Genomic DNA, 57,524 nt, shown 5'->3' on the forward strand with positions numbered 1-57,524 from the left:
TGCCGGTCGATGCCATACCAAGCCGTCGAAAACTGCTTTCCCGGCCTTCAAAAAAGCCCCATTAACTCACCAACCAGGATTTCGCTTCCCGTGCAAAGCCCTCCCTGTGGGAGAAGGTGGATCGGCGCGCAGCGCCAAGACGGTTGAGGGGTGCTGGACGGAGTGCCGTCCTTGCCAAGCTGGAGCACCCCTCATCCGACCGAGCTTCGCTCGGCCACCTTCTCCCACAGGGGGAGAAGGGAGAGGCGCTGCTGCTGCCCCCGCTCCTCAAGCCCCCGCGCTATACGCCGCGATCGCCGCCATATTCACGATGTCGCTGTCCTTGGCATTCAGCGAGACGATCTGAACCGGCTTGTTCAGGCCGACCAGCAGCGGGCCGATGACGGTCGAGCCGCCGAGCTCCTGCAGCATCTTGGTCGAGATGGAGGCCGAGTGGAAGGCCGGCATGATCAGCACATTGGCCGGGCCGGTCAGCCTGATGAACGGGTACTGCGCCATGGCGCGGGCGTTGAGCGCCACGTCGGCGGCCATCTCGCCGTCATACTCGAAATCGACGCGGCGCTTGTCGAGGATGCGCACCGCTTCCTGGACGCGCTCGGAGCGTTCGCCCTGCGGATGGCCGAAGGTCGAATAGGCGAGCATGGCGAGCCTCGGCTCGTAGCCCATGCGGCGGGCGAAGCCGGCGGCCTCCTCGGCGATGTCGGCGATCTCGACGGCATCAGGCATGTCGTGCACCGCGGTGTCGGCAACGAGGACGGTGCGACCGCGCGCGAGCACGATCGACACGCCGATGACGCAGTGGCCGGGCCTTGCGTCGATGACGCGGCGGATGTCGTCGAGCGCCGTCGAATAGTTACGGGTAACGCCGGTGACGATGCCGTCGGCATCGCCCAGCGCCACCATGCAGGCGGCGAAATGGTTGCGGTCGTTGTTGATCAGCCGCTGGCAGTCGCGGAACAGAAAGCCTTTGCGCTGCATGCGCTCGTAGAGATAGTCGGTGTAGACCGAGTTGCGCCGCGACAGCCGCGCATTGATGATCTCGATGCCTTGCTTGCCGAGATCGATGCCGGCATTCCTGGCGTTTTCCTTGATGATGTCGTCGCGGCCGAGCAGGATGGCGGTGCCGAGCCGCTGGTTCACATAGGAGACGGCGGCGCGCATCACCTGCTCCTCCTCGCCCTCGGCAAAGACGATGCGCTTGGGCTGGCGGCGGACGCGGTCGTAGATGCGCTGCAGCGTCGAGGCGATCGGGTCGCGGCGGGCGGAAAGCTCCTGCGCGTAGCGGTCGAGATCGAGGATCGGCTTGCGCGCGACGCCGGAGTCCATCGCCGCTTTGGCCACCGCGATCGGAATGGCCGAGATCAGGCGCGGGTCGAACGGCACCGGGATGATGTAGTTGGGGCCGAATTTCGGCCGCATGCCCTGATAGGCGGCGGCGACGTCGTCGGGCACGTCCTGGCGCGCCAGTTCGGCGAGCGCTTTGGCCGCGGCGATCTTCATGTCGTCATTGATGGTGGTCGCCCGCACATCGAGCGCGCCGCGGAAGATGTAGGGGAAGCCAAGCACGTTGTTGACCTGGTTGGGATAGTCGGACCGTCCCGTAGCCATGATGGCGTCGGTGCGGATCTCGGCGACCTCCTCAGGCGTGATCTCGGGGTCGGGATTGGCCATGGCGAAGATGATCGGGTTCTTGGCCATCGACTGCACCATTTTGGTGGTCAGCGTGCCTTTGGCCGAGAGGCCGAGGAACACGTCGGCGCCGTCCAGCGCCTCGGCCAGCGAGCGCGCGCCGGTTTTCACGGCATGCGCCGATTTCCACTGGTTCATGCCTTCGGTGCGGCCCTGGAAGACGACGCCCTTGGTGTCGCAAAGGATGATATTCTCAGGCGCAAAGCCCATCGCCTTCATCAATTCGATGCAGGCGATGCCGGCAGCACCGGCGCCGTTGCAGACCATTTTCGTGGTCTTCATGTCGCGGCCGGTGATTTCCAGCGCGTTGATCAGGCCGGCAGCCGAGATGATGGCGGTGCCGTGCTGGTCGTCATGGAAGACCGGTATGTCCATCAGCTCGCGCAGCCGCTGCTCGATGATGAAGCATTCCGGTGCCTTGATGTCCTCGAGGTTGATGCCGCCGAAGGAGGGTCCAAGGAAACGCACGCAGTTGATGAATTCGTCGGCATCCTCGGTGTCGACCTCGAGGTCGATGGAATCGACATCGGCGAAGCGCTTGAACAGCACCGCCTTGCCTTCCATCACCGGCTTCGATGCCAGCGCGCCGAGATTGCCGAGGCCGAGGATGGCGGTGCCGTTGGAGATGACGGCGACCATGTTGCCGCGAACCGTGTAGTCGAAGGCGCGGCTCGGGTCCTCGGCGATGGCGAGAACCGGAACCGCGACGCCCGGCGAATAGGCGAGGCTGAGATCGCGCTGCGTCGCCATCGGTTTTGTGGCGACGATCTCCAGCTTGCCCGGACGCCCCATGGCGTGGAATTCCAGCGCCTCCTGGGCGCTGACGGAGGGCCCGTTGCTCTCGGTTTTCTTGGCCATGGTACTTTTGGTTTCCTCGCCCGTACGGCACCGCTTGAGATGGGTGCGCATGCTTTCTTTTGTGGAAGGTTCGGGATTAAGGCTACACTTCGCCGCTGTAAACCGCCAAGCATGGCTTGGAAAATTTTGGAAGCAGCTTCTTGAACGACGAGACGCCCATTCGAAGCGACAACGCCACGCCGGCCTTCGCGCCGGCGACGCCGATGATGGAGCAGTATATCGAGATCAAGGCGGCGAACCCGGATTCGCTGCTGTTCTACCGCATGGGCGATTTCTACGAGCTGTTCTTCGACGATGCCGAAAAGGCAAGCCGGGCGCTCGGCATCGTGCTGACCAAGCGCGGCAAGCATCAGGGGCTCGACATCCCGATGTGCGGCGTGCCGGTGCATGCCGCCGACGATTATCTGCAGAAGCTGATCGGCCAGGGGTTCCGCGTCGCTGTCTGCGAGCAGATCGAGGATCCGGCGGAGGCCAGGAAGCGCGGCGGCAAATCGGTGGTGCGCCGCGACGTGGTTCGGCTGGTAACGCCCGGCACCATCACCGAGGACAAGTTGCTGGCGCCGTCGGAATCGAGTTTTCTGATGGCGCTGGGACGGGTCAAGGGCGGCAGCAGCGATCACGCTTTCGCCCTAGCCTGGATCGAGATCTCGACCGGTGTCTTCCGCGTCGCCGAGACAACCGCCGACCGGCTGCTCGCCGATGTCTTCCGCGTCGATCCGCGCGAGCTGATCGTCGCCGAGCCGGTGTTTTACGACCCGGAGCTGAAACCGGTGTTCGACGTGCTCGGCCGTGTCGCCAGCCCGCAGCCGCCGTCGCTGTTCGATTCGGCTTCGGCCGCCGGCCGCATCGCCCGCTTCTTCGAGGTGGCAACGCCGGATAGTTTCGGCACGTTTTCGCGCGCCGAGCTGTCGGCCATCTCAGGCGTCATCGCCTATGTCGAGAAGACGCAGAAGGCCGAACGGCCGCCGCTGTCGCGGCCGCAGCGCGAGGAGCAGGGTTCGACGCTGTTCATCGACCCGGCGACGCGCGCCAATCTGGAGCTGCTGCGCACGCTGTCCGGCAGCCGCGAGGGGTCGCTGTTCAAGGCGATCGACCGCACGGTGACGGGTGGCGGCGCAAGACTGCTCGCCGACCGGCTGATGGCGCCGCTGACCGACCCGGCGGCAATCGCTGCAAGGCTGGACTCGGTGTCGTTCTTCCGCTCCGAGACGCGTTTTTGCCAGGCGGTGCGGGCAAGCCTGAAGAGCGTTGCCGACATGCCGCGCGCGCTATCCAGGCTGGCGCTCAACCGCGGCGGCCCGCGCGACCTCGGCGCGTTGCGCGCCGGTTTCGAAGCGGCCGGCGCCATCGCCGAACTGTTCGGCCAAACCGCCTTGCCGGCCGAACTGACCGCGGCGTTGGGAGCTATCAAGGCACTGCCCAGTGATCTGGCGACGCATCTGGCACAGGCGCTCAGCGACGAGCTGCCGTTGCTCAGGCGCGACGGCGGCTTCGTCCGCGGCGGCTACCACGCCGAACTCGACGAGATGCGGGCACTGCGCGACGAGTCGCGAAAGGTGATCGCCGGGCTGGAGCGTTCGCTGATCGACGAGACCGGCATCCGCTCGCTGAAGATCAGGCACAACAATGTGCTGGGCTATTATATCGAAGTCACCGCTAACCACCATGCGCTGATGACCGGCAGCGACGGCGCCAAGGCGCGCTTCATCCATCGCCAGACCATGGCCAACGCCATGCGCTTCACCACCACGGAACTCGCCGAGCTGGAAACCAAGATCGCCAACGCCGCCGACCGGGCGCTGGCGATCGAGCTTGCCGCTTTCGAGGCGCTGACGGCGGAAGTGGTCGACCAGGCCGACACGATCCGTGCCGGCGCCGAAGCGCTCGCCGTGCTCGACGTTTCGGCCGCACTTGCCTTGCTTTCCGAGAGCGAGGCCTGGTGCCGGCCGCTGGTCGATGCGAGCCTTGCCTTCGAGATTTCGGGTGGACGTCATCCGGTGGTCGAACAGGCGCTGCGGCGTTCCGGCGAAGGCCCGTTCGTCGCCAATGATTGCGATCTGTCGCCGCAAGGCGATGCCAAGGCCGGCGCGATCTGGCTGCTGACCGGCCCCAATATGGGCGGCAAATCGACCTTCCTCAGGCAAAACGCGCTGATCGCCATCCTCGCCCAGACCGGCTCCTTCGTGCCGGCGGCATCAGCCCATATCGGCGTCGTCGACCGGCTGTTTTCGCGGGTCGGCGCCTCCGACGATCTGGCGCGCGGCCGCTCCACCTTCATGGTCGAGATGGTCGAGACGGCGGCGATCCTCAACCAGGCAGGCGAACGCGCACTGGTCATCCTCGACGAGATCGGCCGCGGCACCGCCACTTTCGACGGCCTGTCGATCGCATGGGCGGCGGTCGAATATTTGCACGAGAAGAACCGCTGCCGGGCGATCTTCGCCACGCATTTCCACGAAATGACGGCGCTGGCCGGAAAACTGCCGCGGCTCTCAAACGTCACCATGCGGGTCAAGGAATGGGAGGGCGACGTGGTCTTCCTGCACGAGGTCGGCAAGGGTGCGGCCGACCGTTCCTACGGCGTCCAGGTAGCGCGGCTGGCCGGCCTGCCAGAGGCCGTCGTCGGCCGGGCCAAGGAAGTGCTGCACCAGCTTGAAGCCGGCGAGGTCTCGGGCAAGGCCAACCGTCTGGTCGACGACCTGCCGCTGTTTTCGGTGGCGGCGCAGCGGGAAGCGTCGAAGCCGGCGAAGAGTGATGGGCTGGGTTTGGCGCTAGCGGAGATCAATCCCGACGAGATGACGCCAAGGGAGGCGCTGGAGGCGTTGTACCGGCTGAAGGGGCTGGCGGGGAAATAGTGCTCGTCCGATAGCGCTCTACGGCACCCCCCTCTGTCCTGCCGGACTGTCCGGCAGGACAGAGGGGGGTGTGACGGAACGCTGCTTTGGCTTGCCTTCCGCCCCACCCCTCAAATCATCGCCAGGCACGACTTCCGCCTCGGCGGTGGGAAGGCGCGGTCAATTTCGGCGAAATCTTCGCTCGTGAGCTCGATCTCCAACGCCGCGACATTCTGCCGGATATGCTCCGGGCGGCTGGCCTTCGGAATGGCAATCACGCCCTCCTGCGCCATCACCCGGGCAAGTGCGATCTGCGCCGGCGTCGCACCGTGGCGGGCGGCGATGGCATCTAACCTGGCGTTGCGCGCCAATACCCCCTGATCGACCGGCGAATAGGCCATCAGCGGCATGCCGCGTTGCCGGCTCCACGGGGCGAGGTCGAACTCGACGCCGCGCTGCGACAGATTGTAGAGCACCTGGTTGGTCTGGACGTTGCCGCCGGCCGGCAACCGAACCAGCTCTTCCATCTCATCGGTATCGAAATTGCTGACGCCCCAATGGCGGATCTTGCCGGCCGCCTTCAACGCTTCGAACGCCTCTACCGTTTCCATCAAAGGAACGCTGCCCGGCCAATGCAGCAGATAAAGATCGATGCGGTCGGTGGCGAGATGCCTCAGGCTGTTCTCGCATGCCCGTTTCACGCCGGCACGTGAGGCATTGGACGGCAGCACCTTGGAGACCAGGAAGACCTCGTCGCGGCGCCCGGCGATGGCCTCCGCCACCACCTCCTCGGCGCCGCCGCTGGCATACATTTCGGCGGTGTCGATCAGCGTCATGCCGAGATCCAGCCCGAGCTTCAGGGCATTGGCCTCGTCGCCACGGCGGCGGCCGTCTTCGCCCATCTTCCAGGTGCCCTGGCCGAGCACCGGCACGGCTTCGCCGCAGGGCAGGGAGGTCGTTCTTATCGTCGATGGCATGGCATGCTCCAGTCCGAGGCCCGGATAGCACCATAGCCGCCAAGGGAAATCCAGGCGAAGCAGAAATCCAGGTGAAGCCTCTCGCCTGGATTCCTCGATAGCGTGACGCCTACTTCGCCGGATGGGAGGCAAGCCAGTCCTGCATCTGCTTGATCTCGGCCTGCTGCGCGGCGATCACCGCTTCGGCCAGCTTGCGGATTTCCGGGTCCTTGCCATTGGCGAGCTCGATCTTGGCCATGTCGATGGCCGCCTGGTGATGCGGGATCATGCCGCGGGCGAAATCGACATCGGCATTGCCGGAATATTCGATTGCCATCATGTCGGTATGCATCTTGTCCATCGCCGCCTTGTAGCCCTCGGTCGAGGGGCTCTGCGCGCCCATTGCGCCCATGTCGTGCTTCATCTCCTCGGCTTGTGCCGGAACGCTTTCGAGGAAAACGGCAAGCAGCATTCCCGCCGCCATCATCAGCAGCACGATCTTCTTGGCCAAGGTCATTCATCGTCTCCTTTTTTGAACAGGGTCTATCTGGAAGTTTTACTCAGAGTTTCAACGTCCTGAGCCGCAATGCGTTGGCGATGACCGAAACCGAAGACAGGCTCATCGCCGCCGCCGCGATCATCGGCGACAGCAGCGTGCCGGTGAGCGGATAAAGCACGCCGGCAGCAACCGGCACGCCGAGCACATTGTAGAGGAAAGCGAAAAACAGGTTCTGGCGGATGTTGCGGATCGTCGCGCGGGCCAGCGTCCTCGCCCTGACGATGCCGTTGAGATCGCCCTTGACCAGCGTAATTCCCGCACTTTCGACCGCAACATCGGCGCCTGTGCCCATGGCGATGCCGACATCGGCGGCGGCAAGTGCGGGCGCATCGTTGACGCCGTCGCCGGCCATGGCGACGCCGGCACCGCCGGCACGCAATTCCTCGACCAGCGCGTTCTTCTGTTCGGGCAAGAGCCCGGCACGCACCGCGTCGATGCCGAGCTTGGCTGCGATGGCTTTCGCCGTGCGTTCGTTGTCGCCGGTCGCCATGACGATCTTCAGCCCGCTGTCATGCAGTGCCTTGATCGCCTCGGCGGTCGTCGCCTTGATCGGGTCGGCGACGGCGACGAGGCCGGCGAGCCGGGTGCCGACAGCAACGAACATCGCGGTCTTGCCGTCGGCCTGCAGCGCCCCGGCGCTGGCCAGGACCGACGCCGTGTCGATGCCGAGATCGGCCATCTTCGCGGCATTGCCGAGCGCCACCTTCTGTCCTGAGACCGTGCCGGAAACACCCTTGCCGGTGACGGCCTCGAAACCGCTCGCGTCGGGGACCTTCACGCCGCGTTCGCGGGCGCCGTCGACGATCGCCTCGGCCAGCGGATGCTCCGAGCCTTTTTCCAGCCCGGCGGCGAGCGCCAGCAGCTCGTCCTGTGCCATGCCCTCGACGGCGACGACGTCGGTCAGCCGCGGCCGGCCTTCGGTCAGCGTTCCCGTCTTGTCGACGATCAGCGTGTCGACCGAGGCAAAGCGCTCGAGCGCCGCCGCTTCCTTGATCAGCACGCCGGCATGCGCGCCGCGCCCGGTGGCGGTCATGATCGACATTGGCGTGGCAAGGCCGAGCGCACAGGGGCAGGCGATGATCAGCACCGAGACCGCCGAGACGATGGCAAACACCAGGCTGGGTTCCGGTCCGACGATCGCCCAGGCGACGAACGCTATGATGGCGACCAAAACCACGGCCGGGACGAAGTAGAACGAGACGCGGTCGGCCAGCCCCTGGATCGGCGCGCGTGAACGCTGCGCCTTGGCGACCAGCTCGACGATGCGCGCCAGCGTCGTCTCGGCGCCGATCTTTTCGGCGCGCATGATCAGCGAACCGTTCTTGTTCAGCGTGCCGCCGGTGAGGTTGTCGCCTTCGGTCTTCTCGACCGGCAGCGGCTCGCCTGTGATCATCGATTCATCGATGGAAGAGCGTCCTTCGAGCACAATGCCGTCGACCGGCACGGCGTCACCGGGGCGGATGCGCAGGCGGTCGCCGGCCTTGACCGTATCGAGCGGCACGTCGTTTTCGGAACCGTCCGCGCCGATCAGCCGCGCCGTCTTCGGCGCCAGGTCGAGCAGCGCACGGATCGCCGACCCGGTTTTCTCGCGGGCGCGCAATTCCAGCACCTGGCCGAGGAACACCAGCGCAACGATCACCGCCGCCGCCTCGAAATAGACCGGCACGGTGCCGTCATGGCCGCGGAACTGGTGCGGAAAGAGGCCTGGAAACAGCGTGGCGACGACGCTGTAGAGATAGGCCGCACCGACGCCGAGCGAAATCAGCGTCCACATATTGGGGCTGCGGTTGAGGACCGAGTTCCAGCCGCGATGGAAGAACGGGAATGCCGCCCACAGCACCACCGGGCTGGCCAGCGCCAGCTCCAGCCAGACCTTCGCGCGGTCGTCGATGAAGGCCTGAAACGTCAGGCCGAGCATCGGCGCCATGGCGATGAGCAGCAACGGCACGGACAGCACCGCGCTCACCCAAAAGCGCCTGGTGAAGTCGACCAGTTCGGGGTTAGGTCCCTCGTCGCCGGTCGGCACGCCCATCGGTTCGAGCGCCATGCCGCAGATCGGGCAGGAGCCGGGCTTGTCGCGGATGATTTCCGGATGCATCGGGCAGGTGTATTGCGTGCCCTTGGGCATCGGCTGCGGCGCCGGCCTGTCGCCGAGATATTTTGCCGGCCCGGCTTCGAACTTCGCCTTGCAGCCGGCCGAGCAGAAATAGAAGCCCCGGCCCTCGTGCCGCAAAAAGTGCTTGGCCGTGGCGCGATCGACGCTCATGCCGCAGACGGGATCGGTTGCGGTCAGGTATTTTTCCGGCTCGGCGACGAATTTCGCGCGGCAGCTCTCGCTGCAGAAATGATAGCGATGGCCGTCATGCTCGGCCGTTGGCTTGCCGGCAGCCGGATCGACGGTCATGCCGCAGACCGGATCGCGGACGACGGCGTCCGCAGCAGAGGAGACGCCTTTTGCCGAGCAGCAGCTGCCATGGGCGTGATGATGGTGATCGGAATGCGTCATGCCGAAAGCCCCTGTAGTTCGGTGTTGCGGCGGAGGTAGTGCTTCCAGTAACTGGAAGGTCAAGGGCTGATTTCGATTTTTCGTGGCCAGGCCCAAACTGCACCGGCCGCGGGCATGAGACGATCGTCCCGTTCCACGGCTGCGGAGAACGCGTCCGTCCGCCCCATACCCAGCGCCGCGAAAACGCGCTATAGACGCCGCCGAAACGGCGAGGCCGAACGGCATTTATGGCAAGAATATCCCTGAAGCTCGAGGAACTGATCGACGGCGAAGCCTTGCGCCGCGAGATGACCGAACTGACCGAGGCGACGGCAGGCGACGGCTCCGGCAAGGCCGCGCGCAGCGGCGTTCTCAAGCTTCTCAAAAGCCGGCTCGCCGACGGCCGCACGGTCGCCGAACGCATGCTGATGGACGATGGCAGCGGTACCGCCTGCGCCGCCCGGCTGTCGCATCTGATGGATGAGATCATCCGCGCGCTCTACGACTTCGCCGCCACCCATGTCTATCGCGTCAAAAACCCGTCATCGGCCGAGCGCATGGCGGTCGTGGCCGTCGGCGGCTATGGCCGTGGCACGCTGGCGCCCGGGTCTGACATCGACCTGCTGTTCCTGCTGCCCTACAAGCAGACGCCATGGGGCGAGCAGATCGTCGAATACATGCTCTACATGCTGTGGGACCTGGGGCTGAAGGTCGGCCACGCCACCCGCAACATCGACGAGTGCCTCAGGCTGTCGCGCACCGACATCACCATCCGCACCTCGATCCTGGAGGCGCGCTTCCTGTGGGGCGAGCAAAAACTCTACGACGAGCTTTTGCAGCGCTTCGACCACGAGGTGGTGCGCACCACCGGCCCCGAATATGTCCAGGCCAAGCTCGCCGAACGCGACGAGCGCCACGCCAAGGCCGGCGAGAGCCGTTACCTGGTCGAACCCAACGTCAAGGACGGCAAGGGCGGCCTGCGCGACCTGCAGACGCTGTTCTGGATCGCCAAATATTTCTACCGCGTGCGCACCGGCGAGGAACTGGTCGACAAGGGCGTCTTCACCGACGCCGAATACAGGGAATTCCAGAAGGCCGAGGATTTCCTATGGGCGGTGCGCTGCCACATGCATTTCCTCACCGGCAAGGCCGAGGAGCGGCTGCATTTCGACATCCAGCGCGACATTGCCGAGCGGCTGGGCTACACCACCCATCCCGGCCTGTCGGCGGTCGAACGCTTCATGAAGCACTACTTCCTCGTCGCCAAGGATGTCGGCGACCTAACCCGCATTTTCTGCGCCGCGCTCGAGGAGGAGCAAGCCAAGCATGTGCCGGGCTTCAACCGCATCTTCCTCACCTTCTCGCGGCGCAAGCGCAAGCTCGCCGGCACGGCCGATTTCATCGTCGACAACCACCGCATCAACATTGCCGACGACGAGGTGTTCGAGCGCGATCCGGTTAACCTGCTCAGGCTGTTCTGGTTTGCCGACAAGCATGGCCTGGAATTCCACCCCGATGCGCTGAAGCTTTTGACCCGTTCGCTCGGCCTCGTCGGCAAGGCGCTCAGGCGCGACGAGGAGGCCAACCGGCTGTTCCTCGATATCTTGACCTCGGACCGCAATGCCGAGCTCAATCTGCGGCGCATGAACGAGGCCGGACTGCTGGCAAAGCTGATCCCGGATTTCGGCAAGATCGTCGCCATGATGCAGTTCTCGATGTACCACCACTACACGGTGGACGAGCACCTCATCCGCTGCATCGGGGTGCTGGCCGAGATCGAGCGCGGCGACGGGGAAAAGATCCATCCACTCGCCCACTCGCTGATGCCGGGGCTGAAGAAGAGCCGCGAGGCGCTCTATGTCGCCGTGCTGCTGCACGACATCGCCAAGGGCAGGCCGGAGGACCATTCGCAAGCCGGCGCCAGGATCGCCCGGCGCATCTGCCCGCATATGGGGCTCTCGCCGGCCGACACCGAAACGGTCGCCTGGCTGGTCGAGAACCACCTCGTCATGTCGATGACGGCGCAGACCCGCGATCTCAACGACCGCAAGACGATCGAGGATTTTGCCGCCATCGTGCAGTCGGTCGAACGGCTGAAGATGCTGCTTGTGCTTACCGTCTGCGATATCCGCGGCGTCGGGCCTGGGGTCTGGAACGGCTGGAAGGGCCAGCTGCTGCGTACGCTCTATTACGAGACCGAGCTTTTGTTGACCGGCGGGTTTTCGGAGGTGTCGCGCGCCAAACGGACGGCGGCGGCGCGCGAACAACTGGCCGAGGCGCTTGCCGACTGGCCGGAAAAGGCCCGCAAGCGTTATGTCGGCCAGCACTACGAGAACTATCTGCTGGCGGTCGATCTTCCCGACCAGCTCCGCCATGCCGAATTCATCCGCGAGGCCGATCACGCCGGCAAGAAGCTCGCCACCATGGTGAAAACCCACCAGTTCGAGGCGGTGACCGAGATCACGGTGCTGGCGCAGGACCATCCGCGCCTGCTCTCGGTGATTGCCGGCGCCTGTGCCGCGGCCGGCGGCAACATCGTAGACGCGCAGATCTTCACCACCTCGGATGGTCGGGCGCTCGACACCATCCTGATCTCGAGGGAGTTCGACCTCGACGAGGACGAGCGCCGCCGTGCCGAGCGCGTCGGCCGGCTGATCGAGGACGTGCTGTCGGGCAAGAGCTGGCTGCCCGAAATGATCGAGAAGCGGACCAAGCCGCGGCGCGGCGCCAAGGTTTTCCGTATTCCGCCACGCGCCGAGATCCGCAACACGCTGTCGAACCGTTTCTCGGTGATCGAGGTCGAGGGGCTGGACAGGCCGGGCCTTCTGTCGGAGATCACCGGCATGTTGTCGGACCTGTCGCTCGACATCGCCTCGGCCCACATCACCACCTTCGGCGAAAAAGTCATCGACACGTTCTACGTCACCGATCTCACCGGCCAGAAGATCGACAGCCCGTCGCGTACGGCGACCATCCGCAACAGGCTGATCGCGGTGCTCGAGGGCACGGCGTCCGAGCGCGGCAAGACCAAAACGGCCGCCGAGTGACTGTTACCTTCCATTTGCCCCAATCGCACAGGCAGTCTTCAAGCGCATGAGCCTTGTCAAGAAATTCGCCACGGTCGCTTCCGGCACGCTGATGAGCCGCGCCCTCGGTTTCGGCCGCGAGATGCTGATGGCTGCCGCACTCGGCACCGGGCCGATCGCCGACGCCTTCAACGCCGCCTTCCAGTTTCCCAACACCTTTCGCCGGCTGTTCGCCGAAGGCGCCTTCAATGCCGCCTTCGTGCCGCTGTTCGCCAAGGAGATCGAGACACACGGCACCGACGGCGCCAAGCGCTTTTCCGAAGAGGTGTTCGGCGTCTTGTTCACGGCGCTTCTGGCGCTGACCATCGCCATGGAACTGGCGATGCCGCTGATCGTGCGCTACCTGGTGGCGCCGGGCTTTGCCGACACGCCGGGAAAATTCGAGACGACGGTGGCGCTGGCGACCGTCATGTTCCCCTACCTGATCTGCATGTCGCTCGGCGCCATGATGGCCGGGATGCTGAATTCGCTGCGCCGCTATTTCGCCGCTGCGGTGGCGCCGGTGTTCCTCAACGTCATCCTTATCGCCGTGCTTGCCTATGCCTGGTACAAGGGTTCGGACGCCGGCACCGTTGGTTTCGGCCTGGCCTGGGGCGTGCTGGCGGCCGGCCTGGTGCAGCTGGCGATCGTCTGGGCGGCGGTGCGCCATGCCGGCATTTCGATCGGCTTCCGGCGGCCGAAGATGACGCCGAACGTCAAGCGGCTGCTGATCCTGGCGCTGCCGGCGGCGATCACCGGCGGCATCACCCAGATCAACCAGCTGATCGGCACGGCGATCGCATCGGCGCAGGACAGCGCGGTGTCGTCGCTGGCCTATGCCGACCGCGTCTACCAGCTGCCGCTGGGCGTCGTCGGCGTCGCCGTCGCCATCGTGCTTTTGCCGGAACTGTCGCGGGCACTGAAATCAGGCAATCTGGTCGAGGCCGCCAATCTGCAGAACCGCTCGGTCGAGTTTACCCTTTTCATGACCTTGCCGGCGGCGGCCGCGCTGCTGGTTATGTCCGAGCCGATCGTGCGGCTGGTCTATGAGCGCGGCGCCTTTGCCGCCAACAATTCGACGCCGACGGTCGCGGCAATCCTGGCGATCTTCGGCCTCGGCCTGCCGGCCTTCGTGCTGATCAAGGCGTTCACCCCAGGCTATTTCGCCCGCGAGGACACGCGCACGCCAATGATTTTTGCCGCCATCTCGGTGGCGGTTAACATTACGACGGCGCTGACGCTGTTTCCGACGATGGGCGCGCCCGGCATTGCGGTTGCCTCGGCCGTCGCCGGCTGGGTCAATGCGGCGATGCTGCTCGCCGTGCTGATCCGGCGCGGCCATTGGGGCCGCGACGTGCCGCTCATGAAACGCATCCCGCGGCTGGTGCTGTCGGCGGCGGTGATGGCCGCGGCGCTCTATTTTGCCGAGCATTGGTTCGCCGCAAGGCTCGCCTCCGGCTCGCCGCTGGTGATCAAGGCGGTAACGCTGCTAGCGCTCGTCGCCGGCGGGGCGCTGCTCTACTTCATCACCGCCTTCGCCATCGGCGGCGCCGATTTCGGCATGATCCGCCGCAATATCGGGCGCAAGGGCTCCCAACCAGTCAAGCAACAGTCTCCAGATCCGTGAAACGGAATTCGTCCGCCGTCGAAAGCATCGGAACGGCGTAGTAGCGCGCGCAGGCGTAGTGGAAACAGTCGGCCATGTTGAGGCGGCCAGCGTTGTTGCGAAACCGCGACGCAGCCTCGACTGACAGAGATGCTGCGTCAGAGGGAGGCGGAAGTTCCCGCAAGGTGATTCCACGCTCTTCGAGAAAACGGCTGACTATCTTGAAGCTTGTGGCGACCGGTACGGCTAGCTTTTCCGATCGCGAAAGCGCCATCGCGGCTTCCCAAACCGCGATAGCCGACGTGAACGGAGCCGACGCCTTCATGACCGCCTGCGCGCAGCGCGGGGCTTCGGTCTCGTTGCTCAGTATTGCAACGATAGCGGCTGCATCGATGAACATCAGTCTTCGCCGGACAATTCGTCGTAGACCGCGCGCGGCAGCGGCTTGCGCGCCTGCTCGCTCAGCTCAATACCGAACTCGGCCCGGAGCCGTGCCGCCGTCTCCAGCGGCGTCTCGCGATTGCGCCGGCGCTCCAAGGCTTCGCGCATGGCGATCACGATTGCCTCGGTGATCCCGACACCCTCAAGCCTGGCAAAAGCCCGCGTCAGGCTGTCCGCTTCCTTGTTGTTGATGTTGATCGTCATTGTTTTGCTTCCGCTGTGTAGCAAATACTATGTAGCTATCTACATCAGTCCGTCAATGTGGCCCTAAGCCAAATCGAAGCGATTGCCGAGGCGAGCTATTTTGTTCTTGCTTTGTGCCGGCAGCTATGCTAGTAACTTCGGTATGGGTGCTCATTGGCGCCGAAGACCCGCCGCAAGGCGGGTTTTTGTTTCTGGTCGGCGTCATCCCCTTCAAACAGCCTCCTGCGGCGTCTTGCTCGGCCGACGCCAAAGCCTGCGCGCCCAGTCAATACCCCTCTTGATCGCCTCCTCGCTCTCGTCCATAAGCGCGCCGTCGCAAGACTTTCGCCGCGCGCGAAACGGCCCTCCACAAGCCAGGGAAACACTATGACCGACCTCAACCAGCCCGCCTTCAAGCCGCTCGTGTTTTCCGGCGTCCAGCCAACCGGCAATCTGCATCTCGGCAATTATCTCGGCGCCATCAAGAAATTCGTCGCCCTGCAGGACACTTCCGACTGCATCTATTGCGTCGTCGACCTGCATTCGCTGACCGCGCAGCTCGTCTATGAGGACCTTCAGGACCAGACGCGTTCGATCACCGCGGCGTTTCTCGCCTCCGGCATCGACCCGACCAAGCACATCGTCTTCAACCAGTCGCGGGTGATGCAGCACGCCGAGCTTGCCTGGATCTTCAACTGCGTGGCGCGCATCGGTTGGATGAACCGCATGACGCAGTTCAAGGACAAGGCCGGCAAGGACCGCGAGAACGCCTCGCTCGGCCTGCTTGCCTATCCCTCCCTGATGGCCGCCGACATCCTTGTCTACCGCGCCACCCACGTGCCGGTCGGCGACGACCAGAAGCAGCATCTGGAGCTGACCCGCGACATTGCGCAGAAATTCAACAACGACTTTTCAGACCGCATCGCGGCGCTTGGTGTCGGCGTCGAGATGCAGGTCGGCGAAGAGACGGTGAACGGCTATTTCCCACTGACCGAGCCGGTCATCGGCGGCCCGGCGGCGCGCATCATGTCGCTGCGCGATGGTTCGAAGAAGATGTCGAAGTCCGACCCGTCGGACCTGTCGCGCATCAATCTGACCGATGATGCCGATGCCATCTCGAAGAAGATCCGCAAGGCCAAGACCGACCCGGAGGCTTTGCCCGGCGAACTGGACGGGCTTGCCGGTCGGCCGGAAGCGGAAAACCTCGTCGGCATCTATGCCGGCCTCGCCGAAATCTCGAAAGAGGCCGTGCTGAAAGAGTTCGGCGGCCACCAGTTTTCGGTGTTCAAGCCGGCGCTGGCCGATCTTGCCGTGGAAAAGCTGGCGCCGATCGCCGGCGAGATGCGCCGCATCTCCGCTGACCGCGCCTATGTCGACGCGGTGCTGCGGGATGGCGGCGAGCGTGCCGGCACATTGGCCGAAGCGACGATGAAGACCGTGCGCGACATTATCGGCCTGCTGCAAGGCTGACCTTAGAGCGGCGCCCTGTCGCCACAGCCGCCGGTCGCTTGCGGGCGGGCTGTGGCGGTGGCAGATTGCGAACCGAAACCATCGAACAGGGTGAATATGGTCTCCAAACGCCTCAGCCGCGAAGCCGGTCATCGTCGCAAGTTCCTGGCGATCATCGACGATACGCCAGAATGCGAGCGCGCCGTCGCCTACGCCTCGAAGCGGGCGCAAAGCACGGGCGGCGTACTGGTGCTGCTCTATGTCATCGAGCCGGATGATTTCCAGCACTGGCTGGGCGTCGAGAAGATCATGCGCGAGGAGGCGACCGCCACGGCGCGTGCGGCACTCGACAGCTACGCCAACAAGGTGCGCCAGAAGCTCGGCATCGAGCCGGAACTGGTGGTGCGCGAAGGCAAGCCGACCGAAGAGATCCACAAGCTGATCGAGGAAGACCAGGACATCGCCATCCTGGTGCTGGCGGCAGGCGCCGGCAAGGAAGGGCCTGGGCCGCTGGTCGGCGCGGTCGCCGGCAAGGGCGCCGCCTTTCCGATTCCGGTCACGGTGGTGCCGCAGAACCTGTCGGACGAAGAGATCGACAGCCTCGCCTGAGCGCGCCTCGCTCAAGGCAGGGGTAAAACATTCCGCCTGCCGCTTCCGCCGACGATGCCTTTCGCTTGAATGTCGGGCGGATAAAGCCTAATTAGAATTATTCCAAACTAGCTGCCCGAAACGGGCACGGAGACGGCCATGTTCATCCAGACCGAGTCGACGCCAAACCCGGCGACGCTGAAATTCCTGCCCGGCAAGGAAGTGCTGCAAGAAGGCACCGCCGATTTCCGCGATGCCGATAGCGCCGCGACGGCTTCGCCGCTCGCCGGCCGGCTGTTCGAAATCCCCGGCGTCACCGGCGTCTTCTTCGGCTATGATTTCATCACCGTGACCAAGGACGGCCCCGACTGGCAGCATCTGAAGCCGGCTATCCTCGGCGCCATCATGGAGCATTTCATGTCCGGCGCCCCGGTGATGGCCAAGGCCGGCCCCGCCGCCGAGACCAGCCAGACCGGCGAATTCTACGACAAGGCCGACGAGGAGTTGGTCGTCACCATCAAGGAGCTGCTCGACACGCGGGTGCGCCCGGCGGTGGCCCAGGACGGCGGCGACATCACCTTCCGCGGCTTCGAGAACGGCACCGTGTTCCTGCACATGAAGGGCGCCTGCGCCGGCTGCCCGTCGTCGACCGCGACGCTGAAGCACGGCATCCAGAACCTGCTCCGGCACTTTGTGCCGGAAGTGCAGCACGTCGAACAGGTCTCCTGACGCACCGTTCCATCGTCAACATCGATAGACAACAAAAAACCGGGCCAAAGTGCCCGGTTTTCTGTTTGCGACGTCTGTGTTGTTGCCTAGACGGTCCGCGTATAAGGGTCTTATATCACGATGACCTTGGCGCCGACCGAGGTGCGGTCGTAGAGGTCGATAATGTCCTGGTTCATCAGCCGGATGCAGCCCGACGACATCGCCTTGCCGATCGAATTCCATTCCGGGCTGCCATGCAGGCGATAACCCATGTCGCCGCCCTTGTTGAACAGGTACATGGCGCGCGCGCCGAGCGGGTTCTTCAACCCCGGGTCCATGCCACCGGCAAACTTGGCCAACTCCGGCTGGCGCTTGATCATCTGCGAAGGCGGTGTCCAGGTCGGCCATTCGCGCTTCAGCGCGATATGGGCGGTGCCGTGCCATTCGAAACCCTCACGGCCGACGCCGATGCCGTAGCGCATCGCTTCGCCGTCGCCCATGACGAAATAGAGGAACTTGTTCTGCGTATCGACGATAATGGTGCCCGGCTTTTCCTTGGTGTCGTAGTCGACGATCTGCCGGCGGTATTTGAACGGCACCTTTTCGATCGGAACGCGCGGCAGGTGATAGCCGGCGTCGGTCACCGCGCCGTAGTTGTTGGTGAAGATCTGCGAGCCGATGGTGCTGCAACCGGCGACAGCCGTCGACAGCGCCAGGGCCGCGACGATTGCAAGTGACTTCATGCGCATGAAAAGGTCCGATGCCTGCCCAAACAACAGCGGCTCGAGTCGGCCGCTTTTTTCATCTTCATTCATGCTGGCATTTGCTTTGCTTGCCAAGCGGGCGATGCCTATATCCTTGGACTTGTGTGCTGGTAAACCTGCGACTATGGCATTTCGGCAACAGCCCCCGCAGGATTATGTTGCAAAATCAATGGGCCAAGAACAAGAACCAGGAGACGAAGAAATCACCCATGAATGTCGGTGACGCTGCCCGGCGCTCTGGCCTGCGGCCAAGACCATCCGTTGCTGCGAGGAGATCGGACTGAGACGCGGCCGCTGCAGGAGAAAGTCCAGACGGGCCGGGTTTAATAAAGGACGCCGCGAAGCACGGTCCAAGCCAGAAGCCCGAACGTGCCGATCACCACCAATGCACCCAGGACCGTGCCGATCGTTTCAGGCAGTCCATCGGGGCGACCAGGACCGTCGGCCATTCAACTATCGATCATGACGTAGGCCGCACCAAACACGGCAACGATAATTGCCCCAAGCACCGCCCATCCTCTGATGGCCGGGCGGATTTCCTCCGGCGTCGCTGATTTCCGGTCGTCATCTTCCGTCATCTAATGCTCCTCGTAAAACACCGTAGCCGACATTGAAAGCGCAAGCTGCCGGCGCTGCCAAGAGCCGCAGTGGACTCTTTTGCGCAAAAGTTTAGGAACGTGCGCAGTTCGCGAGCAAGCGTTACCAGCCTTCGACACTCCGCAAAGCGCGGGCGGCGGTCACGATCCCGGTGGGCGATACCGGATCGACTTGGCTTTCCCAAGGGCTTCCATCGTCTCTTCGACACTTAGCAGCACGGTGGTCTCGTAAGAGCTGAGCGCGCCTCCCGCACCGATGGCGAGCATGACGGATGCCATCGACACGTTGTCCGGCGCCTCCCATAGGTTCCAGCCATCGTACTCTCCGAAGGCATACCAGAACCCGTGCAGCTTTCCGCCGACCGACTCGATGTAGGAACGGGCAGCCTCGCGTCTATCCTCGGGATTATCCATCAAGCGCGCCCAGGTTTCGGGCCTGTAGCTGAATCGCGTGAGATACATCGGCATGGTTCGTCTCTCCCAGAGCTGCCCCCACCAAGACAGTTAAGCGCCCCAATCCGGGAGAACGCGAGTCGTTTCCGAGGCGTAGTACCGCTGGCTTAGTTGCGGGGCCGCTAATAGACCTGTTTCAATGTTTTTTTCAGGGAGTAAGGTCAATGGCCGCATATCTCATTGCTGATGTAGACATAACCGACGCCGCCGTTTTCGAGGAATACCGCCGGGATGTGCCGGCAACCGAAGCCCGCTATGGGGGGAGGTACATCGCTCGCGGCGGAGCCACCAAAGTTCTGGAGGGCGATTGGGAACCTCATCGCCTCGTCATTGTCGAATTCCCGGACATGGCGTCCCTCCTGGCATGGTACGACTCTCCAGAATACAGCCGCCTCAAAGCCATCCGCGAACGCTGCGCAAAGACGAGAATTATTGCCCTGGAAGGGATGATGCCGATTAGCTGAGGGCCGGGTCGATGACAATGGCAAATCTGAGTTGCCATATCTGGTGCGGCCCGGCGACGGGACAGGAGCATTCTGATATGAATCAGCAAGCTTTAAACTTGCGGGCGGGAAATGACGGCCAATGATGGGAGGATGACGCCGGAAGCACTCATTGACGGGACCTACAAATCAATATGACCCAACACCAGATCGGCAGGCGGTGTTGCAGCGTGACCTAGGGTTGTGTCATGGCATTGAAAATGCCGGCGCCAACTATCGCACATAAGGCTGCGGCCCCAAGCCCTCCCACAATGATGCACCACCAGGCGCGGCCATTTCCCCGAAGCACGGGATTCATTTTTATCATCCGTCGCGCCAGAAGCCCCTGGTAGAGTGCATAAGAAGACCCGAAACCGGCGAGCCAAATGACGGAAAATACGACGCCCCGCGTGAGCATCCTATTGAGCCTAGTCTGCTCGACCGTCAAACTTGCATTCTCAGTAACCATGCTTCGCCACCTTTTTGATTATGCTGCGACCACTATCGGGCCTGCAGCGGTGAATATTAGATCAACCGCGACGCCTCGCGAAAACATAGCTCCCCTCACCAGTAGGAAACGCATTCATAACGCGAGCGGCCCGCCTTGTGGAAGGGCGGGCCTTGTAGCGCCCGCTCCACAGTATTTTGCAGATTAGGTTTGTCAGCCAGATAATCGCCGCGACCGGGTTCAAACCGTGAACAAAATCTGGCATGGTGCGGTAATGCCGATCATCTCACCTCTACCCCTCAATCCGCTCATCGACGGCCGCCAGTCGGAGCGCGCCATGCTGGTCAGGCGCGGCGTGCAGCGGCTGCTCAGGCAGATGGGCGCGCATGTCTTGCCCGAACTGTCGCTGGCCACCGGCCGGCGGGCCGACCTGGTTGCGCTGACCCGCCAGGGCGACATCTGGATCATCGAGATCAAATCCTCGATCGAGGATTTCAGGGTCGACCGCAAATGGCCGGACTACCGGCTGCATTCCGACCGGTTCTTCTTCGCCACCCATCCCGGCGTACCCCAGGAAATTTTTCCGCAGGAGTGCGGCTTCATTCTCTCCGACGGTTACGGCGCCGAGATTTTGCGCGATGCGCCCGAGCACCGCATGGCGGCGGCAACGCGCAAGGCGCTGATGCTGAGGATCGCACGCGCCGGTGCGTCGCGGCTGCTGGCGGCGGAGCTTGCCGGCGTGTCGGTGCCCGCGCTGGACGGCGAGAGCGAATAGAGGTTTGCGCTCTCCGTAATTATAGACGTCGCGCTGCCCCTCATCCGGCTGCCGCCACCTTCTCCCCGTAAGTGACGGGGAGAAGGGAGTAAGCCGGACTGCTATTCCACGATGCGGTAGATGTTCCACAGGCTGGTGCCCGACACGACATAGGGCTCCATCTCCTTGCCCCATTTGGCGTGCGCGTCGATCTTGGCGATCCTGGCGAAGAACGCCTCCAATTGGGCGAGGCTTTCGACCTGGTGATGTGACCCGACCGTCGCTTCCCGCGCGCCGTTCGATTCGGTCATGATCTGGAACTTGAGGTCGTCGAGGCCGACCTGCGAGCCGATCTCGCGTTCTCATTCTTTAATAGTTCGAGCACGGTCTGCTTGTGGCCGAACTTGGCGTCGATCTGCCACCTGGCACTGAACATCGCCGCCGCCTCACTCGTCCCATGCCTGCACGACGGTCTGCCGCACGATCAGGCCGTTCTTCAGCTCCAGCATCGCCGCGCAGAACACCTTGGTCCCGTCCGGATAGGCGCAGGCCTGGGTGAAGGCGAGATTGTTGCCGTCGGCGATGGTGGTGTCGACCTTGTGGGTCATCGCCCGGCTGCAGATGTCGTCCCAGAACGTGGTGATCGCAGCGCGCCCGCGGATTTCGCGCGGCTTGCTCGGCGGGTTGTTGCGGTCGATCACCCGCACCAATGCGTCGTCGGCATAGAAGCTCGCCAGCAATTTTCCATCACGGCCCTCAATCGCCTTCTTGATCGCAGCGCCGTCTATCGTCTGTGTCTTGGTCGGCAATTTTTCCTCCATAGGCCCGTCTTCTCGGATCGGGTGGTTGCTTGATCAGGCACTGCCCGGCGCTCGCCGCCGGGCAGTGGCTTCTTCACTGCGACTTCGCCTTGACGGCCGCGAACACCTCGTCGGACTGCTTCTTGAAAGTGGCGAGATCGACCTGGCTGCCGTTGAGCATCGTCGACCAGTGGCGCACGATCGCCGCCATCGCCACCGCCTCCTTGATCTCCTCGTCGCTGGCGCCATTGAGCTTGGCCGCCTGCGTGTGGAAATAGATGCAGTACTGGCAGGGGATCTGCGAGGCGACGGCGAGGCCCATCAATTCCTTGGTCTTGCCGTCGAGCGCGGTGTTTGGGTTGAGCTGCACGCCCTTGATCTCGGCCCAGGCGCCGGCAACGGCGACGTCCGGCAGCGTCTTGAACATGTCCGGTACCGAGCCGAGCGTTGCCTGGATGTCCTTGTAGGCAGCCGTCGCCGAGGCGTCTTCGGCCTTGGCAGGAACGATCGCCAACAGCGCGCCAACGCCTGCCGCCAGCACCAGTGATTTGAGTGTCGACTTCAGCATTTTATTCCTCCCTTCGCAGCGCCTTTCCCGGCGACATCCGCCTGGCCTGCATGGGACGAAGTGATAGCGCTTACGCATGCCCGGCCGCTTCGCCCGAAAGCGCCATGGCTCCTATGGCCCGTGCGGGCCAGCGTGCCGGGCCGAGAACGCCGCCGCCGCCGCCCGCGACGGCAGGTCCAGCTTGAGCAGAATATTGGCTACGTGGCGCTTGACGGTGTGTTCGCTCAGCCCGAGTTCGGCGGCGATCGCGGCATTGCTCTTGCCATCGGCGATGAGGTTCACCACCTCGCTTTCGCGTGCCGTCAGTGCGGCCGGCTCGGTAGCCTTGGCCTTCGGCCGGCAGGCCGGCTCCAGATGCTGTTCCGAGGTCGCCTGCACCAGCGCCAGCGGCTCATCCAGCTCGTCAAGCGCGATGCGCCCGGCGTCATTGAAATGAAGGCCTGAACCGGCGGCGAGGTCGGCGACCAGCCGCGAAGCGAGGATGTCGCCGCGCCCGGCATGCGCGGCAAGCTGCATCGTCACGCGCGCCGTCAACCCCGTCGGCGGCCCACGCAACTCGACCTCGCCGACATGCACGCCCTGCGCGCTGGCGACGCCGATCTCCTGCGCCGCATCGCGCAGCGCCGCCGCACAGCGTACGGCCCGCGCCGGGCCGTCGAAGCGCGCCATCATCAGCTCGCCATTCGTGCCGGCCGGGCGGCCGCCATGGCGCCCGACCAGCAGCCGCCATGTTTCCTGAAAACGCTGGCTGCGCTCGCTCCACATGCGGTCGCCAAGCCGCGCCGTGTCGTAGATCCGGGTGACCAGCAGTGCAGCCAGCACGCGCTCGGCCTCGGCAACGGCGCGCGCTCCGGTCAGGAACTCCTCGATCAGATCGGCCACCCGGTCGACATCGCCGGTCCAGATCGGGTGATCGCGCCCGGGCACCTCGACCAGCCGCGAATTCGGGATCTTCCTTGCCAGGAAGCGGCTGGCCTCCGGGTCGACGCGCGCATCGTTGCGGCGATGGACCAGCAGCGTCGGTGCGCTGATCGCCGCCAGCACGCCGCGCACGTCGATAGCTGCATTCATGCGGGCCAGGGCGATTGCCGCGGTCGGGCTCGCCGACAGCCGCTCGAAGCGCGCCCACCATGTGGCGAAACGCGGATCGTCGACGCGGCCGGGTGCGAAATGCGGCAGGGTGGCGCCGGTGCCCCATGCGGTCTCCGCCGTCGCGATGAACGCCTCCAGGCGTTCCGGCGGCATCACCCATTTGTGGAAATGCGAATAGCCGCCATAAAGCGCCAGCGCCCGCGTCCGCTCCGGGTAGGTGGCGGCGAACAGCATTGCCATCGGCGCGCCTTCCGAAGCGCCGAGCAAGGCGGCGCGGCCGCTGCCGGTCGCATCCATCACCGCGCGCACATCGTCCATGCGGGTTTCGAGGCTGGGCAGATGGTGGGCATCGACGCGATCGGACAGACCGGTGCCGCGCTTGTCGAACAGGATCAGCCGTGAGAACGCGGAAAGCCGCTTCAACAGCCGGGTGTAGCCCTCGTCTCCCCAGTGCAGGTCGAGATTGGAAATGAAACCCGGCACGAAGACGAGATCGAGCGATCCCTGGCCGACCACCTGATAGGCGATCCGCACGTCGCCACTGAGCGCGTATCGAGTTTCGATCGGCCTCACGAGGTTTGTCCGCCCGACCCGACGAATTCTTGTCGCCGATCATAGCAGAGGCGCGCAGCTTGCGGCAGATGAAACTTTAGAGAGCGTGAATGTGGGCCCGCGGCGCCTACTTCTGTGACGCGGCGGTCGTCTCGGTGTTCGCTCCGCCAGCGCTGAAACCTGCGCCCTCCGGCGCGCCAGGCCGCTTGATGTGTGGCGCGGCCGCGACGACAAGCTCGTTGAACCCTTCGCCGCCGCTGTCCAGCATCTCGAACAATTGCCGGCGCATCCTCGGCTCCCAGAACTTGTTGATGTGCTCGGCGACGCCGGCAATGCCTTGCTCGCGCGGCTTTGAGTGGAAAAAGGCGGCGATCTGGTTGGCCATGCGAACCAGCTTTTCGCTGGTGCTCATGAGGTGGCCCTCGTCATGCGACATGCTTGGCAACTCCGGAAACCACTCGGTCAGGATGGGTAAAAATATCGAAATCGTCGCCGCGCACCAGCGCCACCAGCGTCATGCCGGCATCGTCCGCGGTGCGGATGGCAAGTGCGGTCGGCGCCGAGACGGCAATGATGACGGCCGAGCCGATCGCCGCGGTCTTCTGCACCATCTCGACCGAAACGCGCGACGTGACGACGACGGCCCCCGACCTGCCGTCGATACCGGCTTTGGCCAGCGCGCCAGCCAGCTTGTCCAGCGCGTTGTGGCGGCCGACATCCTCACGCGCCATGACGATGCCCTTGCCGGGGAGGTAAAAACCGGCGGCGTGGACGGCACCGGTCTCGGCGTGCAGCGGCTGCAGCTTCGACAAAAGCTTGACCGAGCGGACGATGTCATTGGCCTGAAGTGTAAGTTGCGACGCACCGACCGGGTTTACCGAGCGCATCGCCTCCTCGATCGATTCGATGCCGCACAGCCCGCAGCCGACCGGCCCAGCCAGCCTGCGCCGCCGCGCTTCGAAGCGGGTGTTGGCCTGGTCCTTCAGCCGGATCTGGATATCGATGCCGGCGCCGTGATCCTCGACCTCGATCGCTTCGATTTCGTCCGGCGAGGCAATGATGCCTTCGGTCAGCGAGAAGCCGAGCGCGAAATCCTCGAAATCAGCCGGGCTTGCCATCATCACCGCATGCGTGGTGCCGGCAAAGGAGAACGCCACCGGCGTCTCTTCCGGCACCATGCGGTTGGCGGCCGCAGTGCCGCCGGCGCGGCGCGCGAGGCGGCTGATCTGTGTGACAGCACGACGTTTGGGCATCACGCGGCACCCCCCTCTGGCCTGCCCTCTTTGTCATCATTTGGCATCTCCCCCTCAAGGGGGGAGATCGGCAGTTCAGGCGTCGCGGCGCACCTTTCGACTTTGGTGATTGGCGAAAGTCGAGATGACATCCAATCTCCCCCCCTGAGGGGGAGATGGCCGGCAGGCCAGAGGGGGGTACTCCGGCACGAAACCAAAACCGCTACTCCGCTGCTTGCAGCGGGGCGATGCGGCGGCTTTGCTTTGCCTGCTCGTCATAGTCGCGCTGCCATTCCGACGGGCCGTTGGATGCACCCACCTGCACCGCGGTCACCTTGTATTCCGGGCAGTTGGTCGCCCAGTCGGAGAAGTCGGTGGTGATGACGTTAGCCTGGGTGTCGGGATGGTGGAAGGTCGTATAGACGACGCCCGGCGACACCCGCTCGGTGATCAGCGCGCGCAGCGTCGTCTCGCCGGAGCGGCTGGTCAGCCGCACCCAGTCGCCGTCGCGCAGGCCGCGATTTTCGGCATCGTGCGGATGGATCTCCAGCCGGTCCTCGCTATGCCAGACCACATTGTCGGTGCGCCGGGTCTGCGCGCCGACATTGTATTGCGACAGGATGCGGCCGGTGGTCAGCAGCAGCGGGAAGCGCGGTCCGGTCCTTTCGTCGGTCGCGACGTATTCGGTGCGGATGAACTTGCCCTTGCCGCGCACGAAGCCGCCGATATGCATGATCGGCGTGCCTTCCGGCGACTTCTCGTTGCAGGGCCACTGCACCGAGCCCACCCGGTCGAGAAGGTCGAAGGAAACGCCGGCGAAACTTGGTGTTGTCTTGGCGATCTCGTCCATGATCTGGGACGGATGCGTGTAGTTCCAGCCGAGGCCGAGCGCCTTGGCGAGCTCCTGCGTCGTTTCCCAGTCGGCATAGCCGCATTTCGGCTCCATCACCTTGCGCACCATGTTGATGCGGCGCTCGGCATTGGTGAAGGTGCCGTCCTTCTCGAGGAACGTCGAGCCGGGCAGGAACACATGCGCGTAGTTGGCCGTCTCGTTGAGGAAGAGGTCGTGCACGACGACGCATTCCATCGCGGCGAGACCGGCGGCGACATGCTTGGTGTCGGGGTCCGACTGCAGGATGTCCTCGCCCTGCACATAGAGCCCCTTGAACGAGCCGTCGACGGCCGCATCCAGCATATTGGGGATGCGCAGGCCGGGCTCGTCGTCGAGCTTGACGCCCCACAGGCTCTCATAGATGGCGCGCACCGCGTCGCCTGAAATGTGGCGATAGCCGGGAAGCTCGTGCGGGAACGAGCCCATGTCGCAGGAGCCCTGCACATTGTTCTGGCCGCGCAGCGGGTTCACGCCGACGCCCGGCCGGCCGATATTGCCGGTCGCCATGGCGAGGTTGGCAATGGCGATGACGGTGGTCGAGCCCTGGCTGTGCTCGGTCACGCCGAGGCCGTAATAGATCGCGCCGTTACCGCCGCGGGCGTAGAGCCGCGCCGCGCCGCGTATGTCGTCGGGATCGACATTTGCAAGCTGGCCGACCACTTCCGGGCTATTTTCCGGCAGCGCCACGAACGATGCCCAGTCCTGGAACTCGTCCCAGTCGCAGCGCTCGCGGATGAAGGCCTCGTCGAACAGGCCCTCGGTGACGATGACATGGGCAAGTGCGGTCAGCATGGCGACGTTGGTGCCCGGCTTCAGCGGCAGATGGAACTGCGCCTCGACGTGGGCCGAGCGCACGATGTCGGTGCGGCGCGGATCGAGCACGATCAGCTTGGCGCCCTCGCGCATGCGCTTCTTCATGCGCGAGGCGAACACCGGATGCGCATCGGTCGGATTGGCGCCGATCAGCAGGATCACGTCCGTCTGCTCGATCGAATCGAAGTCCTGCGTGCCGGCGGAGGTGCCGAAGGTCTGGCCGAGACCATAGCCGGTCGGCGAATGGCAGACACGGGCGCAGGTATCGACATTGTTGTTGCGGAAGCCCTGCCGGACAAGCTTCTGGACGAGGTAGGTCTCCTCGTTGGTGCAGCGCGAGGAGGTGATGCCGCCGATCGAGGTGCGGCCGTACTGGTACTGGATGCGGCGGAATTCATTCGCCGTATGGGTGAGCGCCTCTTCCCACGACACTTCGCGCCACGGATCGCTGACCTTCTCGCGGATCATTGGTTTCAGGATACGGTCCTTGTGCGTCGCGTAGCCATAGGCGAAGCGGCCCTTGACGCAGGAGTGGCCGTGGTTGGCCTTGCCTGCCTTGTAGGGCATCATGCGGATGACCTCGTCGCCCTTGACCTCGGCCTTGAACGAACAGCCGACGCCGCAATAGGCGCAGGTGGTGACGGTCGAGCGCTCGGGCAGGCCCTTCGCCAGCACGGTCTTTTCCCTCAGCGCATCGGTCGGGCAGGCCTGCACGCAGGCCCCGCACGACACGCATTCGGAATCGACGAACGCCTCGTGCATGCCGGCCGAGACCCTGGATTCGAAGCCGCGGCCCTCGATGGTCAGCGCGAACGTGCCCTGCACCTCCTCACAGGCGCGCACGCAGCGCGAGCAGACGATGCACTGCGTCGGATCGTAGGTGAAATACGGGTTCGATTCATCGCGGGCGATGTAATCGATGGTCAGCGAGCCATGGCCGGGCGCCACGCCGTTTTCCTGCTTGACGTGGTTGCGGCCGTCCACGCCATAGCGGTTCTCGGTCAGGCCGACCGTCCTGACGACCTTGTCGAACTCGCTGGCGCCAGTGCCGGCCTTCTCGCCCCACGCCGCAGGATGGTCGGAGACGTAGAGTTCCATCACGCCGCGGCGAATGGCGTCTAGCCGGTCGCTCTGCGTATGCACGACCATGCCTTCGCCGACCGGCGTCGTACACGAGGCCGGCGTGCCGCCGCGCCCGTCGATCTCGACGAGGCAGACCCGGCAGGAGCCGAACGAGTCCAGCATGTCGGTGGCGCAGAGTTTCGGGATTTCGACGCCCGCTTCCATCGAAGCGCGCATGATCGAGGTCCCCGCCGGCACCGTCACCGACTTGCCGTCGACCGTCAGCGTTACCTTTTGTTCTGCTTCAGAGGCGGGTGTGCCGTAGTCGATTTCCTGGACCAGCGATTTGATGTCGAATGCCGCGTTCATACCTGTCCGCTCCTATTCCGCTGCTTCGGCGACCGGCGTCGGCCGAAAGTCGTCCGGGAAATGGTTGAGTGCACTCATCACTGGATATGGGGTGAAGCCGCCGAGAGCGCAAAGCGAGCCGAACTTCATCGTGTTGCAAAGGTCGGTGACCAGCGCGATCTGCTTTTCCGGTTCGACGTTCTGGGAGAGCCGGTCCAGCACCTCGACACCGCGCGTCGAGCCGATGCGGCACGGCGTGCACTTGCCGCAGCTCTCGATGGCGCAGAATTCCATGGCGAAGCGTGCCTGCTTCAGCATGTCGGCGCTGTCGTCGAAAACGACGATGCCGGCATGGCCGATCAGCCCGTCCTTGGCCGCAAACGCTTCGTAGTCGAACGGCGTGTCGAACAGGGCGCGCGGGAAATAGGCGCCGAGCGGACCGCCGACCTGTACCGCCTTGACCGGACGCCCGGTCGCCGTGCCGCCGCCGATATCGTCGACGATCTCACCCAGCGTCATGCCGAACGCGGCCTCGTAGAGACCGGGATACTTGACGTTGCCGGCAATCTGGATCGGGATGGTGCCGCGCGAACGGCCCATGCCGAAATCCTTGTAGAAGGCAGCGCCCTTGTCCATGATCACCGGCACCGAGGCCAGCGAGATGACGTTGTTGATCACTGTCGGCTTGCCGAACAGGCCCTTGTGCGCCGGCAGCGGCGGCTTGGCCCGCACCTGTCCGCGCTTGCCTTCGAGGCTGTCGAGCAGGGCGGTTTCCTCGCCGCAAACATAGGCGCCGGCGCCGACGCGCACTTCCATGTCGAATGAATTGGCCGAGCCGAGCACATTGACGCCGAGCACGCCGGCCTTGCGGGCGATCTCGACGGCCTTCTGCATCACCGCCACCGCGTGCGGATATTCGGAGCGGATATAGATAAAGCCCTTGGTCGCGCCGGTGGCGATGCCGGCGATCGCCATGCCTTCGATCAGCACGAAGGGGTCGCCTTCCATGATCATGCGGTCGGCGAACGTGCCGGAATCGCCTTCATCGGCATTGCAGACGATGTATTTGCGGTCGGCCGACGTATCGAGCACAGTTTTCCATTTGATGCCGGTCGGGAAGCCGGCGCCGCCGCGACCGCGCAGCCCGGACTCGGTCACCTGCTTGACGACCTCGGCCGGCGTCATCGCCACTGCATTCTGCAGGCCCTTCAGCCCGCCATGCGCCTTGTAGTGATCGAGCGACAGCGGATCGGTGACGCCGCAGCGCGCAAAGGTCAGCCGCGTCTGCCTGGCAAGGAACGGGATCTTGTCCGGTGCGCCCAGCCAGCGCTTGTGGTGGCCGCCGGTGAGGAAGCCGCAGTCGAACAGGCTTTTGACGTCGGAGGGCTTCACCGGCCCATAGGCGACGCGGCCATTAGCTGTTGCCACTTCGACCATCGGCTCGAGGAAATAGGCGCCGCGCGAGCCGTTGCGCACGATCTTGGCCTCGATGCCGCGCTCGGCCAATTCCGCACGAACCGCCTTGGCGACCTTTTCCGCACCGAGCGCCAGCGCGCCGGAATCGCCGGGAATATAGATACGCGGGATCATGAGCGCACCTCGGCAACGATCTCGTTGAGCTTTTCGTCGTCGAGCCGCCCGATCACCTCGTCATCCAGCATTGCCGACGGCGAGCAGGCGCAAAGGCCGAGGCAATAGACCGGCTCCAGTGTCACCGAACCGTCGCGGGTTGTCTCGTGGAAACCGATGCCCAGCAATGATTTGAGCTTGGCGGCAATCGCATCCGAGCCCATCGACTGGCAGGCTTCCGCCTGGCAGAGCTTCAGCACATGGCGGCCAGCCGGCTGGCTGCGATAATCGTGATAGAAGGTCACGACGCCGTGCACCTCGGCCCTGGAAATGTTCAGCGCCTCGGCGATGACCGGCAGCGCGTCCTGCGGCACATAACCGAACTCTTCCTGGATGCCGTGCAGGATCGGCAGCAGCGGGCCTTCGAGGCCTTTCAGCTCGTGGATGATCGCCGCGGTGCGCGATGCGATCTCGGTACTTGCAGGCTGCATCGTCATGCAGCGCCCTCCCTGGTCGTGGCGGTCTTCCGCTAAGTGCTTAGGAAATCAGAGGAAACCCGCTAAATCAATAAAGCCGATCCGTTGCTCGATAGAAATTTTCTATCGTTCGCGGTCACCAGCCTTGTCTAGCCTAGCGGCGGGCGCGGAAATCGTCCGCCAGCGCCATTGCCTCGTCCAACAGCGCCGAGACCAGTGGCGTGTGCGGTTCGCGCCGTGCCGCCACCAGCCCGACGGTGTGGCTGGCATCCGGCTCGACGATCGGGATAGCCCGGATCGGCTCGGAAAAGCCGAACGTTTCCGCAAGGTTAAGCGGCATGATGGACGACCATTTGCCGGTGCGGATATGCGAAAACAGCACGATCATCGAGTTGGATTCCAATGTCGGCCGCACCTGCACGCCGGCTTCGGCCAGATGCTGGTCGATGATGCGGCGGTTCTGCATGTCGGGCGTCAGCAGGCAGAGCGGCAGCTGACTGAGTTCCGCCCATGTCACTTTGTCGCGGTCGAAATAGGGGTTCCCGACAGCGGTGATCAGTTGGTAGCGCTCGTCGTAGAGCGGCACGCTGGTGACGCGTCCGAGCGGTTCGTTGTCGAGATAGGTGATACCGGCGTCGATGTCGAAATTGCCGAGCAGCGACAGCACCTCGATCGAGGTGCGCGACAGCACCGAGAAGGTGACGCCGGGATGCTTTGCCCGAAACGGCGTCGTCAGTCGCGCCACCATGGCCAGCGCCGTCGGGATCGCGGCGATGCGGATGCGCCCTGACAGGCCGTGGCGTGCCGCCCGCATCTCCTCGCGCATGGTCCTGCTGTCGCCGACGATGCGGCGCGCCCACACCAACACCTGCTTGCCTTCCGGCGTCAATCCCTGGAAGCGCGAGCCGCGCAGCACCAGCATCACGCCGAGCTGGCCTTCCAGCTGCTTGATGCCGGCCGAAAGCGTCGGTTGGGTGACGCCGCACACCTCCGCCGCCCGGCCGAAATGTTCTTCCCTGGCAAGTGCTATGAAGAATTCCAGCTTATCGATCATGCCGTCGGGAGCCTGTCACGGACGCTGTGTCCGATTGTAGCGCGCAACGTCGTGGAAATCGCCTTCGGCCGCAAGCCGCCTGTCTAAATCGTCCGCATCCACATCTTTCAGCCGGCTTACTGTTTCCCGCGATGGAATGCGGCGCTATGTGAATGAGACGGGGTCGTGGACTGGACACGACGGGAGACCGAACATGCTGGGCTGGTTCCGCAAGCTTTTGCCGCGCGAAGATCGCTTCTTCGACCTGTTCGAGCGGCATTCCCGCACCGTGGTCGGTGGCGCCGAGGCACTGCAGCAGCTTTTGCAGGGCAACGACATCGACCGCTGGTGTCAGACGATCATCGATCTCGAGGACGAAGCCGATCAGATCACCGCGGAAGTGCTGCTGGCCGTGCGCCGCTCCTTCATCACGCCCTTCGACCGCGGCGACATCAAGGACCTGATCCAGTCGATGGATGATGCCATCGACATGATGCACAAGACCGTCAAGACGGTAAAGCTGTTCGAAAAGAAGGAATTCGACCCGCTGATGCAGGAAATGGGGGGCGTCATCGTCGAGGCCGCCAAGTTGGTGGCCGAGGCGATCCCGCTTCTCGGCAAGGTCGGGGCGCATACGGTGCGCCTCAACGCCATCGCCGAGGAAGTCATGCGCGCCGAAGGCCGGGCCGACGACCTGCACGAACAGGGCCTGAAGGACCTGTTCAAGCGGCACGGCCGCAGCGATCCTATGGCCTATCTGATCGGCAGCGAGATCTACGGCCAGCTGGAAAAGGTGGTCGACCGCTTCGAGGACGTCGCCAACGAAATCAGCGGCATCGTCATCGAGAACGTATAGTGGAAGCCGCGATAGCCTTTCCGGTGCTGGTCGGCCTTGTCGTCGTCGCGCTGTTCTTCGATTTCCTCAACGGCCTGCACGATGCCGCCAACTCTATCGCCACCATCGTCTCCACCCGGGTGCTGCGGCCGCATTATGCGGTGTTCTGGGCGGCCTTCTTCAATTTCATCGCCTTCATGTTCTTCGGTCTCCACGTAGCGGAGACGCTCGGAACCGGCATCATCGACGCCAGCATCGTCACGCCGGCAGTGGTCTTCGCAGCACTTGTCGGCGCCATCGTCTGGAATATCGTCACCTGGCTCGTCGGAATTCCGTCCAGCAGCTCGCACGCTCTGATCGGCGGTTTGGTCGGCGCCGGCGTTGCCAAGGCAGGCACCGGTGCCATCGTCTGGACCGGGTTGGGCAAAACGACGGCGGCCATCGTGCTATCGCCGGCGGCAGGCTTTCTGCTGGCGCTTGTCTTGATCCTCGCGGTCTCCTGGCTGTTGGTGCGGCAGACGCCGTTCGCCGTCGACAGCACCTTCCGCGTCATGCAGTTCTTTTCCGCCTCGCTCTATTCGCTCGGCCATGGCGGCAACGACGCGCAGAAGACTATGGGCATCATCGCCGTGCTGCTCTATTCGCAAGGCATGCTCGGCGCGAATTTTTACGTGCCGCTTTGGGTCGTCATCACCTGTCAGTCGGCGCTGGCGCTGGGCACGTTGCTCGGCGGCTGGCGCATCGTCCACACGATGGGCTCGAAGATCACCCGGCTGAACCCGATGCAGGGTTTCTGCGCCGAGACCGGCGGAGCGATCACCCTGTTCGCCGCCACCTGGCTCGGTATTCCTGTATCGACCACGCACACGATCACCGGCGCCATCATCGGCGTCGGCGCCGCCCGCCGCGTCTCCGCCGTTCGCTGGGGCATTGCCGGTAACATCGTGGTGGCATGGATCGTCACCCTGCCGGCAACCGCGGCGATCGCGGCTCTCACCTACCTCGCGGTCGGCCTGGCATGGTGACAGCACCGTAGCACTGCGCGGCAGGCGATGCGCCGTATCTACCTATCCACAAGGTTCAGGATGTTGCCGTCCGGATCCTTGAACCATGCGACCTTCATGCCCTGACCGACATGAACATCGCCCTCCAGCGTCAGGCCTGGCATGTCGTAATGCTCGAAGGTCACGCCCTTCGATTTCAATGCCTCAACGATCTTGCCGAGTTCGTCGCCGACCGTCCATGTCACAGCCGTCGCCTTGTTGGTCCCAGCGAAGTTCGAACGGTAGACGTTGATGCTGGTGTCGCCGCTTTTATAGACGATCAGTTCGCCACCTTCATTGTGCACCTCTTTCAGGCCAAGGACCCCTTCGTAGAATGCCTTGGCCTTGGCCAGGTCCTTCACGGCGAGATTGGCCGTCGCGTTGCTGTTTGCGAGCATGATTCGTCTCCTTCCCTGGCTGTCATTCCATGCTCATGAAATAGGCTGCGTTGACGATTTGGCGACGGCTGCTCCCACTGGAAATGCCGTCATATGCTCGCTGCCTCCCCGATACGCCGCTGCAATTGGTGGTCCATCGCTTGGTTCTGTTCCGGAACTGCATTATCTGGAGCGGAAAAGTAGAGGAAAAACTCATGCCCGCCGCCAATGAAAACGTGACCAAGGAAATCGTTATCGAGCGCCTGAAGACGGTCAATGGGCCGGATTTCACCGGCAATATCGTCGACCTCGGCCTGGTTTCCGAGATTTTCATTGCCGATGCCAAGGTGTTCTTTTCGATCACCGTTCCCGCTGCCCGTGCCCAGGAGATGGAACCGCTGCGTGCGGCGGCCGAACGTGTCGTCAAGGCGATCCCCGGTGTTGCCGGCGCCGTGGTCGCGCTGACGGCGGAAAAGAAGGGTGGCGGCATGGAGGCGCCGGTTCCGCAAAGACCGGCTCAGAGGCCCGCTCCGCCGGCCGCACCTGCGCGTCCCGCGCCGCAGGCGCCCGCCTCGCACAGCCAGGGCAAGCGCGGCGTACCCGGCATCGAAGCGATCATCGCCGTCGCTTCCGGCAAGGGCGGCGTCGGCAAGTCGACCACCGCCGTCAATATCGCCCTTGGGCTTGCCGCCAACGGGCTGCGGGTCGGGGTGCTCGATGCCGACATTTATGGCCCTTCCATGCCGCGTCTGCTCAACATTCGTGGCAGGCCTCAGACCGTCGACGGCAAGATCCTGAAGCCGATGCAGAATTATGGCCTCAAGGTCATGTCGATGGGCTTCCTCGTCGATGAGGAGACGCCGATGATCTGGCGCGGGCCGATGGTGATGTCGGCATTGACGCAGATGCTGCGCGAGGTCGAATGGGGACCGCTTGATGTGCTCGTCGTCGACATGCCGCCCGGCACCGGCGATGCCCAGCTGACCATGGCCCAACAGGTGCCGCTGGCCGGCGCCGTCATCGTCTCGACGCCACAGGACCTGGCCCTGATCGATGCGCGCAAAGGCCTCAACATGTTCAGAAAGGTCGACGTGCCGCTATTGGGTATCGTCGAAAACATGAGCTATTTTCTCGCCCCCGATACGGGAAAACGCTACGACATCTTCGGCCATGGCGGCGCCCGCCGCGAGGCCGAGCGTCTCGGCGTCACCTTCCTTGGCGAAGTGCCGCTCGAGATGGGCATCCGCGAAAGCTCCGATGCCGGCACGCCAGTGGTGGTCTCCAAGCCGGATGGCGCTGAGGCGAAAATCTATCGCGACATCGCCGCCAAGGTCTGGGACCGCGTCAATGAAGAGCGCGGCGCGGCCGAGGCTGCAGTGCCGAGCATCGTGTTCGAGTGATGCGGATGTCCCTCCCCAAGTGGGCCCCTTGAGGGGGAGGGTGGCCGGAAGGGTCAGGTAGGGTCCGCGGCGACGCGCTCCAACTTTTCCGGGATAGCGGGCTGACAAACCACGATCCCGTCTAGCGCGGAGGCAGATGTATGTCTTTCGTACCAAAGAGCGGATTCGGATGGCGCGTGCCCCTTGCCTGCTCCCGCGCGTTGTCATATCGATTTGTCATACAAATACGGAGACCACGATGGCAGGCGCCCCCACCCACAAGAAAAAATTTCGCTCGCAGGAGTGGTTCGACAATCCCGACAATCCGGGCATGACGGCACTCTATCTGGAGCGCTACCTGAATTACGGGCTGACGCGGGCCGAACTGATGTCCGGCAAGCCGCTGATCGGCATCGCCCAGACCGGCTCCGACCTGTCGCCCTGCAACCGCCATCACATCGAACTGGCCAAGCGCGTGCGCGAAGGCATCGTCTCGATGGGTGGCATCCCTTTCGAGTTCCCTTGCCACCCGATCCAGGAGACCGGCAAGCGGCCGACTGCTGCACTTGACCGCAACCTTGCCTATCTCAGCCTGGTAGAGGTGCTCTACGGCTATCCGCTCGACGGCGTGGTGCTCACCATCGGCTGCGACAAGACGACGCCGGCCATGCTGATGGCCGCGGCCACCGTCAACATTCCGGCTATCGCGCTTTCGGTCGGCCCGATGCTCAACGGCTGGCACAAGGGCAAGCGCACCGGCTCCGGCACCATCGTCTGGGAATCGCGCCAGCGCCTGTCGGCCGGCGAGATTGGCTATGACGAGTTCATGGATATCGTTGCCTCCTCGGCGCCGTCGACCGGCTATTGCAACACGATGGGTACCGCCACCACGATGAATTCGCTGGCCGAGGCGCTCGGCATGCAATTGCCGGGCTCGGCCGCTATCCCCGCCCCCTATCGCGAGCGCGGCCAGATCGCCTACGAGACCGGAAAGCGCATCGTCGACATGGTGCATGAGGATCTGAAGCCCTCCGACATCATGACCCGTAAGGCCTTCGAGAACGCCATCGTCGTCAACTCGGCGATCGGCGGCTCGACCAATGCGCCGATCCACCTCAACGCCATCGCCCGCCATCTCGGCGTTTCGCTCGACAATGACGATTGGCAGAAGGTCGGCCTCAACATACCGCTCATCGTCAATCTGCAGCCGACGGGCGAATATCTCGGCGAGGACTATCACCATGCCGGCGGCGTGCCGGCCGTGGTCGCCGAACTGATGAAGGGCGGCCTGCTGCCCTATCCGGAAGCCATGACAGCTAACGGCAAGACCATCGGCGACAATTGCAGCGGCGCCGTCAACGAGAACCTCGACGTCATCCGCACGGTTGCCGAGCCGCTGAAAGCCAATGCCGGCTTCATCAATCTCAAGGGCAATCTGTTCGATTCGGCGATCATGAAGACCAGCGGCATCTCGCCCGAATTCCGCGAGCGCTATCTGTCGAACCCGAAGGACCCCGAAGCCTTCGAGGGCAACGCCATGGTCTTCGACGGCCCCGAGGACTATCACGCCCGCATCGACGACCCGGCACAGGGAATTGACGAGCACACCATCCTGTTCATGCGCGGCGCCGGCCCGATCGGCTATCCCGGCGGCGCCGAAGTCGTCAACATGCAGCCGCCTGCCTATCTGATCAAAAAGGGCATCCACGCGCTGGCCTGTATCGGCGACGGTCGCCAGTCGGGCACGTCGGGCTCGCCGTCGATCCTCAACGCCTCGCCGGAAGCCGCCATCGGCGGCGGCCTGGCGCTGCTGAAGACCGGCGACCGCGTCCGCATCGACCTGCGCAAGGGCACCGCCGACATCCTCGTTAGCGACGACGAGATCACGCGCCGCCGCGCCGAGCTGCAAAACAATGGCGGCTATCAGTATCCGAAGCACCAGACGCCCTGGCAGGAAATCCAGCGCGGCATGGTCGACCAGTTTTCCGAAGGCATGGTGCTGAAGCCGGCGGTGAAATACCAGGATGTGGCTCATACAAGCGGCGTGCCGAGGGACAATCATTGACCAGGGTCCGTCGCACGAGCCAGCCGCCGGTGCAGGCAATTTGCCGAGGTCAGCGCCAGGAGGGGTAGGGGTGGGGGTACATCGTAGAGCGAAAGCCTCGGCTTTCCACTTGCGATAGCCTGCCGTTAATGGGCAGAAATGCCCGGCACAGGGTTGGACGCGGTCATTTGTCAACAGCGATTGCTCCCGCGAGAACGGCAATGCTTGACAAGCGGGCGTGACAAATCCACGATCATCGCAAGGGGTGCATCGCGACGACCCCGTGAGGCGTCAGCCCAACGTTCGCGTCCAAGCTTCTCTTTCAAGGAGGTGGACGCCATGCCGTCAACAACCGCTATCACTGTATCGCAACTGTCCCGTCTGATTGGGCTGCCGGGTGCACCCGCAATCATCGACGTCCGCATCGATGATGACTACAACGCCGATCCGCGCCTGCTGCCGGGGTCGGATCGTCGTGATTTCAGGAGTGTCTCGAACTGGGCTGCCGACTTCGCCGGCAGGCAAGTGACAGTTGTCTGCCAACAGGGAAAAAAGCTCTCGCAAGGCGTGGCCGCATGGCTACGGCAGGAGGGCGTTGCCGCCGAATCGCTCGATGGCGGGTTTGAAGCGTGGCGCGATGCCAAGGGCCTTCTCGTTCACGCCGACAAGATACCGCCCGCCGATGCCAAGGGCCGCACCGTTTGGGTGACGCGTACGCGCCCGAAGGTCGACCGCATCGCCTGCCCCTGGCTGATCCGGCGCTTCATCGATCCTCACGCGGTCTTTCTCTTCGTCGAGCCGGCCGAAGTGGCGGCCGTCGCCGATCGTTTTCAGGCCATCCCTTTCGACATCGAGAACGTGTTCTGGAGCCACCGCGGCGAACGCTGCACCTTCGACACCATGATCGAGGAGTTCGGGCTCAAATCCGAAGCGCTCGATCGCCTGGCCACGATCATACGCGCTGCCGATACTGCGAGCCTCGATCTTGTTCCACAGGCGGCCGGGTTCCTGGCCGCCTCGCTTGGCCTGTCACGGATGTTTCGCGACGATCTGGAGCAGCTCGAGGCCGGCATGCTCCTTTACGATGCGTTTTTCCGCTGGTGCCGCGATGCCACCGAGGAGACGCATAACTGGCCGGTCGCCGGCGCAGTCAGTCTCGGCGCAGGCAAACCATCGTGAGCGCCGTCCTTTCGAAAAAGCCGGCGGAGATCCAGGAGCCCGCTGTGCCGAGCTTCCGGCAGGCCGTGAAGGTCTGGGCGAAAATCGGCGTGCTCAGCTTTGGCGGCCCGGCCGGGCAGATCGCGCTCATGCACAAGGAACTGGTCGAGGAACGGCGCTGGATCGGCGAACAGCGCTTTCTGCATGCGTTGAACTACTGCATGCTGCTCCCTGGCCCCGAGGCCCAGCAACTCGCCATCTATATCGGCTGGTTGCTGCACAAAACGGCCGGCGGCCTTGTTGCTGGCATTCTCTTCGTCGTGCCGGGCGCGCTTGTCATGCTCGTCCTGAGCAGCCTCTATGCGCTCTATGGCGATGTACCGCTCGTCGCGGCGCTGTTTTTCGGGGTCAAGGCGACCGTGCTCGCCATTGTCATCGAGGCGGTGATCCGGATCGGCAGACGCGCGCTGAAAAACCCGGTCATGGTGTCGATCGCACTCGCCGCCTTCATCGCCATCTACGCGTTGAACGTGCCGTTTCCGCTGATCGTGCTGCTTGCCGGGCTGGCAGGCTGGATCGGCAACCGTAGTGCGCCGGCAGTTTTTTCCGGCGCCTCGCATGGCAAGGGCGATGTTCCCGACATAAAGGGCGTGGTCGATCTGATGTTCGAGCGCGGTGAACTGACCCACGTCAGGCCGACACGATGGCACGCGCCGCGCACTTTGGCGATCTGGCTGCCGATCTGGCTGGGGCCTGTTCTGCTGGTCTGGGCTTTCGCCGGCCCTGCCAGCGTTTGGACTCAAATCGGTGGCTTCTTCAGTGTCATGGCGGTCGTCACCTTCGGCGGCGCCTACGCAGCCCTTGCCTATGTCGCGCAGGCAGCGGTCGAGTACTTCGGCTGGCTGGCACCCGGTGAAATGGTCGACGGCCTCGGACTTGCCGAAACCACGCCGGGTCCGCTCATCCTGGTCTTGCAGTTCGTCGGCTTCGTTGCCGCGTTCCGCCAGCCGGGCTTGCTGGCGCCGCTACTTGCCGGACTGTTTGGCGGGCTGTTCACGCTGTGGGCGACCTTTACCCCATGTTTCCTATGGATATTCCTTGGGGCGCCTTACATCGAAGCGCTGCGCGGCAACAAGGCGCTGTCGGCGGCGCTCGGTGCGATCACCGCCGCCGTCGTCGGCGTCATCATGAATCTCGCTCTATGGTTCGGCTTGCACGTCATCTTCGGCGAAGTGCGCAATGTCGGGCTTGGAATGGACGTGCCGGTGCTTTCATCGATAGACTGGCGCGCGGCGCTGCTTTCCTGTGCCTCGATGATCGCCATTCTGAAGCTGAAGATCGGTATGCTGCCGACGCTTGCCGGATCGGCGCTGGCCGGTGTCTTGTTGCTGGCGGCGAGCGGGTAACGCTCAGCCGCCCATTCTGCCGCGCGGCAGCTTGATCATATCGCCGAAGCGGGCGCGCAATTTGTCGTCGACCGGCTTTGGCACATGGCGCGGGAAGCGTTCGGCAAGCACGCGTTTCTTCTCGATGATCGCCCGCTGCAGGATATCGGGCCTGCCTTTCTCATTCCATTCCTTCGGCGAAAAGCGGTCGCCGACGGCCGGATAGAAATATTCGGTCTGCATCAGCCGCAGCGTCTGCTCGTTGCCGAGATAATGGCCCGGGCCCTTCAGGCAGACATCGGCAATCGTGTCGATCGACAGCGACTCGTCCGTCACTTCGATGCCGCGCACGCAGCGCAGGCAGTGGCCGAGCATGTCGTTGTCGATGATCAGGCTCTCAAGGCAAAAGCCGAGCAGCGAGGCGTGCATGCCGGCCGATTCGTAAACCAGGTTGAGGCCGGCAAGACCGGCCATCACGTCGGTTATGCCCTTTTCGTAGCCGGACTGAATATCAGGCAGTTTCGAATCTGTCATGCCGGCGGCCGAACCGCCCGGCAGGTCGTAAAATTGCGCCATCTGCGCGCAGGCCGCGGTCAGCACCGCCTGCTCGGCCGAACCGCCCGACATGGCGCCGGTCCGGAGATCCGAGACAAACGGCCAGGTACCGAAAATCGCCGGATGGCCTGGCTTGATGGCGTTGACGTAGATGAGGCCGACGAGGACTTCGGCGACCGCCTGCACCACGGCGCCGGCAATCGCCGCCGGTGCCGTCGCACCCGCCTGTCCTGCCGACAGCAGCAGGATCGGAATGCCGCCCTCGACGCAGGCTTCGAGAACGCCACAGGCGTCCTCGGCAAACTTCATCGGCGGCACGACGAAGCAGTTCGAATTGGAGACGAAAGGCCGCGCGCGAAAATTCTCTTCGCCGCCCGCGATCGCATAGAGCATGTCGAGCGCCGGCTTGACGTTCTCACGCACGGTAAACGAGGTGCCGACATGCTTCGACGTGCCCATGACGCAGGCGTAGAGCGTGTTGAAATCCATATCGAGCGGGTCGGGAATGTCGCGCGGCACCATCGGCCGCTGGAAGAAATGGATGTTGTCGAGCCCTTCGACCAGGCGCGCGGCATCGTAAATGTCCTGCAGCAGCGACTCGCGATACTCACGCTTTTCGACATCGACAAGATGCACCGCAGCACCGGCCGTGCCGTAGTGCACACGCTTGCCCTGGATCACCATGTCGTGCTTCGGATCCTGGCCGTGGAGGGTGAAATGCCGCGCCGCGTTCTTGATGGTGTCGAGCACAAGGCCGCGAGGAAAGCGCAGGCGGCCGTCCTCACTGAAGGTCGCGCCGGCTTTGGTCAGCGCCTCGATGCAGGAGGGGATGGCGTTGGCGAAGCCGACCGTCTCCAGAAGGGTAAGCACGGCCTCGTGGATACGTTCGCAATCGCTGCCGCTGAGCGGGCTGTAGCTTCCGCCTTCGAGGCCGGCACGCACCGGCTTGACGTCGTCGGCAAGCGGTGCCGCCCGCATGGCGCGGCGCGCCTCGCGCCCGCCGGACCGCCGCGAACGCTGGTCTGCGGACACGTCCTGCTTCTCATGGGCCATTGGCATGAAGGCACTCCAACTTTAGCTGCGGAGCGGGCGCGGCGGTTGGTCCACCATCGGCCTGCTTCGTCCCCTCTATACAGCGACTATGCCGCCGGCATTGGCACAGCCTATGTGCCAGCCGGTCCCGTCGCATATGCCAAGGAGCTAAAGAACCGGAGCCGCACTACATGCGCCAGGCTCCGGTCGGGGAAGGGAGATCAGGCCGCTGCCGGCCTGCGTCCAGCTGCCGTCGCCAGTTCGCGGATGCCGGGTTCGATGTGCTGCAACGCGATCGAGGAAATGCCCAAGCGCATGAAACGCGATGGCTTTTCGGTGCGGTCGAAGAAGCGGTCGCCAGGCTCGATGATGACGCTCCGTGAGGCCGCGGCCTCCGCCAGCCCGCGCGAATCGGTGCCGCGCGGCCCCTCGAGCCAGAGCGACGTGCCGCCGGCCGAATCGGTCGAGCGCCACTCCGGCAGGAAGGCGGAAATCGCATGGACCAGACGCTTGCGCCTCTCGTCGAAGGCGCTCGACAGCCGCCGCACCAGCGCCTCGTGATGGCCGAGCGACAGGAACAATGCGACGGCGCGCTGGTTGTTCGCCGGCGGATGGCGCAGCATGAAGCGGCGTAGCGCCCGAAGCTCGGAGATCAGCCCGGCCGAGGCGACGATGTAGCCGAGCCTGAGGCCGGGAGCCAGCGTCTTCGACATCGAGCCGACATAGACGACGCGGCCGGAGCGATCGAGGCTCTTCAGCGCCTGCTGCGGCGCCTCGTCCAGGAGCTGGCTGTCATATCCGTCCTCGATGATGATCTGGTTGTGCCGGTTGGCGCGCGCCAAAAGCTCCTGCCGCCGCTCTGCCGACAGCGGCACCATGGTCGGGCAATGGTGGCTGGGCGTGACGAAGACGAAGCCGGAATCATTGGGAATGGCCGAGGTTACGATGCCGGAGTGGTCGACCGGAACCGGCTGGATCTCGGCGCCGGCCAGCCGGAAGATCGAACGTGCATCGGGATAGCCCGGGTCCTCCATCGCCACCTTTGAGCCCTTGGTCATCAACAGCGTCGCCAGCATGTAAAGCGCGTTCTGCGCGCCCAACGTCACGATGATCTCGTCCGGATTGGCGAAGATGCCGCGTCGCGGCAGCAGCCGTGCCTGGATCTGCTCGATCAGGAGCGGATCGTCGCGGTCGACCATGTCGGATGCCCAGTTGCGGATTTCGAGCACCGCCAACGCCATGCGGTTGCACTCGCGCCATTCGGCGGTCGGGAACAGCGCCGGGTCGAATTGGCCATAGACGAAGGGGTATGACGACTTGATCCAGTTGTCGTGCTTGGCCGGCGGCGGCATGTCGCTCGCCGCGATCTGCCGACGCGCCTTCCAGTCGATCTCGTTGGCCTGGTCGGGCGCCTTCTGATGCGGCTTGGCCGGCGTCGCCAGCACTTCGGGATTGACGAAATGGCCGCGGCGCTCGCGCGCCACCAGGAAGCCCTGATCGACCAGCTGCTGGAAGGCCAGCACCACGGTGCCGCGCGCCACGCCGAGTTTTTCGGCAAGAATCCGGCAGGACGGAAGCGGCATGGAAGCCGCGATCTGCCGGTCGAGGATGGCGGCGACGATCGCCTGGCGGATCTGCGCCTGCAGGGTCTGACCGGATTCCGCCGAAATCCGGAACAGGCCGGACCATATGGCCGTGTCGTTTCGCTGTGGCATGGGAGATGTTCCTCGATGGCCAGCTTTTTTCACTTGGCTGGACCAGTCGAATGTACCGGTGGCACAAGGTGTTGCGCCAATCAATTTTTCTGATCGCTGGGATTTATGCCAGTGATCCTTTGAGCCGGCCCACGCTGCGCTGCGGCATCGCTGCGCATTGAAACAGATGGAATTCGACCCGATAGTTTGCCGCGACGACACGTGCCGGAAACATCCGGCCTGATAAGATGCATCTCAAGAGACCGGAGCGAAGCAGTGGATCAATCGTCCTTTCAAAAGCAGCTCGACGCATTGCGCGATCATCGTGCGGCCAAATCGGGCTCGATGCGCGAGGTTTTCGCTGCCGATCCGCAGCGCTTCGAGAGATTCTCCGCCAGTGACGGCGACCTGCTGCTCGACTGGTCGAAATGCGCGGTCGATGCGCGGACTATGGAGTTGCTGGAGAAGCTGGCTGAGGCCGCTGACCTCGAAGGCCGGCGCGACGCGATGTTTGCCGGCAAGAAGATCAACGTCACTGAAGGCCGTGCCGTGCTGCACACGGCGCTGCGCAACCTGACCGGCAAGGGCATCGTGCTCGACGGCCAGGACGTGAAGGCGGAAGTCCTTGCCGTACTCGACGCGATGGGTGCCTTCGCCGACGCGGTGCGTTCCGGCAAGGCGGCCGGCGCGACCGGCAAGAAAATCACCGACATCGTCAACATCGGCATCGGCGGCTCCGATCTCGGCCCGGCCATGGCGACGCTGGCGCTGGCGCCCTATCATGACGGGCCGCGCGCGCATTACGTATCCAATATCGACGGTGCCCATATCCACGACACGCTGAAGGGTCTTTCCGCCGAAACCACCCTGTTCATCATCGCCTCCAAGACCTTCACCACGGTCGAGACGATGACCAATGCCGAAACCGCGCGCAGATGGGTCGAGAAAGCGCTCGGCAAGGAAGCGGTCGGCAAGCATTTCGCCGCCGTCTCGACGGCGCTCGACCTGGTCGCCAAATTCGGCATCGCGCCCGATCGCGTCTTCGGCTTCTGGGACTGGGTCGGCGGCCGCTATTCCGTCTGGGGTGCGATCGGTCTGCCGGTGATGATCGCCATCGGCCCGAAGGATTTTCGCGCCTTTCTCGACGGCGCCCATGAGATGGACGAGCAGTTCCGCACCGCGCCGCTGGCGGAGAACCTGCCGGCGCTGATGGGGCTGATTGGCTGGTGGCACCGCGTGATCTGCAAATACCCCGCTCGCGCCGTCATCCCCTACGATCAGCGTCTGTCCAGGCTGCCGGCCTATCTGCAGCAGCTCGACATGGAATCGAACGGCAAGAGCGTCACCCTGGACGGCGGCGCTGTAACGACGCCGACCGGCCCGCTGGTCTGGGGCGAGCCCGGCACCAATGGCCAGCATGCCTTCTTCCAGTTGCTGCATCAGGGCACCGATTTCATTCCGGTCGAATTCCTCGCCGCTGCCGTCGGCCACGAACCGGAGCTGAAGCATCACCACGACCTTCTGCTTGCCAATTGCCTGGCGCAGTCGGAAGCCTTCATGAAGGGCCGCACGCTTGAGGAAGCCCGCGCGCAGATGCTGGCGAAAGGCATGAAGCCCGCCGATGTCGACAGGATTGCTCCGCACCGCGTCTTCTCCGGCGACCGCCCCTCGGTGACAATTCTCTACAGAAAGCTCGACCCGCATACATTCGGACGGCTGATTGCGCTTTACGAACACCGCGTCTTTGTCGAAGGCACGCTGTTCAACATCAACTCCTTCGACCAATGGGGCGTCGAACTCGGCAAGGAACTGGCGACCGGGCTGCTGCCCGTCGTTGAAGGCAAGGAGAACGCCGCAAAGCGGGATGCCTCGACTGCCGGACTGGTGGAATACATTCACCGCTTGCGCGGCCTGGAGTGAAAAGCTTGGCGGACATCAAGGGAATATTGTTCGACAAGGACGGCACGCTCGTAGATTTCAACGCGACATGGCTGGGCATCGCCGACTTCATGGCGATGGATGCGGCCGAAGGCGATCGCTGGAGGGCAGACAGGCTGCTTGCGGCGGCGGGCTTCGACTTCGCTACCAAGCGCTTCAAGCCGGATTCAATTTTTGCCTCCGGCACCAACATGGACGTCGTCGAGCTGTGGTTTCCGCGACTGTCCGACGAGGACCAGATGCTTGCCGTCGCCCGTTTCAATGCCATCACTTCGGCGCAAGGATCGGCGATGGCCGTGGCGCTGCCGGGTGTGGTCGAGACGCTTGGGCTGCTTCACAGAAAATCCTACCGGCTTGGCGTCGCCACCAACGACTCGACCAGCGGCGCGGAAAAAACCTTGGTCACGCTGGGCGTCGCGCAGCTTTTCGAAGCCGCCTATGGTTACGACGCGGTGGCCAATCCAAAACCGGCGCCGGATACGATCCTTGCCTTTTCGGATCTGACAGGGCTCAGGCCGGCGACGATCGCAATGGTCGGCGACAATCGTCACGATCTGGAGATGGCGCGCGCCGGCGGCTGCGGCCTGGCGATTGGCGTACTGTCCGGCACCGGCACACGTGAATCGCTGTCCCAGATCGCCGACGTCATCCTGGATTCGGTGGCCGATCTGCCCGATTTTCTTGCGGCGCGGGTCAGCGAGACAGTCTAGACTCGCAGCTAGCTGGTCCGAACGAGAACACGCCGCTCGGTTTCATCGCCGCATTCCTGCCTTCGCCGACATCCGGCACCTCGTATTCGGCCAGCAGGCGAAGCCGCGAGCGGGGCAGATAGGCGCGGCCCGGATCGCCGATCAGCACGGCGATGCCGGCTGCAAGGCAGCGGTCGAGGAAAGAAAGGGCCCGGCCGGCAAGATCATGGGCGTAAAACAGGTCGCCGACCACCACGACATCCACCGGTGGCGGCGGACCGCTGGTGATGTCTTCGCCAATGATCATGATAGCGACGCCGTTCGCAGTCGCGTTGAGGCCGAGCGCAACCACACCATTGCGATCGATCTCGGCCGCGACGACCGCGCTTGCCCCGGCTTTTGCCGCTGCAATGCCGACGAGACCCGAACCGGCGCCGAGGTCGAGTACGCGACGGCCGGCCACGGTCTCCGGCCGGTCGAATATGTAGCGGGCGAGCACCGCGCCGCCGGCCCAGACATAGGCCCAGTACGGTGGCTCCGGTTCAGGTCCGTCTTTTTCGGTCGCATGTTGGTTCCATTCGAGAAGCCGCCTGAGCCCGCTTCCCGGATGGGCGGTGTAAAGCCGAATTTCGGGAAGCGCGGGCACGGGGGCGATCCGCATGTTCGCCCGGATGAACTCTGCCGGGTCTGGGCGCGAACCTATACTCACGGCGTTGGCGCCGGCGATGCAATCGCTCAAGCTGCGCCTAGCCCCGCAACGCCCGTCGCAGGATCTTGCCGACCGGTGTCTTCGGCAGCTCGGTGCGGAACTCAATATACCTGGGACGCTTGTAGCCGGTCAGGTTCTCGCGGCAATAAGCCGTCAGCATGTCGGCGGTCAGTGCCGGGTCCTTCTTGACGACGAACAGCTTCGGCACTTCACCCGAATGCTCGTCCGGCACGCCGATCGCCGCCACTTCGAGTACGCCTGGATGCTGCGCCACCACTTCCTCGAGTTCGTTCGGATAGACGTTGAAGCCGGAAACCAGGATCATGTCCTTCTTGCGGTCGACGATCTTGGTGTAGCCAAGCTCGTCCATGAAGCCCATGTCGCCCGATTTGAAGAAGCCGTCCTCGGTCATCACCTTGGCGGTCTCGTCCGGCCGGTTCCAGTAGCCGGCCATCACCTGCGGTCCGCGGATGCAGATTTCGCCGACTTCGCCGAGCGGCAAATTGTTGCCGTCGTCGTCGCGGATGGCGATCTCGGTCGAGGGCAGCGGCAGGCCGATCGTGCCGGTGTAAACGCCGTCGCTGAATTTGTTGATGGTTGCCCCCGGCGAGGTCTCGGTGAGCCCGTAGGCCTCGCTGATCGGGCAGCCGGTCAGCGCCTTCCAGCGTTCGGCGATGGCCCTCTGCACCGGCATGCCGCCACCCAGCGTCAGGATCAGCGGCTTGAAATCGAGCTTGCGAAAATCCTCATTATTGAGCAGCGCATTGAACAGCGTGTTGAGGCCCGGAAAGATGTGGATCGGGTATTTCTGCAGCTCCTTGACAAAGCCGGGAATGTCGCGCGGATTGGGGATGAGGACATTCTGCGCGCCTTGCTGCATGCCTACCAGCACGTTCGCCGTCAGCGCAAAAATGTGATAGAGCGGCAGCGCGCAGAGGAAGTTCAGATGCGCTGGCTTCGGCTTGACGGTAAAAGCGTCTTCGGCCCACAGCGCGTTCTGCGCGACGTTCGCCAAAATGTTGCTGTGCAAAAGCATCGCGCCCTTGGAGATGCCGGTCGTGCCGCCAGTGTATTGCAGGAAGGCGATGTCGTCGGCCGCGACCTTTGCGGGCCTGAAGGCCATGCCGGTGCCGGCCTTCAGCGCGGCGTTGAACTTGACATGGCCGGGCAGCGACCATGCCGGCACCATCTTCTTGACGCGGCGTACAACGAAGTTGACGATCGTTCCCTTGAGCCCGCCGAGCATGTCGCCCATCGAGGCGACCACGACATGCTTGACCGCGGTCCTGGCGATCACCGCCTGCAGGGTACAGGCAAAATTTTCGAGGATGACAATGGCTTGAGCGCCGGAATCCTTGAGCTGGTGCTCCAGCTCGCGCGGCGTGTAGAGCGGATTGATGTTGACCACGACATAGCCGGCGCGAAGCACTGCCATAATCGCCACCGGATATTGCAGCACATTCGGCATCATCAGGGCGACGCGCGCGCCCTTCTGCAGCCCCGTTGATTGCAGATAGGCGCCGAAGGCGGCCGACTGTCGCTCGAGGTCGGCATAGGTGATCGATTTGCCCATGCAGACGAAGGCCGGCCGATTCGCAAACTGCTTGCACACGGCGACGAGAAAGTCGCCGATCGAGCTGGAGGGCAGGTCGCCAATCTCGGCCGGCACGATCTTTGGGTAACTCTGGAGCCACGGTTTTTCAGGCAGGCCAGCGGCCAGTGCGGTGATCGCCCTCGGTAATCTCTTGGCCGGACCTGCCGGCGGTCGTGGCGCTGTCGGCACTGCCTTCGCCGCCGGCTTGGCGGCAGAGTTTGCAGCAGGCGCAGTCTTGCCGGTTGCCGGTTTAGCAGCCGTTCCAGCCGTGGTCTTCGCCGCCGGCTTCGCGCTTGCCTTCGCGGTAGCCGTCGGCTTGGCGGCGGCCGCTTTTGACTTGACCGCTTTCGATGTTGCCTCGGCCTTTGCTTTCGCCGCGTTGGGTGTCTTTGCCGGTTTTGCCACCTGTCGCTCCCTCAATCGTTCTTATTGTTTCGGCATGCTTGCGCGCCACCACCACCCTGATCAACAAAGATATCCCACGCTTGCCGCAATGTCCGGAACCTGGGAAAATCCGGCACGCTGCCCATCTATCTATGTATTGCCACAAGCGGCCGTGCAAGCCTCGCTACCTGGAGTGCGGTAAGACTTGCCGTCAAACCTCTTGGCCGGGACCGGTTTTCGGACGCGCATCGCTTGAACCGGACGGCTCGATTCCCCGATTGGCGGCATTGCCGATCAACAAAAAATTGAAGTCGCTAATAATGTCGTGATCTGCGGATTCGGCTGGTTTTTTCCACAATTCGCCGCATGCCGGAATTTTTTTCTGCTTCCCGTGGGTTAGGCAAACAAGCAGTTCCAAAGCTAGAAAAACGGTGCTTATATGCGGCCTTCGCGAGCCTGACAGAGGGGCTTGGAAGAACATCAGGGAGTGCTCAATGAAAAAGAAACTGACTTTTGCAGCCGCGTTGCTGGCTGCAAGCGTCCTCGGCGGCGTGGCCAATGCAAAACAACTGGTCTATTGCTCGGAGGCATCGCCGGCCGGCTTCGACCCGTCGCCATGGAGCGGCGGCAACGACTTCGATGCCTCGTCGCGCACCATCTATTCGCGCCTGGTCGAGTTCGAGCATGGCAAGACCACCATCTCGCCCGGCCTGGCCGAGAGCTGGACGGTTTCCGATGACGGTCTCGAATACACCTTCAAGCTTCGCCCGGGTGTGAAATTCCAGACGACCGATTATTTCACGCCGACGCGCGACCTCAACGCCGACGACGTGATCTTTTCCTTCGAACGCCAGTGGAAGAAAGAAAGCCCGTGGTACAGCTATCTGGAAGGCACCGGCTGGGAATATTTCACCGGCATGGGCTTCCCCGATCTCCTGAAGGAAATCGTCAAGGTCGACGACCTGACGGTGAAATTCGTGCTGAACAAGCCTGAAGTCGCCTTCCTGCCGGACCTCGGCATGGATTTCGCCTCGATCGTTTCCAAGGAATATGCCGACCAGCTCGACAAGGCCGGCACCAGGCAGCAGTTCACCCAGAAGCCGGTCGGCACTGGTCCGTTCCAGTTCGTCGACTATCAGGTCGATGCGGTCGTGCGCTATGCAGCATGGGACGGCTACTATGGCGGCCGCCAGAAGATCGATGATCTGATCTTCGCCATCACGCCCGACCCCGCCGTGCGCGCACAGAAGCTGAAGGCGGGCGAATGCGATATCATGTCATACCCGGCGCCGGCCGACATTGCCGGACTGCAGGCCGACGCGAACCTCAAGGTCGACGAGCAGGAAGGCCTGAACATCGGCTACATGGCTTACAACACGACGCAGCCGCCCTTCGACAAGGTCGAGGTCCGCAAGGCCCTCAACATGGCGGTAAACAAGAAGGCGATCATCGACGCGGTCTATCAGGGCGCCGGTGCGCCGGCCATCAACCCGATCCCGCCGACCATGTGGTCCTATAACAAGGACATCAAGGACGATCCCTATGATCCGGAGGCGGCCAAGAAGATGCTGGCCGATGCAGGCGTCAAGGATCTGTCGATGAAGATCTGGGCTATGCCGGTCAGCCGCCCCTACAACCCGAACGCCCAGCGCGTCGCCGAGTTGATCCAGGCCGACTATGCCGCCGTCGGGGTCAAGGCGGAGATCGTCAGTTACGAATGGACCGAGTATCGCCAGCGCGGCAAGGCTAAGGATCGCGATGGCGCCTTCCAACTGGGGTGGACCGGTGACAATGGCGATCCGGACAACTTCTTTTTCCTGCTCGGTTGCGATGCCATCGGCCAGTCCAATTATGCGATCTGGTGCAACCAGGAATTCGAAGCCCTGCTGAAAAAAGGCAAGGCGACGACGGACGTCGCTGAGCGCACCAAGATCTACGAGGAAGCTCAGGTGGTGTTCAAGCGTGAGGCTCCGTGGCTGACCATCGCCCACTCCAAGGTCTTCATGCCGATGAACAAGAAGGTGTCGGGCTTCGTTATGGACCCGCTCGGCATTCATCGGTTTGACGGCGTCGACGTCACCGAATAAGTCCTGAGAAATTGAACGGCGGCGCTGGACTTCCCGCGCCGCCGTTCTATGAAGCAAGATGCTCCGTTATCTCCTCCACAAGCTCGCTTTGATCATCCCGACCGTGTTCGGCATATCGCTGGCGGCGTTCGCTTTCGTCCGGCTTCTGCCCGGCGATCCTATCCTGGCCCTGGCGGGCGAGCGCGGCGTCAGCCCCGAGCGCTACGCCCAGCTCATCGAGCAGTTTGGCTACAACCGGCCCTATGTCATCCAATACCTGGAATATATCGGCAGGGTTCTGACCGGCGATTTCGGCATATCCATTGCCACTAAGCGGCCAGTGCTCGGCGAATTCCAGGCGCTGTTTCCGGCCACGCTGGAACTGGCGACGGTGGCGTTGATCATCGCCGTCCTGCTTGGCATCCCCGCCGGCATTTTCGCCGCGGTCAAGCGCGGCTCCTGGTTCGACCAGGCGACGATGGGTGTCGCCCTGACCGGCTATTCGATGCCGATCTTCTGGTGGGGGCTGCTGCTCATTATCTTCTTCTCCGGCTATCTCGGCTGGACGCCGGTTTCCGGCCGTATCGGCCTGCAGTATTTCTTCAGGCCGACGACCGGGTTCATGCTCATCGACAGCCTGATCTCCGGCAGGAGCGGCGCTTTCAAATCTGCCGTCAGCCATTTGATCCTGCCGTCGATCGTGCTGGCGACGATCCCGCTTGCCGTCATAGCGCGCCAGACGCGCTCGGCGATGCTCGAGGTGCTGGGCGAGGACTATGTCCGCACCGCGCGCGCCAAGGGCCTGGCGCCGCGCCGCGTCATCGGTCTGCACGCTTTTCGCAACGCGCTGATCCCGGTAGTCACCACCATTGGACTGCAGGTCGGCACCTTGATGGCGGGCGCCATTCTGACCGAGACCATTTTTTCCTGGCCGGGCATCGGCAAATGGATGATCGATGCCATCGGCAAGCGCGACTATGTCGTCGTCCAGAGCGGATTGCTGATCATCGCGCTGATCGTCATGGCGGTGAACCTGATCGTCGACGTGCTCTACGCCGTCATCAATCCGCGCATCCGGGTGCAGTGAGATGACCGACGAATCCGCCGCCGAAGCTACCGCCGCCTCCATCCCGACAGGCGGCAGGCAACGGGCTTTCGCCGAGTTCTGGCACTACTTCTCGATGAACACCGGCGCGGTCATCGGCCTTGTCGTGTTTTCGGCGCTGGTGCTGGTGGCGATCTTTGCGCCGTTCGTCGCCCCACATTCGCCCGACGAGCAGTTTCGCGATGCGCTGCTGGCACCCCCTGCCTGGCAGGAAGGCGGCAAATCGATGTTCCTGCTCGGCACCGACGCGGTCGGCCGCGACATGCTTTCACGGTTGATCTTCGGGGCGCGTTTCTCGCTGTTCATCGGCCTGGTGGTCGTTGTCTTCTCGCTCACCAGCGGCATCGTGCTTGGCGTGCTCGCCGGCTATTTCCGCGGCTGGGTCGACACGCTGATCATGCGCATCATGGATATCATCCTGGCCTTCCCGTCGCTGCTTCTGGCGCTGGTGCTGGTGGCGATCCTTGGCCCCGGCCTTTTCAATGCCATGCTGGCGATCGCGCTGGTGCTGCAGCCGCATTTTGCGCGCCTCACCCGCGCCGCCGTGATGGCCGAAAAGAACCGCGAATATGTCATCTCCGCCAAGGTGGCTGGTGCCGGTCATCTTCGCTTGATGGTGAGGACGATCCTGCCGAACTGCCTGGCACCGCTGATCGTGCAGGCGACGTTGTCCTTCTCCAACGCTATTCTCGAGGCTGCGGCGCTCGGCTTCCTCGGTGTCGGTGCGCAGCCGCCGACGCCGGAATGGGGCACGATGCTCGCCTCGGCGCGCGAGTTCATCCTGCGCGCGCCTTGGGTGGTGACCTTCCCCGGCCTTGCTATTCTGATCACTGTGCTTGCCATCAATCTGATCGGCGATGGCTTGCGCGATGCTTTCGATCCCAAGCTGAAGAGGTCATAATCCAATGCCTCTTCTCGAGATCAAGAACCTGACCGTTTCCTTCGACACCGCCGCTGGACCATTCATGGCGGTACAAGGCATCGACCTGTCGGTCGAACCGCGCGAGGTGCTGGCGATCGTCGGCGAATCCGGTTCGGGCAAGTCGGTGGCGATGCTGGCGGTGATGGGGCTTTTGCCCAACACCGCGACGGTGAGGGCCGACCGCATGGCCTTCGACGGCATCGACCTGCTCAAGCTCGGCCCATCCGAGCGGCGCAAGATCGTCGGCAAGGACATTTCGATGATCTTCCAGGAGCCGGTCGCCAGCCTCAACCCGTGCTTCACCGTCGGCTTCCAGATCGAGGAGGTGCTGCGCTTCCATATGGGCATGGACCGCGCCCAGCGCCGGGCGCGTGCCATCGAATTGATGAAGTTGGTCGGCATCGCCGACCCCGAGGAACGGCTGGGCTCCTTCCCGCACCAGATGTCGGGTGGTCAGTGTCAGCGCGTCATGATCGCCATCGCCATCGCCTGCAATCCCAAGCTTTTGATCGCCGACGAGCCAACCACGGCGCTCGACGTCACCATCCAGAAGCAGATCCTCGATCTGCTGGTCGGCCTGCAGGCCAAATATGGCATGGGCCTGATCATGATCACCCACAATATGGGGGTGGTTGCCGAGACCGCCGACCGTGTCATCGTCCAGTACAAGGGCCGCAAGATGGAAGAGGCCGACGTGCTGTCGCTGTTCGAGTCCCCCAAGAGCAACTACACGCGCGCGCTCCTGTCGGCACTGCCCGAAAACGCCGTCGGCGACCGGTTGCCTACTGTTTCCGACATGCTGTTTGAGCCGGCCCCATCTGTAGTCGCAGCCCGGTCCGCAGGAGGAACCGCCTCATGAGCGTGACCGTAGTCGAAGGCAAGAACATCGTGCGCGACTATCATGTCGGTGGCGGGCTTTTCCGCCCCTCCCGTACGGTTCATGCGGTCAAGGGTGTTTCGTTCAGCGTCGACAAGGGCAAGACGCTGGCCATCGTCGGCGAGAGCGGCTGCGGCAAGTCAACACTCGCCCGCATCATCACCCTGATCGACCCGGCGACCTCCGGCGAGCTTTTCATCGACGGCAAGAAGGTAGACATCGGCAGGAACGGCCTGTCGAAGGAAATGCGCCGCAAGGTCCAGATCGTCTTCCAGAACCCTTATGGTTCGCTCAATCCACGCCAGAAGATCGGCGACGTGCTTGGCGAGCCGCTGCTCATCAATACCGACAGCACGGCCGACGAGCGGCGCGATCTTGCCATGAAGATGCTAAAGAAGGTCGGTCTCGGCCCCGAGCACTTTAATCGCTACCCGCATATGTTTTCGGGCGGCCAGCGCCAGCGGATCGCCATCGCCCGCGCGCTGATGCTCAACCCCAGCCTTCTGGTGCTGGACGAGCCGGTCTCGGCACTTGATCTTTCGGTGCAGGCGCAGGTGCTGAACCTGCTCGCCGACCTGCAGGACGAGTTTCAGCTAACCTATGTTTTCATCAGCCACGACCTGTCGGTGGTGCGCTACATCGCCGACGACGTGATGGTAATGTACTTCGGCGAAGCGGTCGAATACGGCTCGCGCGACGAGGTCTTCGCCGACCCCAAGCACAGCTACACCAGGACGCTGTTCGCGGCGACGCCGCGTGCCGACGTTGCCAGCATCAAGGCACGGTTGGCCAAGAAGAAGGCCGCCTGATCCGGCGAGGTTTGCCGGCCGGCTACCGCTTCTCGATCCCCGGAATGCCGGAGATCTGCTCGGCGAGAAAGTCGACCAGCAGCCGCACCCGGGCAATGCCCGCACGCTCCGGAACGATTAGCATGCTCAGCGGGACGGGAGGCGGAAAATAGCCCGGCAGGACCACTTCCAGCCGGTCGGCCGCCAGAAGATCGTCGACAAGCCAGTGGTGGGCGGGTGCGATGCCGCGTCCGGCGACAAGGGCTTCGCGCGCAGCAAGCCCATGGTCGACCAGAAATCTGCCGCCAAAGGGCACCGCAAAGGTCTCGTCGCCCGGCCCCTGCAAGGTGAGCGTGTCGCTTCCCGCGATGTTCGACATCCGGATGCCTTCATGGCCAGGCAGATCCTGCGGGACAGCCGGTCTGCCCCGCGCCGCCAGATAGGCCGGCGCCGCCACCAGCAGACGCCGGGATTGCCCGAGCGCCCGCAGTTTCATTGAGCTGTCGGTGAGCGGGCCGAGGCGAAGCGCGATGTCGACGCCCTCCCGCACAAGGTTGATGCGCTCGTCGGTAAGGCTGAGATCGATGCCGATGTAGGGATAGCGGTCCTGAAAGGCGAAGATCAGCCGGCTGACATGTAAGACCCCGAGCGCCGCCGTGCAGGATATCCGGATCGTGCCGGCCGACGCGCCGCGCGTGCCCGCGCCTCATCGCCGGCCTGCTCGACGAGGCGCAGGATCTGGACGCTGTCGGCATAGTAACGGCTGCCTTCATCGGTCATCGTGACGCGCCGGGTGGTCCTGCTGAGCAAGGGCACTCCGACGGCCTCCTCGAGTTCTCGCAAATGCCGTGTGACCGTCGACTGCCCAACTCCGAGCTCGCGCGCCACCGCCGAGAGGCTGCCGCGCTCGGCGACGCGAACGAAGGTGCGCATGCGCTCAAGGGTGACGTCCGATCTATCCATTATTCGGCATTATCTTATACATTTCCTACATATAGTGGACCAGCCCCCAGCTGGCTACCTTTGGTGTCTATCGTCCTTCTTCGGAGTAGACCCATGAAAGTCCTGCTTGTTTTTGCTCATCCTGAACCGCGTTCGCTCAACGGCGCACTGCGTGACGTCGCCATCAGGGAACTCGAGGCCCAGGGCCACGAGGTGCGGGTGTCTGACCTCTACGCCGATGGCTGGAAAGCCGAGGTAGACCGTGCCGACTTTCCGTCGTGGCCGCCTGAAGCACGCTTCCTGCCGGCCGGCGCCTCCAAAAAAGCTTTTGCGAGCGGCACTCTGACCGAAGACGTCAAAGTGGAGATCGACAAGCTGCTATGGGCCGATACCCTGATCCTCCAGTTCCCGCTGTGGTGGTACGCCATGCCGGCGATCCTCAAGGGCTGGGTCGATCGCGTGTACGCCTACGGCTTCGCCTATGGCGTTGGCGAGCACAGCGACAAGCGGTGGGGTGACCGCTTTGGTGAGGGAACGCTCGCCGGCAAGCGCGCAATGCTGATCGTGACCACCGGCGGCTGGGAGGAGCATTATTCCGCCCGCGGCGTCAACGGCCCGATCGACGACCTGCTGTTCCCGATCAATCACGGGATTCTATACTATTCGGGCTACGACGTGCTTCCGCCGTTCGTGGTTTACAGGGTGGACCGTTTCGGGGAGGCGGATTTCGAGCCTGTCGCGGAGCGACTGCGCGAAAGGATGCGAACGCTCGAGACAATCCGGCCCATTCGTTATCGGCAGCAGAATGGCGGCGATTACTTGATCCCAAGCATGCAATTGCGCCCCGGCTTGGAGAACCCGGGTGCGACCGCCTTTGCGCTTCACGAGGATCGCGCCGGCGCCGCCGCCCAGTCCGATCAGGACAGCCGGGCGATGATGGTGCGCAGCGCCTCGCCGAAGCGCCGGACTTCCTCGATCGTATTGTAATGCACCAGCGAGGCGCGCACGGCGCCGCTGTCCATGCTGAGGTTGAGCCGCTTCATCAGACGCGGCGCATACATGTGGCCGTCGCGAATGCCGATCTGCATCTCGGCCATTTCCTCGACGATCCTCTGCGGCGACAGCGTGCCGACATTGAAGCAGAAGGTCGGCACGCGCTCGCTGAGGCGTGCCTCGTCGGCCACGCCGTAGATCGTCGCGTCGCAATCTTTGAGCACCGCCAGCATTTCGCGCGCCAGCACCTGTTCGTAGTCGCGGATGGCATTCATGCCGGCGACGATGTTGTCGCGGCGCGACTGGTTATTCTCGGACAAGAAATTGCGGCCGATCGATTCGAGGTAGCGCACCGCGGCATCCATGCCGGAGACGTTCTCGTAGATGAACGTGCCGGCTTCGATTTTGTGGGGCGGCTCGTCGGGGATGAAATCCTCGCGGAAGGTCGGCAAGCGCTTCAGTGTTTCGAAGCGGCCCCAAAGGAAGCCCATATGCGGCGAGAAATTCTTGTAGCCGGAGCAGACCAGATAATCGCAATCCCAGGCCTGCACATCGATCAACCCGTGCGGCCCGTAATGCACGCAGTCGAGGAACACTTCGGCGCCTGCCGCATGCGCAATCCCAGCCACGGAGGCAACGTCGACAATCGACCCGATCGAATGCGCCGTTACCGTGCAGGCGACGAGCCGGGTGCGCTCTGAGACCAGCGGGCGCAAATCGTCGACATGCAGATTGCCGTCCTCGCGCATCCGCCACCATTTGAACTTGGCGCCGGCGGGCGCCAGCGCCAGCCAGGTCGCGATATTGGCGTCGTGATCCATGTCGGTGATGACGATCTCGTCACGCTCCCCGTTTGGGCGCTCGGAAAGCATCTGGCCGATGCCGAGGCTGACCAGGCGGATGAACGAAGTGGCGTTCATGCCGAAGCAGATCTCCGCCGGGTTGGTGGCGTTGATCAGCAAGGCCACGCTTTCGCGAGCGCCGGCGACGGCTTGGTCGACGGTGACGCTGCGGCCATAGCGGCCGCCGCGCTGCACATTATGCGCGACCAAATGGTTGGTGACCGCATCGAGCACGCTTTGCGGGATCTGCGCGCCGGCGGCATTGTCCATGAAGACGAAGTCCCCGGCTTGCTGCAAGGCGGGAAACATGGCGCGGATCGTCTCGACCGGGAAAGCTGCGGCATCGCCGGTTTTCGAAATCTGATGCTGGTTCAAGGTCGTCTCCTGCGAAGTGCGCTGACAGATTCAGCGGGTCTTTTCGGTTTGAAAGCGGCGTTCAAGGAGGCTGACGAGACGGACCATCGGCCAGAGAAAGATCAGATAGACCAGCGCCGCGCCGATCAGCGGTGAAGGATTGGCATAGAGCGATTGCGCGTTGGTCGCTTCCTTCAGCAGTTCGGGCAGCGCCACGGTGGAAGCGAGCGAAGTATCCTTGAACATCGAAACGCAATTGCTGGTCATTGGCGGAATGACGACGCGGATCGCCTGCGGCAGCACTACCTTGCGCAAGGTCAGCAAGAACGGCAGGCCGAGCGCCTGCGCCGCCTCGAACTGGCCGCGCGGAATGCTCTCTATACCGGAGCGGAACACCTCGGCCGAATAGGCCGCCATGATGATGGCGAAGGCCATCACCGCGGACGTCCACGATGACAGGCGAA

51 protein-coding genes and 1 pseudogene (1 of these 52 running past the window's edge) are annotated in these 57,524 nt (G+C 63.6%); 22 read left to right on the top strand and 30 right to left on the bottom strand.

Annotated elements, in window-relative coordinates:
- Positions 1-267 precede the first annotated feature (267 nt).
- Positions 268-2,547 (bottom strand): NADP-dependent malic enzyme, encoded by a 2,280-nt coding sequence (locus NKI54_RS06470; RefSeq protein WP_352448507.1) that lies wholly within the window; start codon positions 2,545-2,547, stop codon positions 268-270.
- Between the two features lie 203 nt (positions 2,548-2,750).
- Here NKI54_RS06470 and mutS point away from each other — a divergent pair, with 203 nt between their 5' ends.
- On the top strand, positions 2,751-5,402 hold the full coding sequence (gene mutS, locus NKI54_RS06475; RefSeq protein ID WP_352635865.1) for a DNA mismatch repair protein MutS: 2,652 nt from the start codon (positions 2,751-2,753) through the stop codon (positions 5,400-5,402).
- A gap of 110 nt (positions 5,403-5,512) precedes the next feature.
- On the opposite strand, the gene NKI54_RS06480 is transcribed toward mutS, so the two are convergent.
- The 3 genes from NKI54_RS06480 to NKI54_RS06490 all read right to left on the bottom strand — a co-directional run bounded on the left by NKI54_RS06480 (position 5,513) and on the right by NKI54_RS06490 (position 9,402).
- Positions 5,513-6,358 (bottom strand): aldo/keto reductase, encoded by an 846-nt coding sequence (locus NKI54_RS06480; protein WP_352635855.1) that lies wholly within the window; start codon positions 6,356-6,358, stop codon positions 5,513-5,515.
- Between the two features lie 109 nt (positions 6,359-6,467).
- Entirely contained in the window at positions 6,468-6,854 is a 387-nt protein-coding gene (gene copM / locus NKI54_RS06485) for a CopM family metallochaperone (protein ID WP_352635853.1), read from the bottom strand.
- Positions 6,855-6,897: 43 nt separating this feature from the next.
- Positions 6,898-9,402 (bottom strand): heavy metal translocating P-type ATPase, encoded by a 2,505-nt coding sequence (locus NKI54_RS06490; RefSeq protein ID WP_352635851.1) that lies wholly within the window; start codon positions 9,400-9,402, stop codon positions 6,898-6,900.
- Positions 9,403-9,629: 227 nt separating this feature from the next.
- Here NKI54_RS06490 and NKI54_RS06495 point away from each other — a divergent pair, with 227 nt between their 5' ends.
- The gene (locus tag NKI54_RS06495) at positions 9,630-12,428 is read left to right on the top strand and encodes a [protein-PII] uridylyltransferase (protein ID WP_352591208.1); all 2,799 of its coding nucleotides are present in this window, start codon (positions 9,630-9,632) and stop codon (positions 12,426-12,428) included.
- Between the two features lie 46 nt (positions 12,429-12,474).
- Positions 12,475-14,073: a murein biosynthesis integral membrane protein MurJ gene (murJ, locus tag NKI54_RS06500; RefSeq protein WP_352635849.1), complete on the top strand. Its 1,599-nt coding sequence runs from the start codon at positions 12,475-12,477 to the stop codon at positions 14,071-14,073.
- Here murJ and NKI54_RS06505 read toward each other — a convergent pair.
- Positions 14,048-14,452 carry a type II toxin-antitoxin system VapC family toxin gene (locus NKI54_RS06505; protein WP_352455043.1) on the bottom strand — a complete coding sequence of 135 codons (405 nt, stop codon included), beginning with the start codon at positions 14,450-14,452 and terminating at the stop codon, positions 14,048-14,050. The two genes, murJ and NKI54_RS06505, sit on opposite strands and share 26 nt — an antisense overlap.
- Positions 14,452-14,697 carry a type II toxin-antitoxin system VapB family antitoxin gene (locus tag NKI54_RS06510; RefSeq protein WP_352635847.1) on the bottom strand — a complete coding sequence of 82 codons (246 nt, stop codon included), beginning with the start codon at positions 14,695-14,697 and terminating at the stop codon, positions 14,452-14,454. Before NKI54_RS06510 ends, NKI54_RS06505 begins: the two co-directional genes overlap by 1 nt.
- A gap of 366 nt (positions 14,698-15,063) precedes the next feature.
- Here NKI54_RS06510 and trpS point away from each other — a divergent pair, with 366 nt between their 5' ends.
- The 3 genes from trpS to NKI54_RS06525 all read left to right on the top strand — a co-directional run bounded on the left by trpS (position 15,064) and on the right by NKI54_RS06525 (position 17,442).
- Positions 15,064-16,146, top strand: coding sequence for a tryptophan--tRNA ligase (gene trpS / locus NKI54_RS06515; protein WP_352690993.1), 1,083 nt, complete (start codon positions 15,064-15,066; stop codon positions 16,144-16,146).
- Between the two features lie 96 nt (positions 16,147-16,242).
- Positions 16,243-16,734 carry a universal stress protein gene (locus NKI54_RS06520; protein WP_023717912.1) on the top strand — a complete coding sequence of 164 codons (492 nt, stop codon included), beginning with the start codon at positions 16,243-16,245 and terminating at the stop codon, positions 16,732-16,734.
- Positions 16,735-16,872: 138 nt separating this feature from the next.
- The gene (locus tag NKI54_RS06525; RefSeq protein ID WP_023676386.1) at positions 16,873-17,442 is read left to right on the top strand and encodes a NifU family protein; all 570 of its coding nucleotides are present in this window, start codon (positions 16,873-16,875) and stop codon (positions 17,440-17,442) included.
- Positions 17,443-17,552: 110 nt separating this feature from the next.
- Here NKI54_RS06525 and NKI54_RS06530 read toward each other — a convergent pair whose 3' ends face one another.
- The 4 genes from NKI54_RS06530 to NKI54_RS06545 all read right to left on the bottom strand — a co-directional run bounded on the left by NKI54_RS06530 (position 17,553) and on the right by NKI54_RS06545 (position 19,249).
- The gene (locus NKI54_RS06530) at positions 17,553-18,170 is read right to left on the bottom strand and encodes a L,D-transpeptidase (protein WP_352591300.1); all 618 of its coding nucleotides are present in this window, start codon (positions 18,168-18,170) and stop codon (positions 17,553-17,555) included.
- A gap of 338 nt (positions 18,171-18,508) precedes the next feature.
- The gene (locus NKI54_RS06535; protein ID WP_023676388.1) at positions 18,509-18,634 is read right to left on the bottom strand and encodes a hypothetical protein; all 126 of its coding nucleotides are present in this window, start codon (positions 18,632-18,634) and stop codon (positions 18,509-18,511) included.
- Positions 18,635-18,763, bottom strand: coding sequence for a hypothetical protein (locus tag NKI54_RS06540; RefSeq protein ID WP_023676389.1), 129 nt, complete (start codon positions 18,761-18,763; stop codon positions 18,635-18,637).
- 159 nt (positions 18,764-18,922) lie between these two features.
- A complete protein-coding gene (locus tag NKI54_RS06545; protein ID WP_352476054.1) occupies positions 18,923-19,249 on the bottom strand; it encodes a GYD domain-containing protein in 327 nt (108 codons plus the stop codon).
- A 149-nt stretch (positions 19,250-19,398) separates the two neighbouring features.
- Between NKI54_RS06545 and NKI54_RS06550 the strand changes: the two genes are divergently transcribed.
- The gene (locus NKI54_RS06550; protein ID WP_352570234.1) at positions 19,399-19,698 is read left to right on the top strand and encodes a DUF1330 domain-containing protein; all 300 of its coding nucleotides are present in this window, start codon (positions 19,399-19,401) and stop codon (positions 19,696-19,698) included.
- Between the two features lie 740 nt (positions 19,699-20,438).
- Entirely contained in the window at positions 20,439-20,939 is a 501-nt protein-coding gene (locus NKI54_RS06555; protein WP_023676393.1) for an MmcB family DNA repair protein, read from the top strand.
- Positions 20,940-21,040: 101 nt separating this feature from the next.
- Here NKI54_RS06555 and NKI54_RS06560 read toward each other — a convergent pair whose 3' ends face one another.
- From NKI54_RS06560 to NKI54_RS06605, 10 genes are all read right to left on the bottom strand, one after another.
- Complete coding sequence (locus NKI54_RS06560; RefSeq protein ID WP_352570235.1) at positions 21,041-21,229, bottom strand: hypothetical protein; 189 nt, start codon at positions 21,227-21,229, stop codon at positions 21,041-21,043.
- A 135-nt stretch (positions 21,230-21,364) separates the two neighbouring features.
- Entirely contained in the window at positions 21,365-21,727 is a 363-nt protein-coding gene (locus tag NKI54_RS06565) for a nuclear transport factor 2 family protein (protein WP_023676394.1), read from the bottom strand.
- Positions 21,728-21,812: 85 nt separating this feature from the next.
- Positions 21,813-22,286, bottom strand: a complete 474-nt coding sequence (locus tag NKI54_RS06570; RefSeq protein ID WP_352448517.1) for a carboxymuconolactone decarboxylase family protein — start codon at positions 22,284-22,286, stop codon at positions 21,813-21,815.
- A gap of 111 nt (positions 22,287-22,397) precedes the next feature.
- Positions 22,398-23,951, bottom strand: a complete 1,554-nt coding sequence (locus NKI54_RS06575; RefSeq protein WP_352570236.1) for an alpha/beta fold hydrolase — start codon at positions 23,949-23,951, stop codon at positions 22,398-22,400.
- Positions 23,952-24,057: 106 nt separating this feature from the next.
- Positions 24,058-24,366: a formate dehydrogenase subunit delta gene (locus tag NKI54_RS06580; RefSeq protein ID WP_352570237.1), complete on the bottom strand. Its 309-nt coding sequence runs from the start codon at positions 24,364-24,366 to the stop codon at positions 24,058-24,060.
- A complete protein-coding gene (fdhD, locus tag NKI54_RS06585) occupies positions 24,356-25,183 on the bottom strand; it encodes a formate dehydrogenase accessory sulfurtransferase FdhD (RefSeq protein ID WP_502897325.1) in 828 nt (275 codons plus the stop codon). The genes NKI54_RS06580 and fdhD overlap by 11 nt, the downstream gene beginning before the upstream one ends.
- Positions 25,184-25,385: 202 nt before the next feature.
- On the bottom strand, positions 25,386-28,298 hold the full coding sequence (gene fdhF, locus NKI54_RS06590; RefSeq protein ID WP_023676803.1) for a formate dehydrogenase subunit alpha: 2,913 nt from the start codon (positions 28,296-28,298) through the stop codon (positions 25,386-25,388).
- 12 nt (positions 28,299-28,310) lie between these two features.
- A complete protein-coding gene (locus NKI54_RS06595; protein WP_023676804.1) occupies positions 28,311-29,867 on the bottom strand; it encodes a formate dehydrogenase beta subunit in 1,557 nt (518 codons plus the stop codon).
- Positions 29,864-30,343, bottom strand: coding sequence for a formate dehydrogenase subunit gamma (locus NKI54_RS06600; RefSeq protein ID WP_023676805.1), 480 nt, complete (start codon positions 30,341-30,343; stop codon positions 29,864-29,866). The genes NKI54_RS06595 and NKI54_RS06600 overlap by 4 nt, the downstream gene beginning before the upstream one ends.
- A gap of 133 nt (positions 30,344-30,476) precedes the next feature.
- Complete coding sequence (locus NKI54_RS06605; protein WP_023676806.1) at positions 30,477-31,376, bottom strand: LysR family transcriptional regulator; 900 nt, start codon at positions 31,374-31,376, stop codon at positions 30,477-30,479.
- A 193-nt stretch (positions 31,377-31,569) separates the two neighbouring features.
- Here NKI54_RS06605 and NKI54_RS06610 point away from each other — a divergent pair, with 193 nt between their 5' ends.
- Complete coding sequence (locus tag NKI54_RS06610; protein WP_023676807.1) at positions 31,570-32,211, top strand: DUF47 domain-containing protein; 642 nt, start codon at positions 31,570-31,572, stop codon at positions 32,209-32,211.
- Complete coding sequence (locus NKI54_RS06615) at positions 32,211-33,215, top strand: inorganic phosphate transporter (RefSeq protein ID WP_352635836.1); 1,005 nt, start codon at positions 32,211-32,213, stop codon at positions 33,213-33,215. Before NKI54_RS06610 ends, NKI54_RS06615 begins: the two co-directional genes overlap by 1 nt.
- Positions 33,216-33,253: 38 nt before the next feature.
- Here the strand turns inward: NKI54_RS06615 and NKI54_RS06620 are convergent, their stop codons facing one another.
- Positions 33,254-33,631, bottom strand: a complete 378-nt coding sequence (locus tag NKI54_RS06620; RefSeq protein ID WP_023676809.1) for a VOC family protein — start codon at positions 33,629-33,631, stop codon at positions 33,254-33,256.
- A 194-nt stretch (positions 33,632-33,825) separates the two neighbouring features.
- Between NKI54_RS06620 and NKI54_RS06625 the strand changes: the two genes are divergently transcribed.
- The 4 genes from NKI54_RS06625 to chrA all read left to right on the top strand — a co-directional run bounded on the left by NKI54_RS06625 (position 33,826) and on the right by chrA (position 39,597).
- Positions 33,826-35,010, top strand: a complete 1,185-nt coding sequence (locus NKI54_RS06625) for an Mrp/NBP35 family ATP-binding protein (RefSeq protein WP_352577477.1) — start codon at positions 33,826-33,828, stop codon at positions 35,008-35,010.
- 238 nt (positions 35,011-35,248) lie between these two features.
- Positions 35,249-37,054, top strand: a complete 1,806-nt coding sequence (locus tag NKI54_RS06630; RefSeq protein WP_352614507.1) for an IlvD/Edd family dehydratase — start codon at positions 35,249-35,251, stop codon at positions 37,052-37,054.
- A gap of 318 nt (positions 37,055-37,372) precedes the next feature.
- On the top strand, positions 37,373-38,212 hold the full coding sequence (locus tag NKI54_RS06635) for a chromate resistance protein ChrB domain-containing protein (protein ID WP_352591232.1): 840 nt from the start codon (positions 37,373-37,375) through the stop codon (positions 38,210-38,212).
- Entirely contained in the window at positions 38,209-39,597 is a 1,389-nt protein-coding gene (gene chrA / locus NKI54_RS06640) for a chromate efflux transporter (protein WP_352635833.1), read from the top strand. Before NKI54_RS06635 ends, chrA begins: the two co-directional genes overlap by 4 nt.
- Before the next feature lie 3 nt (positions 39,598-39,600).
- Here the strand turns inward: chrA and NKI54_RS06645 are convergent, their stop codons facing one another.
- Positions 39,601-41,190, bottom strand: a complete 1,590-nt coding sequence (locus NKI54_RS06645; protein WP_352455053.1) for a trimethylamine methyltransferase family protein — start codon at positions 41,188-41,190, stop codon at positions 39,601-39,603.
- A gap of 194 nt (positions 41,191-41,384) precedes the next feature.
- Entirely contained in the window at positions 41,385-42,878 is a 1,494-nt protein-coding gene (gene pdxR / locus NKI54_RS06650; protein ID WP_023676815.1) for a MocR-like pyridoxine biosynthesis transcription factor PdxR, read from the bottom strand.
- Between the two features lie 255 nt (positions 42,879-43,133).
- On the opposite strand from pdxR, the gene pgi reads away from it, so the two are divergent.
- Both pgi and NKI54_RS06660 read left to right on the top strand, forming a co-directional pair.
- Positions 43,134-44,777, top strand: coding sequence for a glucose-6-phosphate isomerase (gene pgi / locus NKI54_RS06655; protein ID WP_352635831.1), 1,644 nt, complete (start codon positions 43,134-43,136; stop codon positions 44,775-44,777).
- A gap of 5 nt (positions 44,778-44,782) precedes the next feature.
- Complete coding sequence (locus NKI54_RS06660; protein WP_352635830.1) at positions 44,783-45,505, top strand: HAD family hydrolase; 723 nt, start codon at positions 44,783-44,785, stop codon at positions 45,503-45,505.
- On the opposite strand, the gene NKI54_RS06665 is transcribed toward NKI54_RS06660, so the two are convergent.
- From NKI54_RS06665 to NKI54_RS06680, 4 genes are all read right to left on the bottom strand, one after another.
- The gene (locus NKI54_RS06665; RefSeq protein WP_352570250.1) at positions 45,489-46,145 is read right to left on the bottom strand and encodes a class I SAM-dependent methyltransferase; all 657 of its coding nucleotides are present in this window, start codon (positions 46,143-46,145) and stop codon (positions 45,489-45,491) included. The two genes, NKI54_RS06660 and NKI54_RS06665, sit on opposite strands and share 17 nt — an antisense overlap.
- 85 nt (positions 46,146-46,230) lie before the next feature.
- Positions 46,231-47,976 (bottom strand): long-chain fatty acid--CoA ligase, encoded by a 1,746-nt coding sequence (locus NKI54_RS06670; RefSeq protein WP_352635827.1) that lies wholly within the window; start codon positions 47,974-47,976, stop codon positions 46,231-46,233.
- A 61-nt stretch (positions 47,977-48,037) separates the two neighbouring features.
- Complete coding sequence (locus tag NKI54_RS06675) at positions 48,038-48,256, bottom strand: hypothetical protein (RefSeq protein WP_352635825.1); 219 nt, start codon at positions 48,254-48,256, stop codon at positions 48,038-48,040.
- A gap of 126 nt (positions 48,257-48,382) precedes the next feature.
- Complete coding sequence (locus tag NKI54_RS06680; protein WP_352570256.1) at positions 48,383-48,652, bottom strand: hypothetical protein; 270 nt, start codon at positions 48,650-48,652, stop codon at positions 48,383-48,385.
- Between the two features lie 13 nt (positions 48,653-48,665).
- On the opposite strand from NKI54_RS06680, the gene NKI54_RS06685 reads away from it, so the two are divergent.
- From NKI54_RS06685 to NKI54_RS06705, 5 genes are read left to right on the top strand one after another with little or no spacing between them, the layout of a single operon-like run.
- A complete protein-coding gene (locus NKI54_RS06685; RefSeq protein WP_023676821.1) occupies positions 48,666-50,258 on the top strand; it encodes an ABC transporter substrate-binding protein in 1,593 nt (530 codons plus the stop codon).
- A gap of 58 nt (positions 50,259-50,316) precedes the next feature.
- Positions 50,317-51,324, top strand: a complete 1,008-nt coding sequence (locus NKI54_RS06690; RefSeq protein ID WP_023676822.1) for an ABC transporter permease subunit — start codon at positions 50,317-50,319, stop codon at positions 51,322-51,324.
- 1 nt (position 51,325) lies between these two features.
- A complete protein-coding gene (locus NKI54_RS06695; RefSeq protein WP_023676823.1) occupies positions 51,326-52,243 on the top strand; it encodes an ABC transporter permease subunit in 918 nt (305 codons plus the stop codon).
- Positions 52,244-52,247: 4 nt separating this feature from the next.
- Positions 52,248-53,123 carry an ABC transporter ATP-binding protein gene (locus NKI54_RS06700; RefSeq protein ID WP_023676824.1) on the top strand — a complete coding sequence of 292 codons (876 nt, stop codon included), beginning with the start codon at positions 52,248-52,250 and terminating at the stop codon, positions 53,121-53,123.
- Positions 53,120-53,950, top strand: a complete 831-nt coding sequence (locus NKI54_RS06705; protein WP_023676825.1) for a dipeptide ABC transporter ATP-binding protein — start codon at positions 53,120-53,122, stop codon at positions 53,948-53,950. The genes NKI54_RS06700 and NKI54_RS06705 overlap by 4 nt, the downstream gene beginning before the upstream one ends.
- Before the next feature lie 22 nt (positions 53,951-53,972).
- Here NKI54_RS06705 and NKI54_RS06710 read toward each other — a convergent pair.
- Positions 53,973-54,892, bottom strand: a pseudogene (locus NKI54_RS06710) (LysR family transcriptional regulator).
- 93 nt (positions 54,893-54,985) lie between these two features.
- On the opposite strand from NKI54_RS06710, the gene NKI54_RS06715 reads away from it, so the two are divergent.
- On the top strand, positions 54,986-55,858 hold the full coding sequence (locus NKI54_RS06715; RefSeq protein WP_352635823.1) for an NAD(P)H-dependent oxidoreductase: 873 nt from the start codon (positions 54,986-54,988) through the stop codon (positions 55,856-55,858).
- Here NKI54_RS06715 and NKI54_RS06720 read toward each other — a convergent pair.
- Both NKI54_RS06720 and NKI54_RS06725 read right to left on the bottom strand, forming a co-directional pair.
- Positions 55,789-57,081: a cysteine desulfurase-like protein gene (locus NKI54_RS06720; protein WP_352635821.1), complete on the bottom strand. Its 1,293-nt coding sequence runs from the start codon at positions 57,079-57,081 to the stop codon at positions 55,789-55,791. The genes NKI54_RS06715 and NKI54_RS06720 overlap by 70 nt on opposite strands.
- Positions 57,082-57,111: 30 nt before the next feature.
- Positions 57,112-57,524, bottom strand: partial view of an amino acid ABC transporter permease gene (locus NKI54_RS06725; RefSeq protein WP_023676829.1) — the 3' portion only. 262 nt of this gene lie beyond the right edge of the window; only the last 413 of its 675 coding nucleotides appear in the window; its start codon lies beyond the right edge, outside the window — the gene reads right to left on this strand; its stop codon occupies positions 57,112-57,114.

The sequence above is a fragment of the Mesorhizobium sp. M0663 genome, from assembly GCF_040320585.1.
Taxonomy (GTDB): domain Bacteria; phylum Pseudomonadota; class Alphaproteobacteria; order Rhizobiales; family Rhizobiaceae; genus Mesorhizobium.

Bases quoted from the DNA above. Each gene is read 5' to 3' on its own strand.
- NKI54_RS06700 (WP_023676824.1), top strand. From the start codon at position 52,248: ATGCCTCTTCTCGAGATCAAGAACCTGACCGTTTCCTTCGACACCGCC.
- NKI54_RS06620 (WP_023676809.1), bottom strand. From the start codon at position 33,631: ATGCTCGCAAACAGCAACGCGACGGCCAATCTCGCCGTGAAGGACCTG.
- murJ (WP_352635849.1), top strand. From the start codon at position 12,475: ATGAGCCTTGTCAAGAAATTCGCCACGGTCGCTTCCGGCACGCTGATG.
- NKI54_RS06685 (WP_023676821.1), top strand. From the start codon at position 48,666: ATGAAAAAGAAACTGACTTTTGCAGCCGCGTTGCTGGCTGCAAGCGTC.
- NKI54_RS06715 (WP_352635823.1), top strand. From the start codon at position 54,986: ATGAAAGTCCTGCTTGTTTTTGCTCATCCTGAACCGCGTTCGCTCAAC.
- NKI54_RS06545 (WP_352476054.1), bottom strand. From the start codon at position 19,249: ATGCCGATGTATCTCACGCGATTCAGCTACAGGCCCGAAACCTGGGCG.
- NKI54_RS06495 (WP_352591208.1), top strand. From the start codon at position 9,630: ATGGCAAGAATATCCCTGAAGCTCGAGGAACTGATCGACGGCGAAGCC.
- NKI54_RS06705 (WP_023676825.1), top strand. From the start codon at position 53,120: ATGAGCGTGACCGTAGTCGAAGGCAAGAACATCGTGCGCGACTATCAT.
- NKI54_RS06555 (WP_023676393.1), top strand. From the start codon at position 20,439: ATGCCGATCATCTCACCTCTACCCCTCAATCCGCTCATCGACGGCCGC.
- NKI54_RS06610 (WP_023676807.1), top strand. From the start codon at position 31,570: ATGCTGGGCTGGTTCCGCAAGCTTTTGCCGCGCGAAGATCGCTTCTTC.
- NKI54_RS06550 (WP_352570234.1), top strand. From the start codon at position 19,399: ATGGCCGCATATCTCATTGCTGATGTAGACATAACCGACGCCGCCGTT.
- NKI54_RS06600 (WP_023676805.1), bottom strand. From the start codon at position 30,343: ATGACGATGCAGCCTGCAAGTACCGAGATCGCATCGCGCACCGCGGCG.
- NKI54_RS06595 (WP_023676804.1), bottom strand. From the start codon at position 29,867: ATGATCCCGCGTATCTATATTCCCGGCGATTCCGGCGCGCTGGCGCTC.
- NKI54_RS06625 (WP_352577477.1), top strand. From the start codon at position 33,826: ATGCCCGCCGCCAATGAAAACGTGACCAAGGAAATCGTTATCGAGCGC.
- NKI54_RS06635 (WP_352591232.1), top strand. From the start codon at position 37,373: ATGCCGTCAACAACCGCTATCACTGTATCGCAACTGTCCCGTCTGATT.
- NKI54_RS06505 (WP_352455043.1), bottom strand. From the start codon at position 14,452: ATGTTCATCGATGCAGCCGCTATCGTTGCAATACTGAGCAACGAGACC.
- NKI54_RS06510 (WP_352635847.1), bottom strand. From the start codon at position 14,697: ATGACGATCAACATCAACAACAAGGAAGCGGACAGCCTGACGCGGGCT.
- NKI54_RS06690 (WP_023676822.1), top strand. From the start codon at position 50,317: ATGCTCCGTTATCTCCTCCACAAGCTCGCTTTGATCATCCCGACCGTG.
- copM (WP_352635853.1), bottom strand. From the start codon at position 6,854: ATGACCTTGGCCAAGAAGATCGTGCTGCTGATGATGGCGGCGGGAATG.
- NKI54_RS06535 (WP_023676388.1), bottom strand. From the start codon at position 18,634: ATGGCCGACGGTCCTGGTCGCCCCGATGGACTGCCTGAAACGATCGGC.
- NKI54_RS06530 (WP_352591300.1), bottom strand. From the start codon at position 18,170: ATGCGCATGAAGTCACTTGCAATCGTCGCGGCCCTGGCGCTGTCGACG.
- NKI54_RS06665 (WP_352570250.1), bottom strand. From the start codon at position 46,145: ATGCGGATCGCCCCCGTGCCCGCGCTTCCCGAAATTCGGCTTTACACC.
- pdxR (WP_023676815.1), bottom strand. From the start codon at position 42,878: ATGCCACAGCGAAACGACACGGCCATATGGTCCGGCCTGTTCCGGATT.
- NKI54_RS06560 (WP_352570235.1), bottom strand. From the start codon at position 21,229: ATGACCGAATCGAACGGCGCGCGGGAAGCGACGGTCGGGTCACATCAC.
- NKI54_RS06605 (WP_023676806.1), bottom strand. From the start codon at position 31,376: ATGATCGATAAGCTGGAATTCTTCATAGCACTTGCCAGGGAAGAACAT.
- NKI54_RS06470 (WP_352448507.1), bottom strand. From the start codon at position 2,547: ATGGCCAAGAAAACCGAGAGCAACGGGCCCTCCGTCAGCGCCCAGGAG.
- NKI54_RS06645 (WP_352455053.1), bottom strand. From the start codon at position 41,190: ATGCCAATGGCCCATGAGAAGCAGGACGTGTCCGCAGACCAGCGTTCG.
- NKI54_RS06490 (WP_352635851.1), bottom strand. From the start codon at position 9,402: ATGACGCATTCCGATCACCATCATCACGCCCATGGCAGCTGCTGCTCG.
- trpS (WP_352690993.1), top strand. From the start codon at position 15,064: ATGACCGACCTCAACCAGCCCGCCTTCAAGCCGCTCGTGTTTTCCGGC.
- NKI54_RS06480 (WP_352635855.1), bottom strand. From the start codon at position 6,358: ATGCCATCGACGATAAGAACGACCTCCCTGCCCTGCGGCGAAGCCGTG.
- mutS (WP_352635865.1), top strand. From the start codon at position 2,751: ATGATGGAGCAGTATATCGAGATCAAGGCGGCGAACCCGGATTCGCTG.
- NKI54_RS06630 (WP_352614507.1), top strand. From the start codon at position 35,249: ATGGCAGGCGCCCCCACCCACAAGAAAAAATTTCGCTCGCAGGAGTGG.
- NKI54_RS06570 (WP_352448517.1), bottom strand. From the start codon at position 22,286: ATGCTGAAGTCGACACTCAAATCACTGGTGCTGGCGGCAGGCGTTGGC.
- NKI54_RS06580 (WP_352570237.1), bottom strand. From the start codon at position 24,366: ATGTCGCATGACGAGGGCCACCTCATGAGCACCAGCGAAAAGCTGGTT.
- fdhD (WP_502897325.1), bottom strand. From the start codon at position 25,183: ATGCCCAAACGTCGTGCTGTCACACAGATCAGCCGCCTCGCGCGCCGC.
- fdhF (WP_023676803.1), bottom strand. From the start codon at position 28,298: ATGAACGCGGCATTCGACATCAAATCGCTGGTCCAGGAAATCGACTAC.
- NKI54_RS06520 (WP_023717912.1), top strand. From the start codon at position 16,243: ATGGTCTCCAAACGCCTCAGCCGCGAAGCCGGTCATCGTCGCAAGTTC.
- NKI54_RS06540 (WP_023676389.1), bottom strand. From the start codon at position 18,763: ATGACGGAAGATGACGACCGGAAATCAGCGACGCCGGAGGAAATCCGC.
- NKI54_RS06695 (WP_023676823.1), top strand. From the start codon at position 51,326: ATGACCGACGAATCCGCCGCCGAAGCTACCGCCGCCTCCATCCCGACA.
- NKI54_RS06680 (WP_352570256.1), bottom strand. From the start codon at position 48,652: ATGTTCTTCCAAGCCCCTCTGTCAGGCTCGCGAAGGCCGCATATAAGC.
- NKI54_RS06525 (WP_023676386.1), top strand. From the start codon at position 16,873: ATGTTCATCCAGACCGAGTCGACGCCAAACCCGGCGACGCTGAAATTC.